This is a genomic window from Microbacterium phycohabitans (assembly GCF_032464935.1).
GTDB lineage: Bacteria > Actinomycetota > Actinomycetes > Actinomycetales > Microbacteriaceae > Microbacterium > Microbacterium phycohabitans.
In genome coordinates this window covers 56,608-112,527 of the sequence record NZ_JAWDIT010000005.1, presented here as the reverse complement: position 1 = coordinate 112,527, position 55,920 = coordinate 56,608, and the positions used below count along the sequence as shown (strand labels likewise).

Here is a 55,920-nt window from a genome sequence, read left to right as displayed (position 1 = left end):
CGGGCACGAACGCCACGAAGACGGCGAACATGATGACCGCGGCCGCCACGACGACGCGGGCGGATGCCGCGAAGCCGCTGCGCACCGCGCCGAGCGCCACCTCGCGGGGCGTGCGCCCCTCGCGCTTCGCGTGAACGTAGTCCTCGCGCATGCGCGAGACGAGGAAGACCTGGTAGTCCATCGCGAGGCCGAACAGCACGCCCATGACGACGATCGGCATGAAGCTGATGATCGGCCCGACCTTCGCCACGTGCAGGGCGTCGGCGAACCATCCCCACTCGAACACGGCGGCGACGACGCCGAACGACGCGGCGACCGACAGCAGGTATCCGCCGGCGGCGGTGAGCGGCACCCAGATGGAGCGGAAGACGATCATCAGCAGCACGAGGGAGAGTCCGACGACGAAGAGGCCGAAGGGCAGGAGCGCGGCTCCGAGCTGGTCGGAGATGTCGATCGTCACGGCGGTGTAGCCGGTGACGAGCAGACGCACGCCGAACTCGTCGTACAGGCGGTCTTCCTGCGCGCGGAGCTCGCGGACGAGATCGGCGGTGCGGGGGTCGTCGGGCGCGGTCTCGGGGACGATCTGCACGATGCCGGTGTCGGCGGTCTCGTTGGGGGTGGCCAGGGCCACCTCGGCGACCCCGGGGATCTTCGCGATCTCGTCGCCGATGCTCGTCATGAGGTTCAACGGGTCGTTCGAGGTCACGATCGTGCCGGTCATGATGAGCGGCCCGTTCGCACCCGGCCCGAAGTACTCGTCGGTCAGCTCGTAGGCCACGCGTGCCTCGTCGCCCTCGGGCAGCTGGCCGGCGTTGGGGAGGGTCAGAGCGAGCGACGCGGCCGGGATCGCGGTGACGCCCAGCAGGCCGATGACGGCGACGGTGGTGACGACCGGGTGCCGGGTGACCAGGCCCACCCACCGCTTCGCGGGACCGTTGCGCTGAGCGCGCACGGCCGCCGTGGTGGCGCGCCGCAGACTCTCGGCGGCGGCCTCTTCGGCGGCGGCCGCGTCGTCTTCGGCGGTGGCGGTGCGGGACCGCTTCTTCGCACGCTTGTATCCCCACCCGACGACGCGGTGACCGGCGAAGCCGAGGAAGGCCGGCGTGAGAGTCAGCCCCACGCACACCGCGATCGCGACCGCCACGGAGGCCGCGATGCCCATGGTCGTGAGGAAGGGGATGCCGGCGAAGCTCAGCCCGATGAGGGCGATGAGCACCGTGATCCCGGCGAACACCACGGCCGAGCCGGCGGTGCCGACCGCGCGGGCCGTGGACTCCTCGGGGTCCATGCCCGCTCTCGTCTGGTCTTGATGTCGCGACACGATGAAGAGCGCGTAGTCGATGCCGACCGCGAGGCCCAGCATCACCGCCAGCAGCGGGGTCGTCGACGACACCGTCGCGAAGCCGGTCGCGATGAAGATGAGGGCGATCGAGAGGGCGACGCCCAGGATCGCGGTGGCCAGCGGCATCCCGGCCACCAGGAACGAGCGGAACGTGACCATCAGCACGAGAGCCGCGATGAGCACGCCGAGGGCTTCGGTGAGGGAGGCGCCGGGGATCTCGGTGGCGAAGAGTTGCCCGCCCAGCACGGCCTGCGAACCCGAGGGGAGAGCCTCTCCGAGGGCCGTCGCGGCCTCGCGGAGTCCGTCTTCGGTCGCCTGCGGGACCTCGGTGGCCTCGCCCGAGAACTGGATGCGGACGATGGCCGCCCGCTCGTCGTCGGAGATGCCCCCCGAGATGCGCGTGTCGTAGGGGTCGGTCACGGCTTCGACGAAGTCGAGACCGCCGATGTCGCTCGTGGTCTTCTGCACGGCGTCCTGATACGCCGGATCGGTGACCTTCGCTCCGTCGGCGGAGACCACGATGATCTCGGCGCTCGCACCGCTCACCTGGGGGAAGGTGCGCCCGAGCATCTCGAGACCCGCCTGCGACTCGGTGCCGGGGATCGCGAAGGTGTTGTCGGTGCCCTTCGCGAACAGCGCGACGCCGCCCCCGGCGATCACGAGAACCAGCAGCCACGCCGTGAGGACGCGCCACGGGTGGCGGAACGACCAACGCCCGAGGGTGTACAGGAATGTCGACACGGTGGCTCCCAGATCGGTGAACGGGTCGATACATCACCGTATCGGATACAACAATGTATCCTAGACCCTCGGGGGTGGTGTCGAACCTGGATGTCGCCCGAGAACAGGAGGCCCCGGATGACCGATTCCGCGCCCGCGACGACGCGCCGCCGCGAGAACACGCGCATCCGCCTCATGGATGCCGCAGCCGAGATGTTCGCCGAGGTCGGCATCGACGCCGCGTCGGTCGAGGCCGTCTGCGAGCGCGCGGGTTTCACCCGCGGGGCGTTCTACTCGAACTTCGGCTCGAAGGAAGAACTCTTCCTCGCCCTGTGCGCCCGGTCGGCGGAGACCACGATCGCGGCGGTGCGCGAGCGCGTCACCTCGATCGAGAGCCGCGGCCTCGAAGACGCCGGCGACGTGCTGCAGCTCGTCCAGGAGGTGCTCGAGGCCACCGGCGAGGACCGCCTCGACGTGCTCCTGGGAGCCGAGACGCGTCTGCAGGCGCTGCGCAATCCGGGTTTCGCCGAGGCCTACCTGGCTCTCAACCAGGGCCTGGGGGAGAGCGTCACGCAGCTCGTCCGCGACATCGCCGGTGCGCGGGGGCTCTCGCTGCGCGTGCCCGCCGACGTGGCGACCGACCTCCTGCTGTCGGTGTGGATCACGACCTCCGAGACGGCACTGCTCACCCGTCAAGCGCCGTCCGAGTCGCGGTCCGGTCTGGCCGAGCGGCTGTCGCAGGTGGTCGGGCTCATCCTCGAGTGAGCAACTCGTAGCAGCGGCCGAGGCGCGCCAGCCACCAGTCGCGCCGCTCGTCGTCGGCCGCCACTCGGTCGAGATCGGTAGCGGACGGGCGCGGACGCTCGAGGGGCAGCACCCCACCCCGGGCCACGAGGGGGGATGCCACGACGTCGGTGGTGAAGAGCGACGCGGTCCCCAGTCCGCAGTCGTAGGGCAGCTCGGGCAGGGATGCCGCCAGCGCCGCGCCCATCGACAGGCCGATCGAGGTGTCGAGGGCGCTGGAGACGACGACGGGGAGTCCCGCCTGCCGCACGATCTCGCGGGCCGCATGGACGCCGCCGAGGGGCTGCGCCTTGATGACGAGCAGATCGGCCGCGCCGCTGCGCGCGACCCGGAGCGGGTCGGCGGCCTTCCGGACGCTCTCGTCGGCGGCGATCGGGATGTCGAGGTAGCCGATGCGCTCCCGCAACTGCACGAGCTCCTCGATCTCGGCGCACGGCTGCTCGACGTACTCCAGGTCGAACGCGGCCAGGGCGTGCACCGCGCGCTCGGCCTCGTCGACGTTCCACGCCGCATTGGCATCGACGCGCACCCGCCCCTCCGGGCCCATGCTCTCGCGCACCGCCCGCACCCGCGCCACGTCGTCGGCGAGGGTCTGCCCAGGCTCGGCCACCTTGACCTTGACCGTCCGGCATCCGTCGTATCGGGCGAGGAGACCCGCGACCTCGGATGCCGCCACCGCGGGCATCGTGGCGTTCACCCCGACACCCTCGCGGACCGGGGTGGGCGCTGCGGTCCACCCGTAGTCGATGGCCCCGGCGAGCCAGGTGGCGGCCTCGACGTCGCCGTATTCGACGAAGGGTGAGAACTCCGTCCACCCCTCCGGCCCCTCGAAGACCATCGCTTCGCGCACCAGGATGCCGCGGAACCGGGCGGCGAGGGTGAGTGAGACCACCCGCGCGGTGGACAGGATGTCGGCGAGCGGGGGGAGGGCGACGGTGCTCATGCCCTCATCATGTCCCTCAGCGGGGTCCGCCGCCGCCGAACCCGCCGAACCAGAACGTCTGGCGTTCGGCGGTGTAGGAGGAGAGGTCTTTCTGCGAGTCCAGGGACCGCTGAGCGTCCTCGGCCTGCTCGTGCGTGCGGCGCGGACCGAAGAGGTAGTCGCGCAACCGCGAGAGCTTCGACATCTTCTTCGTCATGATGACTCCGATCGTCGGGAACCCTCCACGCTACGGGCGATCGAGCCCGTGGTCTACCCGTCCCGGCGCGCGGGCACGGGCATAGGCTGACGCCATGCTCTTCGACACCCCGGTACGGCTCGGCGTCCAGATCCAGCCGCAGCACGTGCACTACTCCGACATCCGCGACGCCGTCTTCCGTCTCGAGGAGATGGGCGTCGACGTCCTGTTCAACTGGGACCACTTCTTCCCGCTCTACGGCGACCCCGACGGCGAGCATTTCGAGGCGTGGACGATGCTGTCGGCCTGGGCCGAGCAGACCGAGCGCGTCGAGTTCGGCGCCCTGGTCAACTGCAACAGCTACCGCAACGCCGACCTGCAGGCCGATATGGCCCGCACCGTCGACCACATCAGCAAGAAGGGCGGCGACACCGGCCGCTTCATCTTCGGCACCGGTTCGGGCTGGTTCCAGCGCGATTACGACGAGTACGGCTACGAGTTCGGCACCGCGGGCTCGCGTCTGAACGCCCTCGCGACCGACCTCGACCGCATCGCCGCTCGCTGGTCGAAGCTCAACCCCGCCCCCACCCGCGAGATCCCCGTCATGATCGGCGGCAAGGGCGAGCAGAAGACGCTTCGCATGGTCGCCCGGCACGCCCACATCTGGCACAGCTTCGTCACGCCCGACGAGCTGCCGCACAAGTTCGAGGTCATCGAGCGCTGGGCCGAGACCGAGCAGCGCGACCTGTCGACCCTCGTCGTGTCGAACGAGCTCAAGGACCGCGACGAGGACGTCGCCGACGCCCTCTTCGAGGCCGGTACGCGCCTGTTCACGCTCGGCTTCTCGGGGCCCGAGTGGGATTACTCGCTCGTCGAGCGGTGGCTGCGCTGGCGCGACGCCAAGAACGCGTGACAGCGGGCACCCCGACTGATCAGGGGTGCCCCGCGACGACAGCGGCACCCCGAACCGGTCGGGGTGCCGCTGTTGCGTTCACGGCGTGAACTGCGCCCCGCCCGAGGTTCCGGTCCCGTTCTTCACTGCCTCGCCGGCGTAGTACGCCGTCTCGCTCTGATGGTTCATCGAGCGGCGCGCGTCCTCGGACTGGTCGTGCGAGGGGGCACCCAGGAAGTACTCCCGGATGCGACCCAGAATCGACACCTTCTTCGTCATGATGACTCCGATCGTCGGGGGTGCCCACGCTACGGTTCTTCCCGAGATCCGTCCACAGGTCGGCGCCCGACGGCCGTGGCGCGGCGCCCGCGCGTAGGCTGAAACCGTGACCGTCTCCGAGCTCTTCGACCCCGCGGAATGGACCCTGGCGCCCGGCGCCGAGGACTACACCGACATCACGGCCCACGTCACCCACGACGGTCGCGTCGCGCGCATCGCGTTCGACCGCCCGGAGGTGCGCAACGCCTTCCGACCGCACACCGTCGACGAGCTGTACCGCGCCCTCGACATCGCCCGCCAGGACCACCGGATCGGCGTCGTGCTCCTGACCGGCAACGGTCCGAGTGCGAAAGACGGCGGCTGGGCGTTCTGCTCGGGGGGCGATCAGCGCATCCGCGGGCGCGACGGGTACAAGTACTCCCACGAAGAGAACGTCGTGCACGATCCGGGCCGCGCCGGCCGCCTGCACATCCTCGAGGTGCAGCGCCTCATCCGGTTCATGCCGAAGGTCGTCATCGCCGTGGTCCCCGGCTGGGCGGCGGGCGGCGGCCACTCGCTCAACGTCGTCTGCGACCTGTCGATCGCCAGCCGCGAGCACGGCCGCTTCAAGCAGACGGATGCCGATGTCGGCTCGTTCGACGCCGGATACGGCTCGGCCTACTTCGCGCGCCAGATCGGGCAGAAGTTCGCGCGCGAGATCTTCTTCCTCGCCGAGGAGTACTCCGCCGAGCGGGCGTACGAGATGGGCGCGGTCAACCGTGTCGTCGCGCACGCCGAGCTCGAGCGCGAGGCGCTGTCGATGGCCCGCACGATCCTGACGAAGTCGCCCACCGCGATCCGCATGCTCAAGTACGCCTTCAACGCCGTCGACGACGGACTCGTCGGTCAGCAGCTGTTCGCCGGCGAGGCGACGCGTCTCGCGTACGGCACCGACGAGGCCGTCGAGGGTCGTGACTCCTTCCTCGAGAAGCGCGAGCCCGACTGGTCCGACGTGCCGTGGCACTACTGATCGCCGGGGCTCCCGCGTGAGGCTCGAGCCGCCGGCATCCACGGATCCGCGCGACGTGCTGCGCGCGCTGCGCGCGGCCGTCGTCGGAGCCGGTCCCGCCGTCGCCCTCGGGGGCGGGGCGCTGCCCGACGACGTGCCACCCGGAACCGCCGTCGTCGTGACGACCTCGGGATCGACCGGGGTGCCGAAGTCGGTCGTGATCAGCCGGAACGCCCTCATCTCGAGCGCCTACGCGACGGCGGCGCGCATCGGGGAGGGGGCGTGGTTGCTCGCGGTGCCGGCGACCTACGTCGCCGGGGTGCAGGTGCTCGTGCGCGCCCTGCTGGCCGATCGGGAGCCGGCGGTCGTCGCGGGGCCCTTCCGCCCCGAGCCCTTCGCGGCGGCGGCGCGCGGAATGGCGTCGCACGACAACGGCGCCCGCGTGCCGACCTACACCTCGCTGGTTCCCGCGCAGCTGCAGCGGCTGCTGGATGCCGCGGACGCCGATGCGACGGTGGCCGAAGCGCTGCGCTCGTTCGAGGCGATCCTCATCGGCGGTCAGGCCCTCGCGCCCTCGGTGGCCGAGCGGGCGGAGGCGCTCGGCGCCCGGATCGTGCGCACGTACGGCTCGAGCGAGACGAGCGGCGGCTGCGTCTACGACGGCGTACCGCTCGACGGGGTCGGGATGTCGGTCGTCGACGGCGAGGTGCGCCTGTCGGGGTCCACGCTCGCCGAGGGGTATCTCGGCGACCCCGAGCGCACGGCATCCGTCTTCCCCGTCGACGCCGACGGCACGCGCTGGTACCGCACGGGCGATGGGGGCGAGATCGTCGACGGCGTGCTGCGCGTGACCGGTCGGCTCGACAACGTCATCGTCTCGGGCGGCGTGAACGTCTCTCTCGATCGGGTGGAGGCGGCCGTGCGCGGTATCGCCGGTCTGGAGTCGGCGGTGGTCGTTCCGATCCCGGATGCCGAATGGGGACAGGGATCCGCGGTGGTCGTGCCGGGGATCTCGCCGGCCGAGGAGACCGCCGCGCTCGAGCGCATCCGCGCGGCGGTGGGGGCCGAGATGGGAGCGCCAGCGCGCCCGGCGCGGGTCGTGTCGATCGCCGAGCTCCCGACCCTGTCGTCGGGCAAGCCCGATCGCGCGGCCCTGCGTGCGGCGCTCGCCCGCGACCCGCGGGCTCAGGCGCACCCGTCGGGCAGCGGCTCGACCGGGCACGGGTCGGACCGGGCATAGGATTTCCCTCCGTGGCAGCACCCTCTCGCAAGCGTTCGCACCCCGCCAAGAAACGTCGCCCCGGCGGCAATCCGCAGAAGGCGAGGGCGGGTGCCCCGCAGGCCGTCGCTCCGGCCACCGCGCGCGACTGGATCGCCGCCGCGCGCCTGCGCACGCTGCCGCTGGCGATCACCCCGGTGCTGATCGGAACGGGGTCGGCGACGCTCGTCGACGAGCAGCTCCACTGGGTGATCGCGCTCGCCTGCCTCGCGGTGGCGTTCGCGCTGCAGATCGGCGTCAACTACGCCAACGACTACTCCGACGGCATCCGCGGGACCGATGACGTGCGTGTCGGTCCCGGGCGTCTGACCGGCGGTCGCAAGGCGAAGCCCCGCACGGTGCTGATCGTCGCCCTGGCGTTCTTCGCGCTCGCCGCGGTGATCGGCCTGGCCCTCGTCATCCGCACGGGGCAGTGGTGGCTGATCGCGGTGGGGGCCGTCTGCATCGTCGCCGCGTGGTTCTACACCGGGGGCAAGCGTCCCTACGGCTACAACGCGATGGGCGAGCTCTTCGTCTTCGTGTTCTTCGGGCTCGTCGCCACCCTCGGCACGACGTGGCTGCAGGTGCAGGCTCTGCCGCAGGAGGGGTGGTTCGGCGCTGTCGCCGCGGGACTTCTCGCGTGCGCCGTGCTGCTGGCCAACAACCTCCGCGACATCGACCAGGACCGCCTCGCCGGGAAGCGCACGCTGTCGGTGCTGATCGGCCGGCGCCCCACCCAGGTGCTGTTCACGCTCTTCGTGGTCGTTCCGTTCGCGATCGCCGTGTTCCTGGCGTTCGTGTACCCGATCGCCTGGCTGACCTTGATCGCGTTGCTCGGGGGCCTGGCCGCGATCCTCATCGTGTGGACCTACCGGACGCCCCGCGAGCTCATCACGGCCCTGCAGGTGACGAGTTTCACGTCGGTGGCCTACGGCGCGCTGCTCTTCTGGGCGTTCGCGGGCTGAACCGCGGGGCGAACGGAACCGGGCGGCGGGCGCAGCGCCGCGCCTCGACCGCCGCCCCTCATGCGTGGCGGTCGGGAGTCCGCGCGCCGAGCGGGCGGCGCGATGCGTCGCGAATGCCGATGGCCCGCCGACGGGTGAACGGCGCCGCGTGATGCTGCCGGGTGATCGATCCCCTCGGCGAGGGCCGGCTCTCAGCCCGCGGCGGGCCGCTGATCGCGATCGACGTCGGCGCGCGTGGCATCCACCACGGCGTCTTCGACGTCGGCGTCGGAATCCGCAGCGGAGCGGCGGCCGGTCGGCGTGCTGCGCTGCGCGCGGCGCTCGACGAGTCCGCCGGTGACCTTCTCGAGGGGACGACGCAGGAACAGCAGCGAGAGGCTGAAGCCGATGAGGGCCGCGAAGATCGCGGCGAGCCACGGCAGCTCCTGGAACACCGGGAACAACAGCAGGATGCCGAGGGGCACGAGGAAGGCGAGCAATCGCAGCACCGTGTAGACGAGGGCCGAACGTGCACGCATTGCTTCATTCTACGGCGGCGGCCTCTCGGTCGATCCCCGGTCGTTCGACGATGGGGGATGACGAGGAGCTCCGGGCCCTCGCCCAGCCGACGCACGTAGAATCAGGTCATGGCACGGCTGCTCCTCATCCTGGCGTTCGTGGCGGTCCTGTTCTGGGTCTACACGATCGTCGACTGCGCTGTGCAACCCCCCTCCCGGCACCGCGGGGTCGGCAAGGCGGCGTGGATGGCCATCGTCATCCTGCTTCCGGTGCTCGGCGGCATCCTGTGGTTCCTCATCGGTCGCGGCCGAGCGAGTCAGACGGTGGTGCGTCGCGCCCCCGACGACGATCCCGAGTTCCTCGGACGCATGACCGCCTCGGCGCGCGCCGAGCAGGACGAGCGCATCCGCCGCCTCGAGGAGGAGCTCGCCCAGCTCGACGCCGACGCCGACGAACCGCCGCGCCCGACCGACCCGGGCGACACCCCCGAGGGCGGCAAACCCGGCGACGACGACACCCGCGGCCAGCGCGGCACCGTCGGCTGAGCCGCTCGTGACCTCGCCGAACGATCGGTCAGCCGCGCCCGCGACCGATGCGGCCGCAGCGCTCCTCGCCGGCCTCGTGGCCCGCGGCGTGCGGCACATCGTGGTCAGCCCGGGCTCGCGGTCGCAGGCCCTCGCCCTCGTCGCCGCCGAGATGGAGCGCGCGGGTCTCGTCGAGCTGCACGTGCGCATCGACGAACGCGTCGCCGGTTTCACCGCCCTCGGCATCGGCCGCGAGACGGGGATGCCGGCGGTCGTCGTCTGCACCTCGGGCACGGCCGTGGCGAACCTCGTGCCCGCAGCGCTCGAGGCGCATCACGCCGGAGTGCCGCTGCTGCTGCTGACCGCCGACCGCCCGCCGGAGCTGCGCGGAGTCGGAGCGAATCAGACCACCCGGCAGCCGGGCCTGTTCCGTTCGGCGGCCCGGTACGAGGCCGATCTGGCGGTCCCCGAAGCCGTCGATCACCTCGGCGACGGCGAGCAGACCGTCGCTCTCGATCAGGTCGCGGCCGAAGCGCTCGCGGCGTCCCTCGGCGAGGGAGCGCGGGCCGCGGGCCCGGTGCACCTCAACGTGCCGTTCCGTGAGCCCCTCGCCGGCGCCGCTCCATCGTGGCTCGGCGCGCGGGCGGCATCCCGAGCCGTCGAGGCCGCCCCGGTCGACGACGCCGACGTATCGGGGGCGCTCTACCAGGGCGGGGGCGGGATCGGCGTCGCCGACGTCGCACCCGAGACCGAGGCGGCGCACGCGGTCGCCGCGGGGCCCCGCACGATCGTGGTCGCGGGAGCCGACGCGGGACCTGCCGCCGAGCAATTCGCCCACGACGGCGGCTTCCCCCTCGTCGCCGAGATCGTCAGCGGCGCGCGGTTCGGCCGACACGTGGTGCACGGCTACCGCGCCCTGCTGAGCGACCCCGCTCTCGGCGGGCGGGTCGAGCGCGTCGTTGTCTTCGGTCGCCCGACCCTCAGCCGGGAGGTCACCCGCCTGCTCTCGCGCGACGACGTCGAGGTCGTCGCGGTGCGCGGTCCCGGCGAACCGGTGAACCTGAACGGGACGACGCTCGCCGTCGACGCCGTGCGGGCGACGGGTGCGGCCGACCGCGCGTGGCTCGGCGAGTGGATGCGCGCCTCGCGCGATGCCGCCGTCGACCTGTCGCCGCCCGCTCCCGACGCCGACGGCCTGGCATCCGTCGTCCCCTCCGAGCGGCTCGGGGCGATCAACGCCGAGGTCGCCGTGTCGCGCGCGCCCGTCGACCGCGCCGCCCTCGTCGATGCGCTGTGGCGGGCCACCTGGCCGCACGACCGCCTCGTGTTCGGCTCCTCGCGCATCGTGCGCGTGGCCGACGAGCTGCTCGGCGGCAAGAAGGTGACGGTGCACTCCAACCGCGGCCTCGCCGGCATCGACGGCACGATCGCGACCGCCACGGGCGTGGCCCTCGCCAGCCAGGTCCACGAGCGGCCGGGCGTCACTCGTCTGTTGCTGGGCGACCTCGCCTTCCTGCACGACATGGGCGCGCTGCTGCTGCCGCCCGGGGAGCAGGAGCCCCGCCTGCAGGTCGTCGTCGGCAACGACGGCGGCGGCACGATCTTCGACGGTCTCGAGGTGGCATCCGTCGCCGGTGACGACGCGATGACCCGCGTGCAGTACACCCCGCAGAACGCGCGACTCGAGCAGCTCGCCCTCGCCTTCGGGTGGGAGTACCACCGCTGCACGACCCGCGTGGCTCTCGATCAGGTGCTCACGGCTCCGAGCGGGGGACGACAGCTCATCGAGGTGCCGCTCCCGCGCTGAGCGATGTCGCACGCCCCGCGCCGACCTGTGCCGGGGTCCGATCCCGCGCGGACCGTCTCGGACGATCTGTTCCGTGGCCCCTCCCGCACCGCGCCCGCCCGCGTCAATCGCTGGTGTCGAAACGGATGCCAGGGCACCATGTCGGAATGAGCAGAAGCCAGAGATGGTCCACGCCCGCCGCCGATGCCCTGCGCGTCGACCCGGGGTTCCGCCTCGCCGACATCGACACGCGGTCGACGCCCGGCTACGACGGAGACAAGGACGCCGGCAAGGCCGACCTCGAGGCGGGCCGCGAGCCGCTTGAGGGCTTGCAGGAGCGTCTCTTCGCGGAGAGCATCGCCGGTACCGCGACCGGCTCGGTGCTGCTGGTGCTGCAGGCGATGGACACCGCGGGCAAGGGCGGGATCGTGCGGCACGTCGTCGGGGCCGTCGACCCGCAGGGCGTCGAGCTCGCCTCGTTCAAGAAGCCCACGAGCGAGGAGCTCGCCCACGACTTCCTCTGGCGCATCGAGAAGCGGTTGCCGAACACCGGTCACATCGGGGTGTTCGACCGCTCGCACTACGAGGACGTGCTGATCGGCCGGGTGCGCTCGCTCGCGTCGGCCGACGAGATCGACCGCCGCTACGGCGCGATCGTCGCGTTCGAGGCCCAACTGGCCGAGATGGGCATCCGCGTGGTCAAGGTCATGCTGCACATCTCGAAGGACGAGCAGCGCGAGCGTCTCGCGAAGCGGCTCGACCGCCCCGACAAGCACTGGAAGTACAACCCCTCCGACGTCGACGAGCGCACGCTCTGGGACGACTACATGGAGGCCTACCAGGTGGCCATCGAGCGCACCTCGACGCCGGTCGCCCCGTGGCACGTCGTGCCGGCGGACCGCAAGTGGTACGCGCGTCTCGCGGTGCAGCAGTTGCTGATCGACGCGCTGGCCGACATCGACCCGCAGTGGCCCGCGGCCGACTACGACGTCGAGGAGGAGCGCCGGCGGCTCGCCGCGTCGTGACTCAGGCCAGGGCCTCGACGATCGGACGGAACTTCACCCGCGTCTCCAGCAGCTCCGACTCCGGGACGCTGTCGGCGACGATGCCCGCTCCGGCGTAGGCGGTGATCGGGGCGGTCGGCGACGACGGGGCGGCGCGGTCGATCTGGGCGCACCGCAGCGCGATCGCCCACTCGCCGTCGCCCGACGCCCCCGTCCACCCCACGGCCCCGGCGTAGCGTCCGCGGTCGAACGGCTCGAGGCGGCGGATGACCTCCATCGCCGCGGCCGTCGGCGTACCTGCGACGGCGGCGGTGGGGTGGAGCACGGAGAGCAGGTCGAGAGAGGAGGCGTCTTCGCTGAGCACGCCCTCGACGTCGGTGGCGAGGTGCCAGACGTTCGGCAGCTTCAGGGTGAAGGGTTGCTCCTCGGCCGCAAGCGACGACGTGTGGGGCGCCAGGGCCTTCAACACGCTCTGCACCGCGAAGCGGTGCTCGTCCTGATCCTTCGTGCTCCGGGTCAGACCGACGGATGCCGCGACGTCGGCGTCGGCGTCTCCGCCGCGCGCGACGGTGCCGGCGAGCACGCGCGCGGTCACCGTACCGTTCGACACCGTGACCAGCGTCTCGGGGCTCGCGCCGATGAGGCCGTCGACGGCGAACACCCAGCAGTCCGGATAGCCCTCGAGCAGGGAGCGCACCAGTCGTCGCAGGTCGGACCCCGCGGGCACCGTTCCGGCGATGTCGCGGGCCAGCACCACCTTGGCGACCTCGCGGGCGCCGATGGCCTCGATCGCCTGGCGGACGGCATCCTGATACTTCTCCGCCGTCTGCCGACCGGGGCCGAGCGTGGCCGACCAGTGCGGACCGAACGGGGAGCGCGGCGGCAGCTCGGGCTCGGGCCCGTCGGGTGTGTCGTCGAAGGCCAGGCGCGTGACCCAGGCCCGGCCGCTGTGTCGACCGACGATGGTCCCGGGCACGCGCAGCACGTTCTCGCGCTCGGACTGCGGGTCGAAGACGAACGACCCGAAGGCGACGAGGCCGGTGCCCGGCAGCTGCACGGGGTCGTCGACCTCGGCGGCGGCCGCGATCGCGCGCCAGCGTTCGGAGATGGTCGCGTCGCCGGGCTGCTCGCCGGTGTAGCGCAGCGTCAGCAGGTCGCCGAACGCGGCGAGCGATTCGCCGCGCCGGCTCCAGAACAGCGGATCGTACGGCGTCGTGTACGCGAGCACGTCGTCCATCGGGGCCAGCTCTCGTGTCACCACGCGCAGGCGCGGCACGACGTCATCCGCGGGTTCGAGCACGTCTTTCAGCGTAGACCCGCGCTGATCGGTGCGGAGGTGCGCGGCATCCGGATGCTCCAGCGTCGAGCAGACGCGGCCCACACGACGCAGGAGACCCCGCTCGTGGGGCCGTCGCCGCGCGGACTTTCCCGCGTCGCTCTCCCGAACTCCCGCGGTGCGTCCGCGAGCGCGCGGAGACCCGTGGTGGGGAGCGTTTTAGACTCCGGAGCATGGAAAACCGTCCTGCTCCCGGCACCCGCCTGCTCTTCGAGTGGCGCAAGTGGGACGGCTCGCCGCACTGGGTGCAGGACAGCGTCTACCTCGGCTCCGACGAGTGGGGCGAGTGGTTCGGCCAGCAGGTGGGCTGGCGCAGCGCGCGCCCGGGCGCCGAGTTCGTCTGCCGTCAGCCGAACGTGACGCTCGTGCCCGCGAGCGCCGACTGGGCCTTCACGCACAATGCCCACCCGCACCCCGTGGCCGTGTACATCGACCTCGCGTGGGACGTGCGCTGGCACGACGACGGCGTGCCCCGCGGCATCGACATGGACCTCGACGTGGTGCGCCGCACCGACGAGCGCGGCACCTGGATCGACGACCGCGACGAGTGGGACGAGCACCGCGTGCGCTACGGCTATCCGCTCGACATCGTGGAGCACCTGGATGCCACGGCCACCGATCTCGAGCGACGGGTGCGCGATCGCGAGGCGCCGTTCTCCGACGCGGTCACCGGTCCGTGGCTCGAACGCCTGGCGGCGCTGGCAACCCCCGGCGACGACCCCGCGGCGCGCGCCTAGACTCGACGGGTGAGCAGCGACCCCAACCGCGCCGACCTCGGTAAAGACCCGCAGCGCGTCAGCGGCATGTTCGACCAGGTCGCCGCGGCCTACGACCGCACGAACTCCGTGCTCAGCCTCGGCAACGACCGCCTCTGGCGTGCCGCGACGCTGCGCGCGGTGGCGCCGAAGCGGGGAGAGCGCATCCTCGACCTCGCCGCCGGCACCGGCACGTCGTCGATGGCGTTCGTGCCGAGCGGCGCGCACGTCGTGGCCGCCGACTTCTCGCGCGGCATGATCGCCGAGGGGCGCCGTCGTCACGGAGACGTGCCGAACCTCGAGTTCGTCCAGGCGGATGCCACCGACCTCCCCTTCGCCGACGGCGAGTTCGACGCGGTGACGATGTCGTTCGGTCTGCGCAACGTCAACGACCCGCGTCGGGCGCTGCGCGAACTGCGTCGCGTGACCCGCCCCGGCGGACGCATCGTCGTGTGCGAGTTCTCGCATCCGCCGTCCCGCGCGTTCAACGGGCTCTACCGCTTCTACAACGACCGCGTCCTGCCGCTCGTGGCCAAGGCAGTGAGCAGCAACGCGGAGGCCTACGACTACCTCAACGAGTCGATCCGCGACTGGCCCGACCAGCCGACGCTCGCCCGCTGGATGCGGGATTCGGGATGGGATGACGTGGCGTACCGCAACCTGTCGTTCGGCATCGTCGCGTTGCACCGCGGCATCCGCCCGGCCTCGTAGACCCCTGTCAACCGTCGAGATACCCGCGGCGGCCCCCGGCCACGCCAGGATAGGCTGAAACCGTGACCCCGAGACCGTCTGCGGCCAGCACCCGCCTGTCGGGAAAGCTGGGCCTGAGCGACCGCATCTTCGCCGGGCTGCGTTCTCGCACCCTCCTCTCCACCGTCGAGGCGGGTCTCGCGCGCGTCGAGAGCGAGCTCGAGGGCGAGGTGCGAAGCGCCGACAAACTCGCCGACGTGACCGCCCGCTACCTCTACGAAGCCGGTGGCAAGCGCGTGCGCCCCATGTTGGCGATCCTCACCGCGCAGCTCGGTCAGGGCACCACCAAGGAAGTCGTCGAGGTGGCCACGGCCCTCGAACTGACCCACCTGGGCTCGCTGTATCACGACGACGTCATGGACGGCGCCGACAAGCGCCGCGGGGTGCCGAGCGCGCAGACGGTGTGGGGCAACAACATCGCCATCCTCACCGGCGACCTGCTCTTCGCCCGCGCCAGCCAGCTCATGGCCCGCCGCGGCGAACGCGCCATCCAGCTGCAGGCCGACACCTTCGAGCGCCTCGTGCTCGGGCAGATGCACGAGACCGTCGGGCCCCAGGAGGGCGACGAGCCCGTCGACTTCTACCTGCGCGTCCTCGCCGACAAGACCGGCTCGCTCATCGCCGCCGCGGCCCAGTCGGGGATCATCTACTCGGGAGCGCCCGAGGAGTTCGAGCAGCCGATGGTCGTCTTCGGCGAGAAGGCCGGCGTCGCGTTCCAGTTGCTCGACGACGTGATCGACCTCTCGCCCGACCCCTCCGAGACCGGCAAGGTCCCCGGCACCGACTTGCGCGCGGGGGTGCCCACCATGCCGTACCTGCTGCTCGGGCACAGCTCCGACGCGGCATCCGCCGACCTGCGCGCGCGCATCGACGAGGGTCAGGAGCGCATCGCCGCCGGAGCCGACCCGTCGATCCTCGACGGAGCGCTCGCCGAACTGCGCGACCACGAGACCACGCACGAGACCCTTCGCCTCGCGCACCAGTGGTCGCAAGAGGCGATCGACGCCCTCGCGCCGCTGCCCGACGGCGCCGTGCGCGAGGCGCTGACGCGCTTCGCCCGTGCCGTGGCCGACCGCTCGGCCTGACCACTTTCCACCACCCCCCCCGATCGCGATCGAGAGGAACCCATGACGAAGCTGCGCCTCGCCATCGTCGGAGCCGGCCCCGCCGGCATCTACGCGGCCGACATCCTGCTGAAAGCCGAGCGTCAGTTCGACGTGTCGATCGACCTCTTCGAGCAGCTGCCCGCGCCCTACGGCCTGGTCCGCTACGGCGTCGCCCCCGACCACCCGCGCATCAAGGGCGTCATCACGGCGCTGCGCGAGGTGCTCGACCGCGGCGACATCCGCATCTTCGGCAACGTGAACTTCGGCACCGACATCACGCTCGACGATCTGAAGCAGCACTACCACGCGGTCATCTTCGCCACCGGAGCGATCCGCGACGCCGACCTCGACGTCCCCGGCATCGACGCGCACGGCTCCTACGGCGCCGCCGACTTCGTCAGCTGGTTCGACGGCCACCCCGACGTGCCGCGCGAGTGGCCCCTCGAGGCCGAGTCGGTCGCCGTCATCGGAAACGGCAACGTGGCGCTCGACATCACGCGCATGCTCGCCAAGCACGCCGACGACCTGCTGCCGACCGAGGTTCCCGACAACGTCTACCAGGGGCTGAAGGCCTCGCCCGTGACCGACGTGCACGTGTTCGGTCGCCGCGGTCCGGCTCAGGTGAAGTTCACCCCGCTGGAGCTCCGCGAGCTCGGCGAGCTGCGCGACGTCGACATGGTCGTCTACGACGAGGACTTCGACTACGACGAGGCGTCGAAGGCCGCGATCGAGACGAACAAGCAGGTCAAGGTCATCGACCGCGTCCTGCAGCAGTGGCGCACGCGCCCCAGCGTCAACAACGCCGGGGGAGAGGCGTCGCGTCGCCTGCATCTGCACTTCTGGGCGAAGCCCCTCGAGGTCGTCACGGACGACGAAGGCCGCGTCGCCGCCATCCGCTACGAGCGCACGAAGCCCGATGCCGAGGCCGGTGTGGTGGGCACGGGCGAGATCCGCGAGATCCCGATCCAGGCCATCTACCGCGCCGTCGGCTACTTCGGCTCGCCGCTGAAGGACGTCCCCTTCGACGAGCGGCACGGCGTCATCCCCAACCACGAGGGTCAGGTCATCTCGGCCGACTCGAACTCCCGCGTCCCGGGTCTGTACGCCACCGGCTGGATCAAGCGCGGGCCCGTCGGTCTCATCGGACACACCAAGTCGGATGCCATGGAGACGGTGCGCCACCTGATCAACGACCAGGGCCAGTGGTGGCAGCCCGCCCACCCGGAGGAGGAGGCCATCCCGGCCCTGCTCGCCGAGCGCGGTGTGCGCTGGACCGACCTCGACGGCTGGCACCGTCTCGACGAGCACGAGATGGCCCTCGGTGCCCCGCACGAGCGGGCGCGCATCAAGGTCGTCCCCCGCGACGAGATGATCGCGATCTCGCGCGGCGAGTAAACCTCCCCTCGAACCGCCCCGTCTTCGGACGGGGCGGTTCGTCGTTCGCGCGACTACCACCCCGTCTGCGCCCCGGGCAAGCCTGAGGCGGCGGAAATCCTCCGCTCGGCAGGATGGACAGACGACGAGGGGGCCGTCAGAGCCCCGCACCGAGGCGAGGGGGCCGGATGCGAACGGTGAGACGAATCGTGGCCGGAGCCTCGGCCCTGGCCCTCGCGGGCACGCTCGGGGCCTGCGCGGCAGACGACGGGGTGCCGACCCTGACCTGGTACATCAACCCCGACGACGGCGGTCAGGCCGAGATCGCGGCATCCTGCACGGAGGCCGCGAACGGGGCGTACCGCATCGAGACCTCGCTGCTGCCGCGCGACGCGGCCTCGCAGCGCGAGCAGCTCGCCCGGCGCCTCGCCGCCAGCGACCGCTCGCTCGACATCATGAGCCTCGACCCGCCCTTCATCCCCGAGCTCGCCGAGCCCGGCTTCCTCGCGCCGGTGCCCGCCGACCTGCAGAACACCGACGGAGTCGTGCAGGGCGCGGTGCAGTCGGCGAGCTGGAACGGCGAGCTCGTGACCGTGCCCTTCTGGGCCAACACGCAGCTGCTCTGGTACCGCAAGTCGGTCGCCGAGGCGGCGGGTCTCGACATGACCCAGCCGGTCACGTGGGACCAGATCATCCAGGCCGCCCAGGACCAGAACAAGCAGCTCGGCGTGCAGGGCGCGCTCGCCGAGTCGCTCACGGTGTGGATCACCGCGCTCGTCGCCTCGGGCGGCGGGAAGATCCTCGAGAACCCCGAGGCGAAGCCCGACGAGATGCAGCTCGGGCTCGAATCCGACGCGGGCAAGAAGGCCGCCGAGATCATCGGGCGCATCGGCTCGTCGGGACTCGGCGGCGCGGGGCTTCCGACCGCCGACGAGAACGCGAGCATGAACCTCTTCCAGGGCGACAACGGCTCGTTCATGGTCAACTGGCCCTTCGTCTACCCCGCCATGCAGGCCGCAGCCCCCGAGGTCGTCGACGACCTCGGCTGGGCGGTGTACCCCCGCGTGGATGCCGAGACCCCGGCCGCTCCGCCGGTGGGCGGAATCAACCTCGGCGTCGGGGCCTACAGCGAGAACGTCGACCTCGCCTGGCAGGCGGTGGCGTGCATCGTGAGCCCCGAGAACCAGGCGCAGTACTTCGTCACCAACGGCAACCCGCCGTCCAACCTCGCCGCATACGACGACGCCGAGGTGAACGAGAAGTTCCCGATGGCCTCGACCATCGCGGAGTCGTTGCAGCTGGGCGCCCCGCGACCGCAGACGCCGTACTACAACGAGATCTCCATCGGTCTGCAGCGCACGTGGCATCCGCCGAACGCGGTGAGCCCCGACTCGACGCCGCAGTCCTCGACCGACTTCATCCTCGCGGTGCTCAGAGGGGAGCGACTGCTGTGACCGACACGACCGTCACCCGCGCCGAACGGCGCGCGGACCCGCCCGCCCCGACGAAGAAACGGCGCTCCGATCGGGCGCGGGCCGAGGCGCGGCTGGGGTGGATGCTCGCGGGTCCCGCGTTCGGCATCATGTTGCTGGTCACCCTGTACCCGATCGTGCAGGCCCTGTGGGACTCCCTGTTCAGCCTGCGCCTGACCGCGCCCGACGACCGCGAGTTCATCTGGTTCCGCAACTACCAGGTGATCCTTGGCGACCCGGCGTTCTGGCAGTCGATGGGGGTGACGCTGTTCATCACGGTCGTGACGGTGCTGCTCGAACTGATCATCGGCTTCGGTTTCGCCCTCGTCATGCACCGGGCCATCAAGAAGCTCCGCGGCTTCGCCCGCACGGCGATCCTCGTGCCCTACGGCATCATCACCGTCGTGTCGGCCTTCGCGTTCTTCTACGCGTTCGACATCAACTCCGGCGGATACGTCAACAGCTGGCTGTCGTGGATCCCCGGGTTCGACGAGAACCTCAACTGGTTCGCCTACCAGGGCACGTCGCTGACGGTCATCATCCTCAGCGAGGTGTGGAAGACGACCCCCTTCATCTCCCTCCTGCTGCTGTCGGGGCTGGCGCAGGTGCCGGGCGATCTCGAGGAGGCCGCCAAGGTCGACGGAGCGACGTCGTGGGAGGTGCTGCGCCGCGTCATCCTGCCGAACATGAAGGCCGCGATCATGGTCGCGGTGCTTTTCCGCACGCTCGAGGCGTTCCGCATCTTCGACAACATCTTCATCATGACCGCCGGTGCCAACGACACCGAGGCACTGTCGCTGCTGGCGTACAACACCTCGATCGGTCGGCTCGAGATCGGGCTCGGATCGGCGATCTCGGTGCTGCTGTTCCTCAGCGTGCTGATCATCGCCGGCATCTTCATCAAGGGCTTCAAGGTGGACCTTTCCGCAGGGAGGAATGGCTGATGCGCGCAATGACCTGGCCCCAGCGGATCACGTGGCTCGTGATCATCGCCGTCGTGCTGGTGTGGTCGCTCTTCCCGGTGTTCTCGATCCTCATGACGTCGTTCAAGACGCAAGCCGGACTCTTCTCGGGGACGCTGCTGCCCACCGAGTGGACGCTCGACAACTACGCCACGATCCTCGCCCCGGGCGGCAGCGCGCAGGATCTCTTCCTGCCGGCCCTGCGCAACTCGATCGGCATCTCCCTCATCGCGACCTTCATCGCGGTGGTGCTGGCCACGCTCTGCGCCTACGCGATCGCGCGGCTGGACTTCCCCGGCAAGCGCATCATCCTCACCACGGCGCTCGCGGTGTCGGTGTTCCCGATCGTCTCGATCGTCACGCCGCTGTTCAACCTGTGGCGCGTCGTCGGCCTCTACGACACCTGGCTCGGGCTGATCATCCCGTACCTCTCGCTCACCCTGCCGATCTCGATCTGGACCCTCGCGGCCTTCTTCCGCCAGATCCCGTGGGAGCTCGAGCAGGCGGCGCAGGTCGACGGGGCCACGCCCTTCGAGGCGTTCCGCAAGACCGTGGTGCCGCTCGCGGCCCCCGGGGTGTTCACCACCGCGATCATCGCGTTCTTCATCGCGTGGAACGACTTCGTCTACGGCATCTCGCTCACTTCAACGGATGCCGCCCGCCCGGTGCCCGCGGCCCTGTCGTTCTTCACGGGCGCCTCGCAGTTCGAGGAACCCACCGGCGCCATCTCGGCCGCCGCCATCGTGGTGACCATCCCCATCGTCATCGTCGTCGTCATCTTCCAGCGTCGGATCGTGTCGGGTCTCACCCAGGGCGCGGTCAAGGGTTAAAGGAGCAGCACCTCATGGCATCCATCACTCTGAACAGAATCGTCAAGACATACGACGACGGCTTCACCGCGGTCAAGGGCGTCGACCTCGACATCGCGGACGGCGAGTTCGTGATCCTCGTCGGTCCCTCGGGCTGCGGCAAGTCGACACTGCTGCGCATGATCGTGGGACTCGAGGACATCTCCGACGGCGAGCTGCGGATCGGCGACGAGGTCGTCAACGACAAGGCGCCGAAGGACCGCAACCTCGCGATGGTGTTCCAGAACTACGCGCTCTACCCGCACCTGACCGTGTACGAGAACATCGCGTTCCCGATGCGGCTGAAGTCGAGCGACCTCGACGACAAAGAGATCGACGAGCGCGTGCGCCGGGCGTCGAAGCTGCTGGAGCTCGACGAGCACCTCGAGCGCAAGCCCGCGAACCTCTCGGGCGGCCAGCGCCAGCGCGTGGCGATGGGTCGCGCGATCGTGCGCAACGCGAGCGCGTTCCTCTTCGACGAGCCGTTGTCGAACCTCGACGCGAAGCTGCGCGGCCAGATGCGCACCGAGATCGCGCGCCTGCAGCGCTCGCTCGGCATCACGACCGTCTACGTCACGCACGACCAGACCGAGGCGATGACGCTCGGCGATCGCGTCGCGGTGCTGCGCCGCGGAGAGCTGCAGCAGGTCGCGAGCCCGCGGGGGCTGTACGACCAGCCGGTGAACCTTTTCGTCGCCGGCTTCATCGGCTCTCCGCCCATGAACTTCCTCAGTGGAACCGTCGACGGCGACACCCTGCGTCTGCCCTTCGCCGACGTTCCGCTCGACGACCGGCTGCGGGCCGCCGTCGAGGGACGCGACCTGGTCATCGTGGGGGTGCGTCCCGACGCCTTCGAAGACGCGGATGCCACGGAGCGCGATCTGACCGGCGGCATCACGACCGAGCTCGACATCGAGATGACCGAGTGGCTCGGCGAGGTGCTCTACGCCTACGTGCCGTACGAGACCGACGCGACGGTGAAGGAGAAGCTGTCCGAGCTCGACCGCGACCTCGACGGGGAGAGCCTGCGCACCGAGCTCGTCGTGGCCTTGGATGCCATGAGCTCCATCCGCGCCGGAGACGCCGCGCGCCTGTGGTTCTCGCCTGACGCGCTGCACCTGTTCGATCCCGAAACGGGCGTGAACCTCACGCGCGACGAGGCGAAGGCCGAGAAGCTCGAGGAGGACGCCCGCGCCGCGCGGAAGCGTGCGCTGGAGCGGGCGAAGCAGCGCGCGGAGCGCGCGGGGGCGTCGGCGTCGCGCTGACCGGTGCTTCGGCGCCGACGCCGCGAAGAACTCCGCGGATCCGGGCGTTTGAGCGCCGGGACCGTCCCGTCGCGGGGTCGGCTTCTTCGGAGGAGCACTCGGCTCAGCCGGCAGAGCCGAGCCGGCCGAGCCAGAGATAGAAGGCGACGAACGCCGCCGCGCCGCCGAGCGCGAGGAGAGCCCCGAGCACTCCGGGTGCGACGCGGGGGCGTGCGGCCACGACGGTGGCGACCACCAGTGCGACCCCGACCCCCATCTGCAGGATCCAGTACACGGGGCTCGTCGTCGCCGCCACGACCGTCAGTCCGTATGCCCCTTCGCCGATCAGCACCGCCGCGACGGGCGCGGCCGCGAACGGCTTCCACGAGCCGGGACCTCCGCGCACGAGCGAGGCGGACAGGCCGACCACGGGGCCGGCGAAGAGCCCGATGATCGTGAACGTGTCTTGGAACGGTTCGGCGTAGTAAAAGCCGCGCCAGCCCGAGACGATCCGGTACCCCTCGACGAGCAGCACGAACGACACGACGCCGAGAGCCGCGGCGAGCGGGGGCCGCGCCCGCGTCAGCCAGACGAGGCCGAACGCGAGGATCGTCCACCCACCCGCCGAGTTGGCGAACGACGCGAGGGCGTCCGGGAGCACGGTCTGGCCGAAGCTCGTCAGTCCACCGAGGGCGAGCGAGGCGGCGGCGACGGACAGGACGGGAACGAGCCAGAGTCGGGGGTGCACGTTCCCACGCTAGGAACGCCCGTGCGCGGGCGCGTCGGCCGCGGGTGGGCATCGCGTCATCCTCGAGAGGGATATCGCCGTCGTAGGCTGAGGCGATGCGGGAGTGGCATCCGGACATCCTCGGCGAAGGCTTCGAGCAGCAGACGCTGCCGCTCGGAACAGACACCGAGGGCGAGGTCGTCGCCACGCTGGTGCGCGCGAGGCCGCACCCCGGCGCGCGCCTGTTCGGCGAGTGGCGCGACATCGACGTGCTGTACGTGCACGGCTGGTCGGACTACTTCTTCCAGACGGATCTCGCTCGCTTCTTCATCGATCGCGGCGCGCGTTTCCACGCCCTCGACCTCCGCAAGTACGGTCGCAGTCTCCGCCCCGGCCAGACGCCGGGGTACACGGTGTCGCTCGACGTGTACGACGCCGACATCGCCGCCGCCCTGGATGCCATGGGCACCGCGCGCGAGGGACGACGCCTCGTGCTGCTGGGGCACAGCACCGGCGGCCTCACGCTCACGCTGTGGGCGGCGCGGCATCCCGGGGTCGCCGACCTGCTCGTGCTGAACAGCCCCTGGCTCGAGTTGCAGCTCGGGCCCCTGGGGCGTCAGGCGCTCGCCCCCATCGTCAACGTCCGCGCCCGTCTCGATCCGCTGGGAACCCATCCGGTGGTCGACCTGGGGTTCTACACGCGCGCCCAGCGCGAGCTCGGAACGCTTCCCGACAGCCCCGACGAGTGGCGTCCGGCGCAGGGCTTCCCGACCCACCCCGGGTGGCTCGCGGCGATCATCGCGGGGCACGCGCGGGTGGCATCCGGGGTCGACGTGGGGTGTCCCGCCCTCGTCCTGCTCTCGCGGCGGTCCACCCCGGCGCTCACGTGGAACGACACGATGCTCGCGAGCGACTCGGTGCTCGTCGTCGACGACATCGCGCGCGCGGCGACGCGCATCTCGGCGACCGTCACGATCGCCCGCATCGACGGGGCGCTGCACGACGTGTTCCTGTCGGCACCGCGGGCTCGCGACGCGGCCTTCGCGGCACTCGCGGCGGGGGTGACGGGTTTAGCGTAGAACGCGATCGAAGGAGCACCATGATCCCCACCGCGTCCGCGACCGAACGCTACCGCGCCGCCCGAGACGAACTCCTCGCCGCTCGCACCGACGCGGCGCGCGCGGCCGCCTTCGCGTGGCCCCGCTTCGACGGGCCGTTCAACTGGGCGATCGACTGGTTCGACCCGATGGCGCGCGGAAACGACGCGACGGCGCTCATCGTCGTCGACGACGACGAGACGCACCACGAGCGCACCTTCGACGAGCTCGCGCGCCGTTCCGACCAGGTGGCCGCCTGGATGTCGTCGCGCGGTGTCGAGCGCGGCGATGCCGTGCTGCTGATGCTGAACAACCAGGTCGAGCTCTGGGAGGCGATGCTCGCCATCATGAAGGTCGGCGGGGTCATCGCCCCGACGACGACCGCCCTCGGGCGCGTCGACCTGTCCGACCGCATCGAGCGCGCCGACATCCGCCACGTCGTGGTCGGCGCGGCCGACGCCGACAAGTTCGACGACCTGCCCGAGGGACTCGGGCGCATCGTGGTCGGCGGAACGCACCCGGGGTGGGCGTCGTACGACGACGCGTTCCTCGTGGATGCCGAGCCGGCACGGCACCCGGGGAGCACCGCCGACGAGCGTCTGCTGCTGTACTTCACCTCGGGGACGACGTCGAAGCCGAAGCTCGTCGAGCACACGCACTCCTCCTACCCGGTCGGGCACCTGAGCACCATGTACTGGCTGGGCCTGCAGCCCGGAGACGTGCACCTCGCCATCAGCTCGCCGGGCTGGGCGAAGCACGCGTGGAGCCTGTTCTTCGCCCCGTGGATCGCCGGGGCGACCGTTCTTGCTCTGAACTACTCGCGGTTCTCGGCCGAGCGTCTGCTGGCCGAGCTGGAGAACGACCGCGTCACCACCTTCTGCGCCCCGCCGACCGTGTGGCGCATGCTCATCCAGGCCGATCTGACGGGGCGCCGCGGCGCGCTGCGCGAGGTCGTGTCGGCGGGGGAGCCGCTGAACCCGGAGGTCATCGCCTCGGTGCAGCGCGCGTGGGGCCTCGACATCCGCGACGGGTACGGGCAGACCGAGATGACCGCGGTCGTGGCGAACACCCCCGGCGCCCAGCTCGTTCCGGGGTCGATGGGGCGTCCCCTCCCCGGGTGCCCGGTCGTGCTCGTCGATCCCCTCACGGGAGAGCGCGCCGACGAGGGCGAGATCTGCATCGACCTGGCCGAGCGGCCGGTCAACCTCATGACCGGCTACGTGGGGGATGCCGATCGCAACGCCGAGGCGTTCGCCGACGGGCTCTTCCACACCGGCGACGTGGCCCGGCGCGACGAGACCGGCAGCATCACCTACATCGGGCGCACCGACGACGTGTTCAAGGCCTCGGACTACAAGATCAGCCCGTTCGAGCTCGAGAGCGTGCTCATCGAGCACCCGGCCGTCGTCGAGGCCGCCGTGGTCCCGGCGCCCGACGATCTGCGTCTGGCGGTGCCCAAGGCCTACATCGCGCTCGCCGGGGGCCACGACGAGGGCGAGGAGCTGGCCCTGGACATCCTGCGATTCGCGCGCGAGCGGCTCGCCCCGTTCCAGCGGGTGCGGCGCGTGGAGTTCTTCGATCTGCCCAAGACCATCTCGGGGAAGATCCGCCGCGTCGAGTTGCGCCAGCGCGAGGAGGCCGTCTTCCGTGGTGAGGTCACGTGCGTGGAGTGGCGCGACGACACGCTTCGGGGCTGATCCGCCGCAACCCCTCGCGCGGCGGGCCGCCGTCGTGTGAGCATCGGAAGATGGACCACGAGAAGAAGCAGCCCTTCGAGAACCCCACCGTCGACGACGAGAGCGACATGCCCTCGCGCCAGGAGGAACGCAACGTCGGTCGCGACACAGAGCGCGAGATCACCCAGATGATCAACGGCATCGAGGGCTGAGCTCCTCGTTGCGTCCCCGAGCCGCCTGGGCCGTCGCGATCGGCGTCGTCGTGGTCGCGGGTGTGGTCGGCGTCGCCGCGGTCATGGTGACCGGAGCGGGGGAGTCTCCCACCGCCGCACCGGCGGCATCCGGCTCCGCACGACCGACCGATGCGACGAGTCCCACGCGCACGCCGAGGGCCTCGCCGACACCGACCCCGACACCCACGCCCACCGCGCGGCCGGGGACCGTACTCGTCGACCGGAAAGACGACGACGGCGTCCGGATGCTCGTCGCCGGAGACTCCCTGAGCGCCGGCTTCTTCGCCACCACGAAGGACCAGGGGTTCATCCGCCTGGTCGCCGACGGGATCGGCTCGGTCGACGTCACGGGCGCCGCCCAAGCCCAGCAGACGCTCTCGACGGTCGCCGCCGTGACGGACGTCCCGTCCGACGTCGGCGTCGCGGTCGTCGAGCTCGGCACCAACGACGTCGGCGTGCCCACCCCTCTCCCCGACTTCGAGCAGCAGTACGCGGCGCTGCTGGAGCGCATCCGCTCGACCTCGCCGCGCGCGGGGCTCGTGTGCCTGGGCACCTGGACCGCCGACGGCGCGTCGTACGACGAGGTGATCGCGCGTACCTGCGGAGCGCGGGGAGGCGTGTACGTCGCGCTCGCGGACGCCTTCGCGAATCCCGACCTCCACGGGCCCGCGGGTCGGGAGACGTTCGCCGGCGCCGGCGACGAGTTCCACCCCAACGACGCGGGTCACCGGGCGATCGCGGATGCCGTGCTCTCGGCGTTGACGTACTGACGCGCGCCCTCAGCGTCGAGGGCGAGTCGTCACACCGGCTCGGTCGTGCGGATGAGGCCGCAGTTCACGCACGACCAAGCGACGAGGAAGCGCTCGTCGTCGAGGATCTCGAAGCGCAGCGGGTCGCCGCACGTCGGGCACGTGAGGGGGTCGAGCGGCCGGCTCATCGGGCGAAGGTCACGTGGACCACACCGCTCTCCGCGACCTCGGAGGTGACGGTGTAGCCGGTGTCGAGGCCGGGGAGGTCATCCCACAGGCGACCGCCGCGGCCCAGGACGACGGGACGCACCGCCACGTGCAGGCGGTCGACGATTCCGGCGGCAAGAGCGGCGCGCACGGTGGACAACCCGCCGCCCACGCGCACGTCGGCGCCGTCGGCGAGATCGCTCGCGCGGGCCACGGCATCCGTGATGCTCTCCGACGAGAACTCGAAGCGGGTGCCGTTGGCGAAGGCGATCGGCTCGCGCGGCCGGTGGGTCAGCACGATGACGGGCACGCGGAAGGGCGGCTCGTCGCCCCACCACCCGCGCCACTCGGGGTCGTCGGGGAAGGAGTGGAGGCCGAACATCGCCGCCCCCATGACCTCTGCGCCGACGCCCTCGAAGTACGCCGCCGCGTAGCGGTCGTCGATGCCGGTCGTCCCCGCGCCCGAGGTGTCGCCGAACACGCGCGTGCGGAACGTGCGCGTGGCCATGTAGTCCTCGACGAGCCGGCCCCAGTCCGCGCCCATGGGGTTCTCGGGCGTCGGATCCGCGGGCGCGGCGACCCCGTCGAGGGAGATGTTCAGATCGACGCGGACGGCCACGGCGTGCTCCCTGGGGGTGCGATCAGCGGTAGTTCGTGAACTGCAGATCGACGTCGAGGTCGGCGGCCTTCAGCAGGCGCTGCACTTCCTGCAGGTCGTCGCGCGACTTCGACTGCACGCGGAGCTCGTCGCCCTGGATCTGCGACTTCACGCCCTTGGGACCCTCGTCGCGGATGATCTTGCCGATCTTCTTCGCATTCTCCTGCGAGATGCCCTCCTTCAGCGTGGAGGTGATGCGGTACTCCTTGCCGCTCTGCACCGGCTCGCCGCTCTCGAGGCTCTTCAGCGAGATGCCGCGCTTGATGAGTTTGGTCTGGAAGACGTCGAGCACGGCGTTCGCGCGCTCCTCCGAGTTCGCCTTGATGACGATCGACTCGCCGCTCCACGCGATGGAGGCGTCGGTGCCCTTGAAGTCGTAGCGCTGCTCGACCTCTTTGTGCGCCTGGTTGAGGGCGTTGTCGGCTTCCTGCCGGTCGATCTTGGAGACGATGTCAAACGATGAGTCAGCCATGATCCAAAGGTACCGGGGCTCGCGGCCGGCGTCCCGGGGGTGGACGTCGTGTCCTCTTCGCGCACGAGCATCGACAGCTCGCGCCGTCCCGCCTAGCGTCGACGGATGGCCGTGCGCAGAAAGCCCCTCGTCCTGACCGTGCTCGCCGCTGCGGTGATCGTGACCGCGGGGTGCTCTCCCGACGCCGAGCCCCGGACGGTTCCCTCGTCGACCGCGACCCCCGCGCCGGCGGCCGAGAGCCCGGTCCCGTACGCGGTACCCTCCGCGGGGCCGGACGAGATCGCCCGCGCCGTCTTCGAGGTCGTCGACGGCGTCGACACCACCGATTCGGTGCTCTCCGACGCCCTCGACGCCGACGATTCGCTCACGGTGGAGGGGCAGTGCGAGGGAGGGGAGTGGATGACCTACGCGCTGCGGGACTCCCGGCCGGAGGGCGACGGCGCGATCCTGACCTCCGGGAGGTTCCGATGCGACTCATCCGCTCCGCAGGGCAACACGTACGGCGTCGGATTGTCGGGCACGGTGCAGGTGGTGCTGACCGTCGACTCCGGCACCGAGCGCGCCTGGGTGACCGTGAAGAAGTGACCAGGGCCCGCGCCACGCTCCGTCTGCGCTCGTAGACTCGGATGCCATGCGAGCACTCACCGAAGACGAGGTCAGGGGCGCGTTCGTCAACGCCACCCCCGACGAGCTGCGGATCATCGCCCTGCCCCACGATTTCCTCCTGGCGGACTGGGACCACCTCGACTTCCTCGCGTGGCGCGATCCCCGCACTCGCGCGCGCGGTTACGTGCTGACGGAGCACGACGGCGAGCCGACGGCCGTGGTGCTGCGCGCCGCCGACGGCCAGTCGCGGGCCCGGTCGGCGATGTGCAACCTCTGTCACACGATGCAGCCCGGCGACCAGGTGTCGTTGTTCACGGCGCGCAAGGCCGGAGAGGCGGGGGAGCACGGCGACACCGTCGGCACGTACATCTGCGCCGACCTGTCGTGCCACGAGACGGTGCGCCTCGCGGCCCCGCTCGCTCCCAGCGAGATCCGCGCGAGCGTCGACCGCAAGATCGACGGCACCAAGCGGCGTACCGAGGAGTTCGTCTCGCGCGTGCTCGACGCCGCGGGGGTGTCACGGTGACCGGACGCGTGGTCGTGATCGGCGACGCCCTCATCGACGAACTGCGCGACGAGACGGGCGTTCGCGAGTTCGTCGGCGGTGCCGGACTGAACGTGGCCGTGGGTCTGTCACGGCTCGGGGTGCCGGCATCCCTCATCGCCATGGTCGGAGACGACGAGGCGGGAGAGCAGATCCGCCGCTACCTCGAGGAATACGACGTCGAGCTGCTGGCGAGCCCGTCGGCGCACGGCACCTCGCGCGCGGTCAGCACGCGATCGCCGGGCGGGGAGCCCGAGTACGTCTTCAACGAGGCCGCCCAGAACCGTCGCGTGGCGTACGGCGAGGCCGAACACGCGGCGATCGCCGCGGCTCCCATGGTCGTCGTCAGCTGCTTCCCCTTCGACGATCGCGAGCAGACCGATCTCCTCGTGGATGCCACGGCCTCCGCCTCCACGCCCCTCGCGATCGACCCGAATCCGCGCAGCGGCATGCTGCACGACCGCGCCGAGTTCGTCCGCGGCTTCGAGAAGGCGGCATCCGCGGCGCTGCTCGTGAAGGTCGGAGAGGATGACGCGCACCTGCTCTACGACGCGCCGTTGGAGCAGCTCCGCGAGAAGCTCGTCGACCTCGGCGTCGACGCGGTGCTGGCCACCTACGGTGCCGGAGGAGCGGCGATCGACGCGGGCGGCATCTCGGTCTCGCGCGCCATCTCCGATCTGCCGGGCCGGATCGTCGACACGATGGGCGGGGGCGATGCCGTGCTCGCCACGACCGCAGCCCTCGTGCGCCACGGCCTCCCGGCGACGGCGCAGGAGTGGGATGCCGTGCTCTCGCGCGCCATGGATGTGGCGGCCGCGACCTGCCGGCACGAGGGAGCGCTGCTGCGCACGCCCGAGTGAGGGCGCGGCGTGGTTTGAGGCACCCCTCCGGGGATAGTAGAGTGGTTTCTCGCGCCTCTGGTCGACTGCGAAAGCCGGGCGGGTGCGCATCTGGCGAGTTACCCAAGCGGCCAAAGGGATCTGACTGTAAATCAGACTGCATTGCATTCGGGGGTTCGAATCCCTCACTCGCCACCGAAAGAGAAAACCCCTCCTCGCGGAGGGGTTTTTCTTTTGTCGGGCGGCCTGCCCACGGGGCGCGACCGCGCGGGGTCAGCAGCCGGCGAGCAGGGCCTTCGACTTCGTCTCGAGGAAGGCGACGAACGCGCCGAGCACGTTGACCTCGTTGCCGAGGGTCACCAGTTCGACGGCGCCGAGCTCGATGGTGGCGTCGCGCGCCTCCATCGTCGCCTTCCAGCTTCCGTCGCCCCCGGCGATCGGCTGCAGGTAGGTGATGGTCTTGGCGTTGCTGAGGTCGACGACGATCAGGCCGATGTCGGCGTCGGGATCGGCGTCGTCATCCTGCTCGAGCACGCGCATGTCGCTGCCCGTGAGGTAGCCGAGATCGCGGAACTCCGTCAGCCACGCCTCGAGCAGAGCCATATCGAGCAGCTTGCGTACCGGCATCCGTCACCTCGATTCACGCGCATGAATGTCACACGCCCCCCACATTATGGAGGGCGTGAGGGGCGGGTGGTCGCGGGCGGCGAAGCGTGATATCAGGCGGCGCGCACCGCGCGACCGGACGCGTGTCGAGCGGGCTGCGCCGGAGTGCGCGAGGCCTCTTCGGCTGCTTCCCAGGTGCGGGTGTCGACCACGAGGCCGGATGCGGCGTTCGCCTGATCGGCGAGGGCGCGGAGGTAGTCGCCGACGAGCTGCTCGGGCTCGGGCGATTCGAAGACGAAGCGCAGGGGGATGGCGGGCTGGAGCCAGATGGTCGAGCGGCCGCTCTCCTCGTCAGTCCCGGTCCAGGTCAGGGTGAAAGACTCCCCGCGACGCAGCTTCGTCGACGTGATCACCTTGATGTAGCCCATCAGGCGATCGGGGAGGGAGATGGGGGCCGTGTCAGAACCGTAGAACAGCGTTGCCATGATGATCTCCTTCGTCGAGAGGTCGGACGTGATTGATCTTCAAGGTAGCACGTATTTCACAAATTTAATTATCTTCGTGAAATACTCGGTTCTCTCATTAGACTGGGCCCCAGCGATCGGCCGGATCGCGCCGAGAGGGGGTGTGCCGTGTCTCACGCCTCTGCCCTGCTCGCAGCGCTCGACGATTACGTCGCCGCGCGCGACGAGGCCATCGCGCAGGCCCGCCGTGACCTGAACGTGAGCGAGCTCGAGGCGTCGGCGCTCTCGCGGATCGCCGACGAACCCGGCATCCGCCCCTCTAATCTGCGCGCGCACCTCGGGGTCACCGCCGCCGGCGTCACGACGCTCGTCGACCGCCTGATCGGCCGCGGCCTGCTGCGTCGGGAGCTCGACGAAGACGATCGGCGCGTCAACCACATCCACCTCGAGATCGACCTCGACACCGAGCCCTGGGTGGCTCTGCGGCGGTTCCCGCGCGAGGTCGAAGAGGCCGTCCGTTCGGAGCCCGCCGAGGTCGCGACGGCCGCGGCCGAGATGCTCGTGCGCATCACCGAGCGCGTTCGCGCTCGCCGCTGACGCCTTCCGCGCCGCTTCGCGCGACGCGATCCGCGCCGCTGAGGACGATGCGCCCGCCGTCGAGGTCGACGATCCGGTCCGCCGCGGCGATGAGCCGCTCGTCGTGACTGACGCACACCACCGTGGCCCCGCGCTCGATCTCGTGGGCGATGGCCGCGCGATTGCGCTCGGCGCTCGCGGCGTCGAGGCCGGTCGTGGGCTCGTCGAGCAGGAGCACGTCGGCGCCGCGGGCGAGTCCCTGGGCGAGGAGGGTTCGCTGCCGCTGTCCGCCCGACAGGATGCCGAACGGGCGTCGCGCGAGATCCGCCACGTCGAGGCGGCGCAGGGCGTCGTCGATGGCGGTGCGATCGGCGGGGCCGAGGGGGCGGAAGGGCCCCGCCCGTCCCCATGCGCCGATCGCGACGACGTCGCGGACGGTCAGGGGCAGGTGTTCGCTCACCGCTGCGCGCTGAGGGACGAACGAGCGCGAGAGCCCGTGGGCGTCGACGCTGCCGGATGACGGCTCCCGGGCCCCCGCCAGGGTCTCGAGCAGCGTCGACTTGCCCGCCCCGTTGGGCCCGACGATCACCGTGAGGGCGCCGCGGGTCACGACCAGGTCCACCCCGTCGAGCGCGGTCGCGTCGCCGAAGGTCACGCGGAGGGCGTGGGCTGTGAGGGCGGCGACGGGCGAAGAAAGGAAAGGCACGGCATCCACTATACGAGTTTGAGAATCGTTATCACTTAACGCTACGGTCGGACACCGTGTCCTGGCTCACCGATCCCTTCTCCATCGACTTCGTGCTGCGCGCGCTGTGCGGCGGCGTGCTCGTGGCGGTGCTGTGCGCGGTGGCGGGGACCTGGGTGATCGTGCGTGGGATGGCGTTCCTCGGCGAGGCGCTGGCCCACGGGATGCTCCCCGGTGTCGCCCTCGCGACCGTCGCGGGCGTGCCCGTGCTCTTCGGCGCGGCCGCGAGCGCGATCGTGATGAGCCTCGGGATCGGTGCGCTCCAGCGCCGCGCGAAGCTGTCGTACGACACGAGCATCGGACTGTTGTTCGTCGGCATGCTCGCCCTCGGCGTGATCGTCATCTCGCACGCGGGGAGCTTCGCGACGGATGCCACGGCCATCCTGTTCGGCGACATCCTGGCGGTCGGAACCGACGACCTCGTCGTGCTCGCGATCGCGGCGGCGATCGGGGTGGGCACGGCGGCGGTCGCGCATCGCGCGCTCGTCGCGGCCGCCGTGGACGAACGCGTCGCGACGGTGCTCGGACTCCGGCCCCGGCTCGCGCAGACGGTGCTCGTGGGCCTGGTCACCCTCGCCGTCGTCGCGTCGTACCAGGCGGTCGGCTCGCTGCTGGTGGTGGGCCTGCTCGTGGCCCCCGCGGTGGCGGCGCGGCAGTGGACCGCCCGCATCCCGTCGACCATGCTGATCGCCGCCGTCGTGGGCTCCGCCGCCGTCGCCGTGGGACTGCTCGTCTCCTGGCACGCGGCCACCGCCGCCGGCGCCACCATCGCCGCCACCGCGATCGCCGGTGCCGGGGTGTCCTGGGCTCTGCGCGCGTCGATCGACGCCGCCCGCCGCCGCGTGGCATCCCCCGTCCCCGTTCCCCTCTGACACGAAGGCCGCTCATGCTCTCCGTCCCACGCCGATCCGCCCTCCTGGGGGCGCTCGGTCTGCTCGCCCTCACCGGCTGCGCCGCTCCCACCGCGCCCGCCTCCCCACCCACCGCCGACACCCACGGCGCGATCGACGGAGCGGCCGAACTCGCCGAGCCCGCTCTGGGCCTGACCTCGATCGACGCCGACGGGCACGTGTCGCACCTCGACCTGCTCGAGGAGACGACCGCCGAGGTCGGCGCCGTGCGCGCCCCCGTCTCGGTGCATTCCGACGGACGGTACCTTTTCGCCGCCGACGACGAGGGTGTCTCGATCGTCGACAGCGGCGTGTGGACATGGGACCACGTCGACCACTTCCACTACTACCGGGCGCCGTCGCGCGTGATCGGCGACGTCGAGGGGCGCGGCGTCGCGACCGTGGCGACGTCGAACTCGTCGACGACGGGCGGTACGGGCCTGTTCTTCCCCGCATCCGGCGAGGCGGTGCTGCTCGACACCGAGGCGCTGTCGAGGGGCGAGGTGGTCGAGCGCTTCCGTCTGGAACGCACGGCCGGGGCCGGTCTCGTCATGCCGGTCGGTTCGTTCGCCGCCGTCGCCTCGGCGGATCAGGTGACCCTGCACGCGGCCGACGGCGCGCAGACGGGCGAGCCGGTCCCGTGCGTCGACCCGGCCGGCACCCTCACCACGCGCGTCGGGGCGGTGATCGGATGCCGCGACGGGGCCCTGCTCGTCTCGACCGCCGACGAGGGTCCCGTCGTCGAGCGGATCCCCTATCCCGCGGGCACCACCGCGCCCCGCGCGACGGTGTTCGCGAACCGGGAGGGACGCCCGACCGCGGCCGCGCCCGCAGGCGAGGCGGGAGTGTGGATGCTCGACACGCGCGAGCGCACCTGGACGCTCGTACCCACTCCCGAGCCGGTCGTCCAGGCCACGGCAGTCGACGACAAGGATTCCCACCTGCTCGCCCTCACCCCCGACGGCCGGGTGCTCGTGCTCGACGGCGAGACGGGACAGCTGCGCGCGGCATCCGTTCCCCTGGTCGGCGCGAGCCTCGCGGCCGGCCAGCCGGTGTCACTCATCGCCGATCAGCAGCGCGCGTACCTCAACGGTCCCGCGGAGGGGCGTCTGTGGGAGCTCGACTTCGCCGACGCCGCGCGCGTCGCCCGCGAGTTCACCCCCGAGCGCGCGCCGCTCTTCGTGGCGGAGACGGGGCGATGACCCTGCGACGAGCGCTCGCCGCGGCGATGACGGCGGCGCTGCTCGCGCTGACCGGATGCGCCGGGGGAGCGGCATCCGATCGGCCCCTGGTCGTGGTGACGACGAACATCCTCGGCGACGTCGTCTCGCACCTGGTCGGCGACGAGGCCGACGTGCTCACCCTCATGCGCCCCGGGGCCGATCCGCACTCGTTCGAGATCTCCGCGGCCGAGGCCGCCCGCATGCGCTCGGCCGACCTGCTCGTGGCCAACGGCCTCGGGCTCGAGGAGGGGTTGCAGCAGCACCTCGATGCGGCATCCGCCGACGGCGTCGACACGTTCGTCGCGGGCGATGCGGTCGAGGTCCTGCCCTACAGCTCGACCGACGCGGACGGCGCGGACGATCCGCACTTCTGGACCGACCCCGCGCAGATGATCGCCGTGGTCGACGCGCTGACGCCGATGCTCGAGAGCGTCGCCGGTCCCGCCGTCGCCGACCATGCCGCCGCCTACCGCGCCGAGCTCGAGACCCTGGATGCCGACATGACGGCGGCCTTCGCGGCGATCCCGGCCGAGCGGCGGGCCCTGGTCACCAACCACCACGTGTTCGGATACCTCGCCGACCGTTTCGGATTCCGCGTGATCGGGGCGATCATCCCCGGCGGGACAACCCTCGCCGCTCCCAGCGCCAGCGACCTGGCCGACCTGGTCTCGGCGATCGACGCGGCGGGCGTGCCGACCATCTTCGCGGAGTCGTCGTCGCCGGATCGACTCGTGCGCGCGCTCGCCGACGAGGCCGATCGGCGGGTCGAGGTGACCGAGCTGTTCACCGAGTCGCTCACCGACGCCGCGGGCGACGCCCCCGACTACCTGACCATGATGCGCGTCAACACGGAGCGCATCGCCACCGGCCTGTCGCCCTGAGCGACCGGCCACCACCTGAGAAAGAGAAATCACATGCGCACTTCCTCCTTCCGTCGCGCGGGCCTGCTCGCGCTCGCGGTCGGCGCGACCGTCGGCCTCTCGGCCTGCGCGGGCGGCGCCGGTTCGGCCGCTCCCGCGGCGACGGCCCCCGCCGACGCGGCGACCCGCGTCGCCCTCTCGTACCCCGGCGGCATCCTCGTGCTCGACGGCGACACCCTCGAGACCCTCGGCGACATGCCGAGCGAGGAGTTCACCCGCCTCAACCCCGCGGGCGACGGCCGCCACGTCATGGTCACCACGAGTGCGGGTTTCCAGGTGCTGGATGCCGGCGCGTCCGACACGGAGCCCGAGCTCACCGACCTCGTGTTCGAGGCCGCCAAGCCCGGCCACGTCGTCACGCACGGCGGCACGACCGTGCTGTACGCCGACGGCACGAGCGACTCGACGATCTTCGACACCGACGCCCTCCTGGCATCCACCGATTCGCTCCCGGAGGTCGAGACCATCCCGGGCGTCGAGGCGCACCACGGCGTGTCGATCGTGCTCGAGGACGGCACCTTCCTCACCACGGTCGGCAACGCCGACGGCCGCAACGGCGTCGTGGCGAAGGACGCCTCCGGTGCCGTCATCGCCCAGACCGCGGACTGCCCCGGTGTGCACGGCGAGGGCACCGCGAAGGACGAGGTCGTGGTGTTCGGCTGCGAGAACGGCGCGCTCGTGTACGACGACGGCGCCTTCACCAAGCTGACCGCCCCCGACCAGCCCTACGGCCGCATGGGCAACGCCTACGTGAGCGAGGACAGCGCGCTCATCGTCGGCGACTACAAGGACGACCGGGATGCCGAGGGCTACCTGCTGCACCGTCTCGCCCTGATCGACACCGCGGCCAAGACGCAGCGCGTGATCGACATGCCCGCGGGCGCCGAGTACACCTTCCGCGACGTCGCCCGTGGACCGGAAGAGCTCGCGTACGTGCTCGCCTCCGACGGCTCGATCCACGTGCTCGACCCCGAGACCGGTGCGTTCACCGACGCCTTCCCCGTGATCGACGCGTGGCAGGGCCCGGTGGAGTGGCAGGACGCCCACCCCGCCATCAAGGTCTCGGGCGACATCGCCTACGTCACCGAACCCGCGAAGAACGCCGTGCACGCGGTCGACCTCACCACCGGTGAGACGGTGAAGAGCGTCACGCTCGACGTCACGCCGAACGAGATCGCGCTGACGAATTAGCCGACCGCTGCTCCCCTCGCAGGATCTCACCGGGGTTCTGCGAGGGGAGTGCGCGTCTGTGCGGGAAGCGCCGCGCTACCGACCGCCCCGGTCGTACGCCACCTGCAGTGCCGCGCGCACCGCGCGGACGCCGGGGCGGTCGGCCGTTCCGCGGCGGACGGCCGTGAACACCTCGCGCCGCGGCTCGCCGGGCAGGCCCACGAGCCGGACGGGCGGCGTCTCGCGCGCGAACACGAGGTCGGGGATCAAGCCGACGGCGTGACCGGATGCCACGAGCCGCACGTGCGCGGTGAGATCGGCCATCTCGAACCGCACGTCGGGCTCGAACCCCGCGGCGCGGCACTGCTGCGTGGCCCACTGCCGCGCGGCGGTGCCGACCGGTTCCATGACCCACGCGCGGCCGCGGAGGTCGTCGAGCCTCCGCGCCGCATCGTCCGGCGCGACGGCGAGGCGGATGGCATCCCGCCCCAGCAGGCCGCGCTCCAGGCCCTCGCGGTGCTCGCGGGTGTGACCGGGGTACTGCTCGGCGACGGCGAGGTCGAAGCCGCGGGCCGCGACCTCGAACAGACCCTCCTCGGGCGCGAGTTCGGCGACCTCCACCCGCAGTCGGGGTTCGGTCTCGGCGAGGGCGTCGAGGGCGCGGGGGAGCAGGCCGTGAGCCGCGGACTGCATGACCGCGAGGCGCACGGGCGCGAGAGAGGGACGCATGCGCTCGAGCTCGGCGCGGGCGGCCTCGTCGGCGGCGAGCATGCGCGCGGCGTGGGCGGCGAGGGCGGCGCCCTGGGCGGTCAGTCGCACGCGTCGACCGTCGGGCTCGAGAAGGGCGACGCCGGCTTCCTTTTCGAGCAGGGCGAGCTGCTGCGAGATTGTCGACGGACTGTACGACAGGGCCTCGGCGACGGCCGCGAGCGTGCCGCGCACCGACAGCTCGTGCAGCAGACGGAGGCGGCGCAGATCGAACACGTCATCCCTTCGGTTACATCGAACAGTATGCGTCACGAATCATCGCTTTTCCCGAACGGATGCGAGCCTCATGCTGAGAGCATCCGAGGAAGGATCGCCATGTCGCTCACCGATGTCCCCGACACCACGTCCGGCACCGCCCCCGCGTCGCCGTCTGCTCGCGAGCTCGTCTCGCCCCATGAGCTCGCCGACGAGGCGATCGCCCTCGTGCGCCGCTGGCTCGCCGAGAGCCGGGACGAGCCCGTCGACGCCGCCGCCCAGCGTCTCGCCGGCGTGCTGCGCGACCCCCACGGTCTCGACTTCACCGTCGGCTTCGTCGACGGTGTCGTGCGCCCCGAAGACGTGCGCGTCGCCGCGCGCAACCTCGCGGCGCTCACCCCGCTCATCCCGGGCTTCCTCCCGCTGCACCTCAAGGCCGCGATCCGCCTCGGCGCTTTCGCCGCGCCGATCCTGCCGCAGGTCGTGGTCCCGGCCGCCCGCACGGCGCTGCGATCGATGGTGCGCCACCTCATCGTCGATGCGACCGACCGCAAGCTCGGCGAGGCCATCACCTCCATCCGCGGGCGCGGCGACGGCATCCGCCTCAACGTGAACCTGCTCGGTGAGGCGATCCTCGGCAAGAAGGAGGCCGCGCGACGCCTCGCCGGCACCCGCAAGCTCCTCTCGCGCGACGACGTCGACTACGTCTCGATCAAGGTGTCGTCCACCGTCGCCCCGCACACGCCCTGGGCGTTCGACGCCGCCGTGGACGACGCGGTCGCGGCCCTGCGCCCCCTGTACCGGGTGGCGAAGGAGACCGGCACCTTCCTCAACCTCGACATGGAGGAGTTCAAAGACCTCGACCTCACCCTCGCCGTCTTCGAGACGCTGCTGGGCGAGCCCGAGTTCCGCGGCGTCGAGGCCGGCATCGTGCTCCAGGCCTACCTGCCCGATGCGCTCGCCGCCATGATCCGCCTGCAGGAATGGACCGCCGCGCGGGTGGCATCCGGGGGAGCGGGCATCAAGGTGCGCGTCGTCAAGGGCGCGAACCTGCCGATGGAACGCGTGGATGCCGACGTGCACGACTGGCCGCTGGCGACCTGGCCGTCGAAGCAGGCGACCGACGCGTCGTACAAGGCCGTGCTCGACTACGCGCTGCGCCCCGAGCACACGAGGAACGTGCGCATCGGCGTGGCGGGACACAACCTCTTCGACGTCGCGCTCGCCTGGCTGCTCGCCGAGCGACGGGGCGTGACCGGCGGCATCGACGTCGAGATGCTGCTGGGCATGGCCACGGCTCAGCAGGCGGTCGTCCGTCGCACGGTCGGCTCGATCCTGCTCTACACGCCCGTCGTGCACCCGCAGGAGTTCGACGTCGCGATCGCCTACCTCATCCGTCGCCTCGAAGAAGGCGCGTCGAGCGAGAACTTCATGTCGGCGGTGTTCGACCTCGACACGCACGCGGCCCTGTTCGCCCGCGAGCGCGACCGGTTCCTGGCATCCCTCGCCGACATGCCCGAGGGCGTCCCGGCGTCGAACCGCGTGCAGGACCGCACCGCACCCGCCGAGCCCGCGCCGACGCAGGGCTTCCGCAACACCCCCGACTCCGACCCGGCGATCGCGGCGAACCGCGACTGGGCGCGGGCGATCGTCGGCGGCATGCAGGGGTCCGACCTGGGCCGCGACACCATCGCCGCGCACACCGTCACCGACGAGGCCGCGCTGAACGCCCTCATCCAGGATGCCGCGGACGCCGCCGCCGCGTGGCGCGCGCTCGGGGCCGCCGGTCGGGCCGAGATCCTGCACCGCGCGGGGGATGCGCTGGAGAAGCGTCGGGCCGACCTGCTCGAGGTCATGGGCGCCGAGTGCGGCAAGGTCATCGAGCAGAGCGACCCCGAGGTGTCGGAGGCGATCGACTTCGCCCACTACTACGCCGAACAGGCGCGCACGCTCGAGAGCGTCGACGGCGCGACCTTCACGCCGGTCGGCGTGACCGTGGTCACCCCGCCGTGGAACTTCCCCGTCGCGATCCCCGCCGGCTCGACCCTCGCCGCGCTCGCCGCCGGTTCGGCCGTCGTCATCAAGCCCGCGGGCCTCGCCGAGCGCTCGGGTGCCGTCATGGTCGAGGCCCTGTGGGAGGCCGGGGTCCCGCGCGAGGTGCTGAAGCTCGTGCAGGTATCCGAGAACGACCTCGGTCGGCAGCTGCTCACGCACCCGGCCGTCGAGCGCGTGGTGCTCACCGGCGCCTACGAGACGGCCGAGCTGTTCCGCTCGTTCCGTCCCGACCTGCCCCTGCTGGCCGAGACGAGCGGCAAGAACGCCGTGATCGTCACCCCCAGCGCCGACCTCGACCTCGCGGCGAAAGACGTCGCGATGTCGGCCTTCGGGCACGCGGGGCAGAAGTGCTCGGCGGCATCCCTCGTCGTGCTCGTCGGGTCGGTCGCCCGCTCGCGTCGCTTCCGCGACCAGCTCGTCGACGCGGTGACCTCGCTCGAGGTCGGGATGCCGTGGGACGAGGCCTCGCGCGTCGGACCGCTCATCGAGCCGGCGCAGGGCAAGCTCCTGCAGGCGCTCACGACCCTCGAGCCCGGCCAGCGTTGGGTGGTCGAGCCTCGCCGGCTCGATGCCGACGGGATGCTGTGGCGCCCCGGCATCCGTGAGGGTGTGCAGCCGGGCAGCGCCTTCCACCGCACGGAATACTTCGGTCCGGTGCTCGGCATCATGACCGCCGAGACGCTCGACGAGGCGATCGAGATCGTCAACGCGATCGAGTACGGCCTCACCTCGGGCCTGCACGCCCTGGACTCGGCGGAGATCGACACGTGGCTCGCGCGCATCGAGGCCGGCAACGTCTACGTCAACCGCGGCACCACGGGCGCGATCGTGCAGCGTCAGCCCTTCGGCGGGTGGAAGAAGTCCGCGGTGGGGGCGGGCACGAAGGCCGGCGGCCCCCACTACCTCTTCGGGTTCGGAGCGTGGGCGGATGCCGCCACCTCGGCGCCCCGCACGCCCGATGCCCTCGCCGCCCCGGCGCTGGCCGCCGTGCCCGCCGCGGAGCGGGAGTGGCTGGCCGGGGCGCTGTCGAGCGACGCTGCCGCGTGGGCCGAGGAGTTCTCGCTCGCCCGTGACGTGACGGGCCTCGAATCGGAGCAGAACGTGCTGCGCTACGCCGCGGTACCGGTGACGGTGCGCCTCGAAGACGCGTCAGCGTCCGCTCTCGTGCGCGTGGTCGCCGCGGGCGTGCGGGCGGGCTCCGTCGTGACCGTGAGCTCCGCCGCCGAGCTCGCGCCCGCCGTGCGCGCGTGGCTCGAGGGCGTCGGCGTGCGGGCGACGGTGGAGGACGCCGCGGACTGGAGCCGTCGCGCGGCGCGCCTCGCCCGCACGGGCGGGCGGGTGCGCCTGCTGGGCGGATCGGTCGCCGCCGTCGCCGAGGCCACCGGCGGCTCGCCGTCGGTCGCCGTGTACGCGGGAGAGGTCACGCGCGCCGGACACGTCGAGCTGCTGCCGTTCCTGCGCGAGCAGGCCGTGTCGATCACCGCGCACCGCTTCGGCACGCCGCGCCGCTACGAGGTTCCTTCGCTCGTCGGCTGAGCCGCCGAGGGGGCGGGCCGCTGCGGCCACGGCCCCGCCCCCGTCCTGCCGTCGCGCGGGCTCGTCCGTTCGGGAGCGGCCCCGCTTCGCTGCCGCCGTGGGCCCGGCCGCGGCCGTCGGCGGACGTCCTGCAGGCCGGGACCGTCACAGGTGCCACCTCGGCGGTGCGCACAACTCCTGCAGGATCGAGCGATCGGAGCCCGTGGCGGGGCTTCTCGGGCCACTCTGCAGGAGTTGTGCGGCCGGACCCGCGCCGTCAGGCCGTCCCCGACTCCTGAATACGGCGCGCGGCGCGCCGGACCGACTCGGGAACCGCGACGCCCGCCACCGTCTGCGCCGACGTGACCGGCTCCCCGGCGACGACCCGCAACGGCAGCATCCCCGCCCAGACGCGGCGGTCCTCACCGTCGTCGTCGACCTCGACAAGGGAGCCGGCGTTGTCCTTCACGCTCGCCTCGGCGAGGGGGATGCGCAGCACCATCGTCGCGGCGATCTCGCGCGAGGTCATCGGGCGCACGTCGGCGCTCCGACCGGGCATGAGGTGCTCCGACAGGGCGAGCAGGGCGGCCTCCTTCTCCTCCGGGCGGACGACGGATGCCACGCCGTGCACGACCGCGCACCGGTACCGCATCGAGCTGTCGAACAGGGAGCGGGCGTATTTCAGGCCCATCAGGTGGGTCACCGTGACGCACACGGGCGCACCGGCGGCGATGCGCCGGAAGAAGTCGCTGCCCGTGGAGCCGTGCACGAGCAGGTCGTCGCCGTCGCGGCCGATGCCGACCGGGAGGGCGATCGGGCGGTCGTCGCGCACGATCGCGAGGGTGGCGTACAGGGCGCCGTCGATCACGTCGTACAGGGCTGCGCGGTCGGTGACCTGGTGGTGGGCTCCGCGGCGGACACGGGTCAGGGTCGTCAGGGGCAGATCGGTCATGGATCGATCTCATCCCGCTACGTGGATCATCGCCTAGTCCGGTTCTGCGTCGGTCGAGTGGACCAGTGACACAATCGAGGGGTGATCGACGTCGGCATCCTGGATCGCAGCGCGCCGGTCCCGCTGCACGAGCAGCTCGCGCACGGGATTCGCGCGGCGGTGCTGGCCGGGCGCGTCCGCGGCGGTGACGTCGTGCCGTCGACACGGGCGCTCGCGGCCGACCTCGGGCTCGCGCGCGGCACGGTCGTGTCGGCCTACGAGATCCTCGCGGGGGAGGGGTACCTCGTCGCCCGACCGGGCGGGGGCACGGCGGTCGCCGACATCGCGCGTCCGGCCGCGGCGTCGTCCACCGCCGCGTCGACATCGCCCGCCCCCGCAGCGATCGCGCCGGTCGTCGACCTGCGTCCCGGCCGCCCCGGCACGACGGGCATCGTCGACGCCGCGTGGCGCTCGGCCTGGCGTCGTGCGAGCGCGCGCGAGGTGCCGGCCGACATCGGTGATGCCGTGGGCGACCCCGCGTTGCGCGCGGCGATCGCCGCCCACCTCGGACGCACCCGGGGCCTCGACCTCGCCGCCGATGACATCGTCGTCACCGCGGGCACGAGCGATGCGATGCTGCTCACTCTGCTCGCCCTCGTGCCCCGCGGTGCTCGCCTGCGCGTGGGGATCGAGAACCCCGGATATCCGCGGGTGCGTCGACTGCTCGCCCGCCTCGGCGCCGAGGCGGTGCCCATTCCGGTCCGGGTGGGTTTGGGTCTCGAGCTCGACGCCTTCGACGCGCACGCCGATCTCGACGCCGTGATCGTCACACCGCACCATCACTATCCCCTCGGCAGCCGATTGGATGCCGCTGCCCGCTCGCGCCTGCTCGACGGGGCGGCGCGCACCGCGACCGTCGTCATCGAAGACGACTACGACAGCGAGTTCCCGCACGGCCGTGTCCCCCTGCCGCCGTTGCATCTGCTGGATCCGGCGAACGTGGTGTCGATCGGCACGCTGTCGAAGGTGCTGAGTCCGGCGCTGCGCTGCGGCTGGATCGTGGCGACCGGCGCCCTGCGCGACCAAATCGTCGAGGCACGCACCGACCTCGACCCGCCGGTCTCGCAGGTCCAGCAGCGGGCCCTCGCGCTCTACCTCGCCGAGGGCGCCCTCGCCCGCCACACCGCCCGCCGCCGGCGCGACTACCGCCATCGTCGCCGCCTGCTGCTCGATGCGTTCGCGGGCATCGAGGGGATGACGCTGACGGCCACCGACGGGGGACTGCACGCGGTCGTGCTGTTCGACGACGCCCCACCGCAGGTCGAGGGCGGCCTGGTCGACACGCTCGCGGCCCGCGGCATCATGGTGGCACCCCTCTCCGGCTATGCCGTGCCGGGTATCGCCGTCGACCTGCCCCCGGGAATCGTCTTCGGCTACGCCGAGCCGTCGACGCCGGCGCTGATGGATGCCGTGGCCCAGATCATCGCGCTCGCGCGGGGCCTCTAGCCCTCCAGGATCTCCAGCGCCGCCATCGCCGCGTTCTGCCCGCCGATGCCGCTGACCGCGCCGCCGCGCTGCGCGCCGGAGCCGCACAGCAGCACCCGCGGGTGCGGCGTCGCGACGCCCCAGCGCCCGGCGGGCGTGGACGCGGGCGCGTCGAGCCAGGGCCACGACAGGGCGCCGTGGAAGATGTCGCCGCCGATCATGTTGAGCGACTCCTCGAGGTCGCGCGTCGTACGCGCCTCGATGCACAGACGTCCGTCGGGGGCGCGGAGGATGCAGTCGCGCAGCGGCTCCGCGATGACCGACTCGAGAGAGGCCTGCGCGGCCGCGAGCAGCTTCGCCCCCGCGGCGACGGGGTCCATGTCGGCGATGAGTCGGTGCGGTACCTGCAGCCCGAACATCGTCAGGGTCTGGGCCCCGTCGGCGACGAGGTGGTCGCCCAGGATCGACGGATCGGTCAGCGAGTGGCAGTAGATCTCGACGGGGAGCGGCTCGGGGATGAGTCCTCCGGATGCCGCCGCGTACGCGGCATCCACCTGGGTCATCGTCTCGTTGACGTGGAAGGTGCCCGAGAAGGCGGCCTCGGGGGTGACGGACTCGTCGCGCAGGCGGGGCAGCCGCGAGAGGAGCATGTTCACCTTGACCTGGGCGCCCTCGGGCGTCTGGGCGCCAGTCGTCGCGCGCCCGCCCGCGGACAGCAGACGGTCGAGAGCGGCGCGCCCGACACCGCTGAGCACGAGCTCTCCGTGGAACACCTCCGACCGGTCGGTCATGGTGTGCACGTCGCCGTCGGGCGAGATCGAGATGACCTCGACACCGGTGAAGATCTCCGTACCCGCCTCGAGCGCGACCCGTTCGAGTTCTTTCGTGATCGCGCCCATGCCGCCGACCGGCACGTCCCAATCGCCGGTCCCGCCGCCGATCACGTGGTACAGGAAGCAGCGGTTCTGCGCGAGCGAGGGGTCGTCGGAGGTGGCGAACGTGCCGATGAGCCCGTCGGTGAGGGCGATGCCGCGGACGAGATCGCTCTCGAACGACCGCCTCAGCAGATCGCCGAGCGGCCGGGTCGTGAGCGCGTGCCACAGGTCGTCGTCGCCCACCCGGGTGCGCAGCTCGTCCGCCGTCGGCAGGGGATCCGTCATCGTCGGGAACACCGCCTCGGCCAGCGGGGCGAGACGCTCACCGAAGGCCGAGAATCGCTCCGCCTCCGCGGCGCCCTCGTCACCGAGTGTCCGGACGAACGACGCGGCCGTCGCCTCGGCATCCTGGGTGTCGATCAGGATGCCGCGCGAGGGGTCGCGGGGATCCGGCGTGTACGAGGAGTACCGGCGCCTCTTGAGGGTGATCCGCAGGCCCAGGTCGTCGATGATCTTCTGCGGCAGCAGGCTCACCAGATAGGAGTAGCGCGACAGGCGGGCGTCGACGCCGAACCACGGGCGTTCCGACACGGCCGCCCCGCCCACGGCCTCGGCTCTCTCGATCACCGCCACGCGGCGCCCGGCCCGGGCGAGGTAGGCCGCGGCGACCAGGGCGTTGTGCCCGCCCCCCGCGATGACGACGTCGTACCGGCGAGAATCCGAAGCGGTCATGCCCCCACGTTAACCAGCTCGACGAATTCCGCGCAGGGGGTGGCGCACTAGCGTGGATGCCATGACCCTTCCCGCAGAACTGCTCGACATCGCCGCGCGCATCGCCCGTGAGGCCGGCGACCTCGCCCACCGCCGTCGGCAGGAGGGGGTGACGGTGGCCGCGACCAAGTCGGCCGCCGCCGATATCGTCACCGCCGCCGACCGCGAGGTGGAGGCGTTCATCCGCGCGGAGCTCGCGCGCGAGCGGCCCGACGACGGATTCTTCGGCGAGGAGTCCGGTGCCGAGGAGGGCACGAGCGGGATCACCTGGGTCGTCGACCCGATCGACGGCACCGTCAACTACGCCTACGGCATCCCGGCGTGGGCCGTGAGCATCGCCGCGGTCGAGGGCACCGCCGAGACGGCGACGTGGACAGCGCTCGCCGGAGCCGTCTTCAACCCCGTCACGGGCGAGCTGTTCACGGCCTCGCGCGGTGGGGGAGCCTGGCTCGGCGACCAGCGCCTCACTGTGAGCGAGGTAGGCCCGGCCGGCGGACTCGTGGCGACCGGCTTCGGCTACAACCCCGAGACCCACGGACCGGCGCTGGCGCAGCTGGCGCGGGTCATGCCGATCGCGCGCGACGTTCGCCGTATCGGCGCGGCCTCGCTCGATCTCGCCTCGGTCGCCGCGGGACGCGTCGACGCCTACTACGAGCGCGGCACGCAGCCGTGGGATCACGCGGCCGGATCGCTGCTCGTGCAGGAGGCGGGCGGCACGGTGGGCGGAGCCCCCGGCGGACGACCCGGCAACGGCATGGTCATCGCGGCAGGACCGGCGTTCTTCGACCGTCTGGAGCCCCTGCTCGATTACGACAGGTGAAAAGGCGGGGCGTTCATGGCATTCCCAGACCGCCCGGGGTAGGGTGTTTACCAGTTCGTTATTTTTCGTGACCCGAATCCACGGAAAACGGCCAAGCCCCCAAAGCCCGAAGCCGTCGCGCCTGCGACACGACACGAGAGCCCCCGCGCGTTGCCGTCAGAAGCCCCCGAGACTGAGCCCGCCCCGACCCGGCGGTCTCGTCGCCCCCTCACCACGCCTGCCGCTGAGTCCGCTCCGCGATTGACCCGCGCCGAGATGCGCCGTCTCTCCGCGAGCGAAGCGCCCACCGCCGTCGTCGATGAGCCCGCCCCGAAGCCCGCCGATCCCGCTCCGGTCGACGCCGAGTCCGCCTCTCAGCCCGAGCTGATCGAGAACGTCGCGGTCGCCGTCATGGAGACCGTGATCGCCGCGACGATCGAGCCGACGCTGCCCGACCGTGAGGCGGCCGTCGACGCCCCGGCCGTCGAAGCCCCGGCCGACGAAGCCCCGGCCGACGAGGCGTCCGACGCCCTCGAGGTCACCGTCGTCGAGGAGCGCCGCTCCGACGACGTCGCCGTCATCCTGCAGAGCGCCGACAGCGACGTGGCCACCACGCCCGTCTCGCTGCCGACCTCGCCCATCACCCTCCCGGTCTCGCGTCGCTCGCGTCGCCGTCCGGCATCCTCGGTCATCATCGACTCGACCGTCGACGACGCCGTCGCCGCCGAGCAGATCGACGAGACCCCCGATGCCGCGATCCCCGCGCCCGCGGCATCCGTCGCCTCCGCGCACGACGCTGCCGAGTCCGCGGCGTCGGCCTCGACCGATGAGGCCGACGAGTTCGCCACCGCCGCGCGCCTCTTCTCCTTCACGGGCGAGACGGCCATCCAGGCGCCCGTCGTCGCCCCCCGCGAGCCCGTCACCGAGGGGCTGCCCGCCGCCGCGGCCGCTCCCCGTACCCGCCGCAACGTGCGTCGCATCGCGACGACGTCGTTCTCGGTGGGCGTCATGGGCGTCGTCGGACTGCTCACCGTCGGCATGACCATGCCCGTCAACGCCCTCGCCTCGGCGAGCGGCACCGACAGCGTCACGGCCCCCGCCGCTTCCGCCACGACCCGCCTCGCGGTCGGCGGCAGCGACGTCGCCGCGGGCGACAGCGAGATCCAGGCGTACGTCGCCCCCGCGCAGGCATCGGCCGGCGTGGTCGACCGCACCGACGACGGCTACAGCGCCACCACCTACGCGAAGATGGCGCTCGATTCGGGCATCACCCGTCCGTCCGACTTCTACGTCAACGACCCGACGGCCCCCATCCAGTGGCCGTTCGCCGTGGGCGTGTCGATCTCGTACGGCTTCGGCATGCGCGACGGCGGCTTCCACGAAGGCGCCGACTTCGTGCCCGGCGAGGGCTCGCCCGTGCAGGCCATCGCCGACGGCACCGTGCGCATCGCGACCGAGCAGGGCGGCGCCTTCGGCGTCACCGTGCTGATCGACCACGAGATCGACGGACAGCTCGTCTCGAGCCGTTACGGTCACATGCAGTACGGCTCGCTGCAGGTCACCCAGGGCGAGAAGGTGCACGTGGGTCAGTTCCTCGGCCGCACCGGGAACACCGGTCGCTCCTTCGGTGCCCACACCCACGTCGAGATCCTCCAGAACGGCACGACGCCGATCGACCCGATCGCGTGGCTGCGCCAGCACGCCGGAGGATGACCCTCGATTCGTAAGAGAGTGTCTCGGTCTGATATTCTCTTCTAGTTGCCCGGAGCGATCCGGGTACGCCCCGATAGCTCAGTGGCAGAGCACTTCCATGGTAAGGAAGGGGTCGTCAGTTCAATCCTGACTCGGGGCTCAAGCATCCTTCCGGATGCCGCGCGGCGGGGTAGCTCAGTTGGTGAGAGCGCACGACTCATAATCGTGAGGTCGCGGGTTCAAGCCCCGCTCCCGCTACGAAACTACTGTTACTCGAACAAATGACCTTGAGATAAAGGTTTGCTCGTTCGGCAAAAGAAGCGTCGGAGATTTCTCCGGCGCTTTTTTCGTTGGTCGTCACGGATAGGGCTGCGTGGCGCACAGCTGCGGGCAGCGGCTGCATTTCGCGAGCGACGGTAACGAGATGACCGTCGTCGTCCACCCAGATTCGCTGGAAGAACGCCGCGAGTAGCTTGCGCTTAACGGAGCCTGGCACCGATGTGAAGAGGGCGTCGGGTCGAGCCATCAGGTCCAGGTAACTCAACACCATTTGCGTGCGCTGTTGGAGAGACTCCGTGGTCGTGTCGAGGCTCGCCCGCACTTCGTGCTTCTTGACTTGCAGGTCCCTCAGGCGAGCTCGGAGCTTGTCGGTTGCGAGCGCCCCCTCGGCAGCGAGATCGACCAAGCGTTCTTCTTAGATGTCGAGCTTCTTGAGTTCCTTCTGCAGCTGAGCTCGTTGCTGCGCCTGATCCGCGAGTACCCGTTCAAGGGCGGCGCCGACTTCTCGCTTAGCGGTGGCTATGGCCTTGGGGGAGAGGATGACTGTCCGAAACTCGCACTGGAGCGCACGCTCAAGGTCGGCGACGGGCAGGTACGGCAGGTCGCAGAGGCCGTCTTGGCGGCCACGGCAGAGGAAGTACTCTTAGATCTCGCCTGCGTGATTCTTGGCTTCGGCGAAGATGAGGCGATGTTCTCGCCCCGCTGCGTGGCATCGACCGCAATGGAGCAGGCCACGCGCGAAGTGGTTATGGACGCGGTCGCGTTGTGCCCTTTTTGCACGAGCATCGAGCACCTGCTGGACCCGGTCGAACAGTTCCGGCGTGATGAGTGGTTCGTGGCGTCCTGGGTAGACGTGGCCTTTGAAGGTCACCATGCCGATGTAGTACGGGTCGCGGAGTACCTGGCCCAGCTGACTTCGTGACAACGGACGTTCGGGCCACTTCGACGATTTACGCGTCGTGAGCCCCTGTTCCGCGAGAAGTGCGGGCAAGCGCGACGCGATCGCCGCCATCTTCGACGCCACCCCGGCACCGAAGACTCCGCGAACGCCGCCGAAGCCCCAGGGGACCTGACGGCTCCACCTCACCCGGGCGGCTGGCTCGAGCAACGTCCACCCAGACGAAGCTCGCCGGCCGTCCGCCTCCCCTCGCCCCGCCCGATGAGCCCTTCTCGTTTGTGCTCTGCGATTCCACGAGAACCATCCGGTTCCCGGCCGCACGCACAAAGGAGGAACACCACCATGGTGCAAGGCATCATCATCCCGGCAGACAACACCGCACCACTCGCTGCCGCCAGGTTGGATTCGCTCGAGGACTACCCGCAGTCCGTCGGCGGCTGGTTCGAAGCGGTCGACATTCCCGACCTCAGCATCACGATGTACGTCAACGAAGAGGGACTTATCCGCGACCTGCCGTTCAATCGGCGCGCCGCGTTCCTGTCGAGGTTTCACGTCCTGCAAGCACGCGACGCCCGGCTCGTCGGAGACCTCGCAGTCGTTGGTCTAACCGACTACGAGGGCGAGAACAGGGAGCTGCCGAGCGAACTTGCGCGGCGACTGCTCGAGCCTGGCGTCTACCGCGTCCGCACCCGTGAGCATCCCGCGGGCAGGTGGCACGAGGAGCCGATCTACCGTGACGACGACCTCGAAACGGTCATTTGGGCAACACTCTTGCGTGAGACGTCGCCCGCTCTAGCGGTGCAGATTGAGCGCGTCGAGTGTGTCGGCGAGGAACATATCCAGCCTTGACGAGGGCGGTGGTCATTGTCGATGACCACCGCCTCTTCTATTCCGCGGCTTGAGCGACAAATCCGACTCTTCACGCCGTTGTTGCGGACACCCGCTTCGGTCGAATCAGGCGCCGCTTGGGGGCAACCCATAGCAGGACGAAGACGCTGTACGGCGTCTTGACGACGTCGAGCTGTACTGTCTGCTCTTGGAACGCCAGCCCGGTCATGGTCGTGGCCCTAAAGTCAGGCATGTCAAGTGAAGATACGAAGGAGTATCGGATCGGCGACATGATCGCTGGCCACTTGGGTCGACCGAAGCGGGTTTCCCACTGCTTCGAATAAACTACTTCTCGCCGTCGCCAAAGACGCTGTTGACCGTCGGCTGGTTTCGGATCGAAAACGACGAGTGCTACCGCGTTTTTATTTACTTCGGCGAATCGCCGTGCCGTGGCATGAAATGACGCGCCGTATCGATCTGACAGGAGTTGAACGGTGGCGAGCGACGTCTGATATTCGTTGGCTTCCGTGCCGAATCGATCAAGTTGGAACAGCAGTTCAGCTGCTCCTTGGTTGGCCTCCTGCTCGAATAGCTGCTTCACTGAAGGAGCCAGCGTCTCCATGTCATCGGCGAAAACTAGGTCTTGTTGATGGGGGAGGACGGCGTGCGTCGTCTCGTGAAGCATCACGAAACGACGCCTGCTTTCGCGGTCGACTTGCGGGTTGACATGGACAAGTCGCTCGCGTCGATCCAGCGCGCCTTGCACCTTCTGGAGAACACCCCGCATCTTTGCTCGCAGGTAGGCGGGCATCAGCTTGAGAGCCGACTGGTCTAGAGGGTTCTCTCGGGACACGGTCAGCTTTGCCGCTGCGACTATGTCCTCGACGGGAGTTGGGAATCGGCCGTACGCTTCCGCGGTCAAGAGGAGACGATCGACCTGGCGTCGTATCTCCTTGCCTGATTCAAGATCGCGGAGCATCTATTCATCGGCCCTTCTGGCTTCGATAGACCTTGAGGTAGGCGGCAAGCGCTTGCGCCTCGTCGTCGGTCATATCGGTTGACTTCAGTGCGTTGGCGAGCACGCTATCAGTGCGCTCACTCTTTTCAGGGACGACGTAGTTGGCGGCTCGCATCAGATCGAGGTATTCCGCGCCGAGGGTGTCCGCGAGCCGCCTCAGGATGTGCGGCGACGGTGCGGCCACGTCATCTCGTTCGAGCTTCTGTAGGTATGCCGTACTGATGTCCGCGGCATCGGCCACGCTCTTGAGGGAGCGCTGCGCGAGGTCGCGTAGGAGGCGGAGCGTCTGACCGAGGGATGACTGGACGGATCGAGTGTCGGACATGTACACCATAGTAGTTCCAATCCACCGCAGTTGACAGAGTGACCGGCGGACGTATACTATCGTGTACGTCCAGCACCAAAGTATGAACGCGGTCGACCGAGACCCGTTCCAACCCGAGAAGGGAATTCACATGACCCCCTCCAGCAAGATCGCGGTCCACATCGACGGCGAGCGTTTTGAGGCAACGGCAGGACGAATGAGCGGCGAGCAGCTGCGCGCTCTCGTTCACCCTCGCCCCGTGAACCTCTGGCTCGACGTCGATGACGCTCAGGATCGGCTCATCGCGCCCGAACAGATCGTCGACGTGTTCGACGGAGCTCGGTTCTTCTCCGATCGCCCCCGCACGATCTACATCAACAAGCTGCCGTTCATCGTCAACTCGGCGGTCATCTCCGAGGCCGAGCTGCGCGCCCTTCCCACCCCGCCGCTCCCTACCGACCAGCGAATCTGGAAGGACGTTGACGACGACCTTGACGATCCCATCGACCGTGACGAACTCATCCGTGTCGTCGATGGCGATCGCTTCTTCAGCAAGCCTCGCCCGGCTCGCACGACGCACATCATTGTCAACCTGCGCAAGCATGCGGTGTCCGGGCGGACAGTGACCTACGAGCAGATCGTCGACCTCGCTTTCCCTGAGGGATCGCCCGCACCCGGCGCGAACATCATTTACACGGTTACCTACACCAAGGCCGCGGGGGACAAGCCCCAAGGAACTCTCGCGCCGTTTGGCGTCGTGACGATCAAGGAAGGGACGGTGTTCAATGTCCGACTCACTGATAAGTCGTAGCGAGGACCTGCGTCGCCTTCGCGACGAGGGCTTCGAGCTGGCGATCGTGAACTCGCAGCTTGTCATCTCGCACGTACCGTACGTAACCGCCAATCGAACCGTCGAGTACGGCACGCTCGTGTCGGAGCTGACTTTGGCTGGCGACGTGACCACTACGCCGTCGACTCACGTAGTGCGCTTTGCGGGGCAGATGCCGTGTGACGCGGAGGGACGTCCGCTTGAGAAGCTGGTGTTGGGCAGCGATCAACTGCAGGTGGCTGAGGGCATCACCACGTCCTACATGTTCTCCAGCAAGCCGGTTCCGCCCCTGTTCTACACCGACTACCACGACAAGATGACCACGTATGCGGCCGCGCTGTCCGGCCATGCCGAGTCTCTTGTCCCCACTGCCACGGCCCGCACCTACCGACCCATCCCCGCAACCGTCGAGGGTGTGTTCGAGTACTTGGACACGGCCACCTCGCGGTCCGGCACGACGGCCGTCGGAGAGTGCCTACGCTCGCGCTCTGTGGGCATCATTGGATTGGGTGGCACGGGTGCATACATCCTCGACTTCCTGGCCAAGACACCAGCGGAGGAAATCCACCTGTTCGACCCGGACCGGTTTCTTCAGCACAACGCGTTCCGAGCCCCGGGCGCGGCCACGCTGGACCAGCTACGAGAGCAGTCCCTCAAGGTCACCTATTTCGTGGACCGCTACCGGTCGATGCACCGCGCGATAGTTCCGCATCCCGTGGCAATCGAGGAGCACAACCTTGGCCTTCTTGATGACATGTCATTCGTGTTCATTGCGATCGATCATGGCCCTGCGAAGCGTCCGATTATGGAGCATCTGGAGCAACGCGGTATTCCATTCATCGATGTCGGCATGGGCGTATCCGTCGAGGAAGGACGAGTCGCCGGGCTCGTTCGCGCGACCCTCAGCACGGACCGTCCGGGCAGTCGGGAAGCCGCACGGGCCAGGATCTCCACCGAAGATGTCGCCCTCGGTGAGTACAACACCAACATTCAGATCGCCGAGCTCAACGCCCTGAACGCCGCCACGGCGGTGATCATGTACAAGAAGCAGATCGGCTTCTACGCCGACACAGGTGGCGCGCACTTTTCCACGTACATCGTCGACTCAAATGACAACATTAACGAGGACGGGACAGAGTGAAGATAAAGTTCGACGTTGCTTACATCGAGGAGGCCCCCGCGATACTGGAGGAACGAGTTCTCTACGTGTCACTTACCTACGCGACGGTCGTCCACCTCTGCGCCTGCGGTTGCGGTTCCGAGGTCGTCACACCCTTAGCAAAATCTGAGTGGCGTCTGTCCTTCGATGGCCAGGTGTCGCTCAGCCCATCCATCGGGAACTGGCGGCTACCCTGCCGCTCCCACTACTACATCGTCGGAAACGAAGTCCGTTGGGTACGAAGCGAGATCTCGACTCGTCCAGCGCGGCGAGACGAGGTAACGCGATGCGCGGAGCCCACGCGGCCACAGTTCGCAGGCGCGTTGGGCCGGATCTGGCGGAGGTGGCGTACCGATCGCGCTCGGGGCGCGCAGAGCACACCTAGTGAGCCTCGTGAGTCATGATGTACAGGATGTGAATAGCATCGCGCCAACTCAGCCAACGCACGGAGTGATGGTTATGGATGTTCCCACGAACGCGGCCCTAGGCTTGGAAGGCATGGTTCTCCCCAACGGATGGGTGGTGGGACAGTTACGTGTTCCTGATCCAGAAGCCACCGGAGGCGTCTTCAGTGTCTCCTACCCGGTCCATAAGCTCGACGGGACCCAAGGCTTCCTGAAGGTGTTGAATCTGAGCCGCGCTTTTGCCGTCCCAAATTTTCTCGATGAGTTGCAGTCGCTCACCACGCAATTTCGTGCCGAACGAGATCTGTGCGTTATGTGCGGTGAACGACGGTTGGCAAATGTAGTGGTCGCGATCGATCATGGCGAGATACGATTGCCCGAGTATGCCCTCGGGGCAGTCTCTTACATCGTTTTTGAGCTCGCCACCCATGACGTGCGGAAGGCGCTGGCCGTTTCGCAAGGTGTGGATGACGTGATCAAGCTCGAGTATCTTCACAGTGTCGCTCTGGGGCTTCGCCAACTCCATAGTATTCGAGTCTCGCATCAGGACCTAAAGCCGTCCAACTTTTTAGTTTTTCCCGATCTGCCAAACGGTCGCGCGACCGGGAAGCTCGGTGATTTGGGTCGGGCGTTCCGTGCAGACTCGCCAAGTGTGCTCGATGACCTCGCTACCCCCGGTGACTCGAGCTACGCCCCGCCGGAGCAGCTTTATGGCCACATCTATCAGGACGAAGGAACTCGACGATACGCGGCGGATATTTATCAGATGGGGAGCTTGGCAGTATTCATGTTCACTGGTCGCACAATGAATGCATGGCTTGCAAGCAAACTCGAGCCTTCTCATCATTGGGCTAAATGGGGGGATAGCTACTCGGCCGTTTTGCCGTACCTCGAGGACGCGTACGGAGAAGTTCTTGACGATGTTGAGTCTTCGCGCCCCGGGGGAAGCGGCAGGCAATTTAGAGAGCTCGTTACCTACCTGTGCGAGCCGGATGCGGAGAGGCGAGGGCACCCCGCTTCCAGGCGTCAAAGGCATGGGAATCCATATGCGCTGGATCGAGTCATTACTTCGATTGATTTGCTTGCGCGGAGATTGAGTCGAGGCATAACGATATGAGTGGCAGCCCGTTGAGCGAGGAGCGTCAAGTCGTTCCGCGATGGAGATCCTTCCGGCGTGCGCGGTTCGGAGGAGATCTCAACTCCCTTCGCGCGTCTTCTAGGCAGCCGTCTGCTGATCTGGGAATTTTGCGTGCTGAAGCGGCCGAGAGCACGAATGAATGGGTCGTTGCCGACTTTCTGGGCGCGCTTGTAGCGTCAGGCGAATTATCCGAAGAGGCGAAGTCCGTTGCTGACCGCTTATCCAGTTTCGCTTCGGACCCGATTATCCGGGTCTGGGCCTCAAGCTGGCGCACACCCGAGGGAGACGCGGGGGCGGAAGCTATACGTGAGGACCTGGCAACCAGGCGCGCCCGCGCTGCAATACCTCGGCTTCGTCGCAAAGTGATCGAAAGGCCGCGTGATGCAGTCCCCCGGGTTGACCTCGCTCTCGCGCACCTCGTTCTCGGCAATCGAGATAGTTCGCGTAAGCAGATCACCCTCGCGCTTCAGCTCCGACCCGAAAGCCGGTTTGTTGTGCGCGGGGCGGCAACACTCTTCGCGACACTAAATGAACCTGATTTCGGATACTGGGCCCTCACCGCGACAGATCTTCACCTCCGGGACCCGTGGGTGATGGCGTCTGCGCTGGCGCTCGCAGATCTCGCTGACAGGCGTGCAGACGTCCGTGCGGCGCGGCAGCTTCTGTCGCTGGGGAACTTCGCGCCGGCGGACACGTCTGAACTCTCCAGCGAGCTCGCTACTCTCGAGATGTTCTCGGGTAAGAAGGCGCGAGCGCGCCAGCTTTTTGTCACCTCGTTGCTCCAGCCGAATGAGAACACTCTTGCGCAGGCGCGATGGGCGGAGGACGAGTACCGACTTGATCTCGATTTGCAACGAAACGTCATCGACGAGGCGTACGAGGCTAAGTTGCGAAGTGATGCCAAGGCGGGGCTATGGAGCGACGCCTACGTAGCTGGTGTTCTGTGGCAGCAGGATCAGTCGTTCTCGCAAGCGGCTGCGCTGTCGACGTCCTTTGTCGCATCCGTGGGACTGGAGGACTACAACGCGGCACTCGGCGCAGCGGAGATTGGACTGATGTCGAGTCCTCACGATGGGGGTCTTCGCAACAACGCGGCATTCGCGGCCGCGCAGCTCGGACGTCTCGCAGAAGCTGAGGCGCACCTTGCTGCGGCGACGGTCGATAATGACGCCGACCAGGTGCATACCGTGGAAGCGACCCGAGGTCTGATTTCGTTTCGTCGAGGCGATGCGGAGACCGGGCGCCATCTTTATCGGTCGGCGTTGGATGGATTTCGGTCGCTTCGGCTGCCATATCAGGGAGTCATGGCGCTCCTCCATTGGGCAATGGAAGAGGAGCGGGTTGGCTCCGTACATGCGCGCGAGCTGCTGGAAGCGGCGCAGCAAGTTGTCGATCGCTACCCCACGGCTGAAGGCGCGCTATTGCTGCAGCGACTCAAGTCGAGAATGGAGGCGCACTCGTTGAAAGTGGATACCGTGCCTGGCACGTAGGTGTCCTTCTGCCGCCGACATCGCTCTGCCGGAAGCTTCGGGCGGAGAGTCCTTAGCGGT

General features: G+C 69.9%; 57 protein-coding genes and 3 tRNA genes (1 of these 60 only partly in view). 41 read left to right on the top strand and 19 right to left on the bottom strand.

The features are described 5' to 3' along the window. Window positions 1–2,083 carry the 5' portion of an MMPL family transporter gene (locus RWH44_RS14030; RefSeq protein ID WP_316005059.1) on the bottom strand. 806 nt of this gene lie to the left of the window's left edge, so only the first 2,083 of its 2,889 coding nucleotides appear in the window; the start codon lies at window positions 2,081–2,083; the stop codon falls past the left edge of the window. 117 nt (window positions 2,084–2,200) lie between these two features. Here RWH44_RS14030 and RWH44_RS14025 point away from each other — a divergent pair, with 117 nt between their 5' ends. Then, on the top strand, window positions 2,201–2,827 hold the full coding sequence (locus RWH44_RS14025; protein ID WP_298873949.1) for a TetR/AcrR family transcriptional regulator: 627 nt from the start codon (window positions 2,201–2,203) through the stop codon (window positions 2,825–2,827). Here RWH44_RS14025 and RWH44_RS14020 read toward each other — a convergent pair. Beyond that, a complete protein-coding gene (locus tag RWH44_RS14020; RefSeq protein ID WP_316005058.1) occupies window positions 2,814–3,809 on the bottom strand; it encodes an o-succinylbenzoate synthase in 996 nt (331 codons plus the stop codon). The genes RWH44_RS14025 and RWH44_RS14020 overlap by 14 nt on opposite strands. A gap of 16 nt (window positions 3,810–3,825) precedes the next feature. Then, complete coding sequence (locus RWH44_RS14015) at window positions 3,826–4,005, bottom strand: hypothetical protein (RefSeq protein WP_316005057.1); 180 nt, start codon at window positions 4,003–4,005, stop codon at window positions 3,826–3,828. 94 nt (window positions 4,006–4,099) lie between these two features. Between RWH44_RS14015 and RWH44_RS14010 the strand changes: the two genes are divergently transcribed. After that, window positions 4,100–4,897, top strand: a complete 798-nt coding sequence (locus RWH44_RS14010) for an LLM class F420-dependent oxidoreductase (protein WP_316005056.1) — start codon at window positions 4,100–4,102, stop codon at window positions 4,895–4,897. Between the two features lie 78 nt (window positions 4,898–4,975). Here the strand turns inward: RWH44_RS14010 and RWH44_RS14005 are convergent, their stop codons facing one another. Further along, entirely contained in the window at window positions 4,976–5,155 is a 180-nt protein-coding gene (locus tag RWH44_RS14005) for a hypothetical protein (protein WP_316005055.1), read from the bottom strand. A gap of 106 nt (window positions 5,156–5,261) precedes the next feature. Here RWH44_RS14005 and RWH44_RS14000 point away from each other — a divergent pair, with 106 nt between their 5' ends. From RWH44_RS14000 to RWH44_RS13990, 3 genes are read left to right on the top strand one after another with little or no spacing between them, the layout of a single operon-like run. Then, window positions 5,262–6,164: a 1,4-dihydroxy-2-naphthoyl-CoA synthase gene (locus RWH44_RS14000; RefSeq protein WP_316005054.1), complete on the top strand. Its 903-nt coding sequence runs from the start codon at window positions 5,262–5,264 to the stop codon at window positions 6,162–6,164. 16 nt (window positions 6,165–6,180) lie between these two features. Continuing rightward, on the top strand, window positions 6,181–7,383 hold the full coding sequence (locus RWH44_RS13995; protein ID WP_316005053.1) for an AMP-binding protein: 1,203 nt from the start codon (window positions 6,181–6,183) through the stop codon (window positions 7,381–7,383). An 11-nt stretch (window positions 7,384–7,394) separates the two neighbouring features. Next, window positions 7,395–8,366, top strand: coding sequence for a 1,4-dihydroxy-2-naphthoate polyprenyltransferase (locus tag RWH44_RS13990; RefSeq protein ID WP_316005052.1), 972 nt, complete (start codon window positions 7,395–7,397; stop codon window positions 8,364–8,366). 191 nt (window positions 8,367–8,557) lie between these two features. Here the strand turns inward: RWH44_RS13990 and RWH44_RS13985 are convergent, their stop codons facing one another. Continuing rightward, window positions 8,558–8,884 carry a DUF4229 domain-containing protein gene (locus RWH44_RS13985; RefSeq protein WP_298873933.1) on the bottom strand — a complete coding sequence of 109 codons (327 nt, stop codon included), beginning with the start codon at window positions 8,882–8,884 and terminating at the stop codon, window positions 8,558–8,560. Between the two features lie 108 nt (window positions 8,885–8,992). Here RWH44_RS13985 and RWH44_RS13980 point away from each other — a divergent pair, with 108 nt between their 5' ends. The 3 genes from RWH44_RS13980 to RWH44_RS13970 all read left to right on the top strand — a co-directional run bounded on the left by RWH44_RS13980 (window position 8,993) and on the right by RWH44_RS13970 (window position 12,199). Further along, entirely contained in the window at window positions 8,993–9,409 is a 417-nt protein-coding gene (locus RWH44_RS13980) for a PLDc N-terminal domain-containing protein (RefSeq protein ID WP_316005051.1), read from the top strand. Window positions 9,410–9,416: 7 nt separating this feature from the next. After that, entirely contained in the window at window positions 9,417–11,195 is a 1,779-nt protein-coding gene (menD, locus tag RWH44_RS13975) for a 2-succinyl-5-enolpyruvyl-6-hydroxy-3-cyclohexene-1-carboxylic-acid synthase (RefSeq protein WP_316005050.1), read from the top strand. Between the two features lie 146 nt (window positions 11,196–11,341). Then, window positions 11,342–12,199: a polyphosphate kinase 2 family protein gene (locus tag RWH44_RS13970; protein WP_298873927.1), complete on the top strand. Its 858-nt coding sequence runs from the start codon at window positions 11,342–11,344 to the stop codon at window positions 12,197–12,199. 1 nt (window position 12,200) lies between these two features. Here the strand turns inward: RWH44_RS13970 and RWH44_RS13965 are convergent, their stop codons facing one another. Next, window positions 12,201–13,415: an isochorismate synthase gene (locus RWH44_RS13965; protein ID WP_298874250.1), complete on the bottom strand. Its 1,215-nt coding sequence runs from the start codon at window positions 13,413–13,415 to the stop codon at window positions 12,201–12,203. Between the two features lie 272 nt (window positions 13,416–13,687). Here RWH44_RS13965 and RWH44_RS13960 point away from each other — a divergent pair, with 272 nt between their 5' ends. From RWH44_RS13960 to RWH44_RS13925, 8 genes are all read left to right on the top strand, one after another. Next, window positions 13,688–14,251, top strand: coding sequence for a DUF402 domain-containing protein (locus tag RWH44_RS13960; protein ID WP_316005049.1), 564 nt, complete (start codon window positions 13,688–13,690; stop codon window positions 14,249–14,251). 9 nt (window positions 14,252–14,260) lie between these two features. After that, complete coding sequence (locus tag RWH44_RS13955) at window positions 14,261–14,980, top strand: demethylmenaquinone methyltransferase (RefSeq protein ID WP_316005048.1); 720 nt, start codon at window positions 14,261–14,263, stop codon at window positions 14,978–14,980. A 62-nt stretch (window positions 14,981–15,042) separates the two neighbouring features. Then, complete coding sequence (locus RWH44_RS13950; RefSeq protein WP_316005047.1) at window positions 15,043–16,104, top strand: polyprenyl synthetase family protein; 1,062 nt, start codon at window positions 15,043–15,045, stop codon at window positions 16,102–16,104. 42 nt (window positions 16,105–16,146) lie between these two features. Next, on the top strand, window positions 16,147–17,520 hold the full coding sequence (locus tag RWH44_RS13945; protein ID WP_316005046.1) for an FAD-dependent oxidoreductase: 1,374 nt from the start codon (window positions 16,147–16,149) through the stop codon (window positions 17,518–17,520). Window positions 17,521–17,687: 167 nt separating this feature from the next. Beyond that, entirely contained in the window at window positions 17,688–18,953 is a 1,266-nt protein-coding gene (locus tag RWH44_RS13940; RefSeq protein ID WP_316005045.1) for an extracellular solute-binding protein, read from the top strand. Further along, complete coding sequence (locus RWH44_RS13935; RefSeq protein ID WP_316005044.1) at window positions 18,950–19,915, top strand: carbohydrate ABC transporter permease; 966 nt, start codon at window positions 18,950–18,952, stop codon at window positions 19,913–19,915. The genes RWH44_RS13940 and RWH44_RS13935 overlap by 4 nt, the downstream gene beginning before the upstream one ends. After that, complete coding sequence (locus tag RWH44_RS13930) at window positions 19,915–20,763, top strand: carbohydrate ABC transporter permease (protein WP_316005043.1); 849 nt, start codon at window positions 19,915–19,917, stop codon at window positions 20,761–20,763. The genes RWH44_RS13935 and RWH44_RS13930 overlap by 1 nt, the downstream gene beginning before the upstream one ends. Before the next feature lie 14 nt (window positions 20,764–20,777). Further along, window positions 20,778–22,046 (top strand): ABC transporter ATP-binding protein, encoded by a 1,269-nt coding sequence (locus tag RWH44_RS13925; protein WP_316005042.1) that lies wholly within the window; start codon window positions 20,778–20,780, stop codon window positions 22,044–22,046. A gap of 103 nt (window positions 22,047–22,149) precedes the next feature. Here RWH44_RS13925 and RWH44_RS13920 read toward each other — a convergent pair whose 3' ends face one another. Beyond that, a complete protein-coding gene (locus RWH44_RS13920; RefSeq protein ID WP_316005041.1) occupies window positions 22,150–22,773 on the bottom strand; it encodes a DUF6518 family protein in 624 nt (207 codons plus the stop codon). Between the two features lie 95 nt (window positions 22,774–22,868). On the opposite strand from RWH44_RS13920, the gene RWH44_RS13915 reads away from it, so the two are divergent. The 4 genes from RWH44_RS13915 to RWH44_RS13900 are packed head-to-tail and all read left to right on the top strand — an operon-like array spanning window position 22,869 to window position 26,528. After that, window positions 22,869–23,831: an alpha/beta hydrolase gene (locus tag RWH44_RS13915; protein WP_316005040.1), complete on the top strand. Its 963-nt coding sequence runs from the start codon at window positions 22,869–22,871 to the stop codon at window positions 23,829–23,831. Between the two features lie 20 nt (window positions 23,832–23,851). Then, entirely contained in the window at window positions 23,852–25,546 is a 1,695-nt protein-coding gene (locus tag RWH44_RS13910) for an AMP-binding protein (RefSeq protein WP_316005039.1), read from the top strand. Between the two features lie 50 nt (window positions 25,547–25,596). Next, a complete protein-coding gene (locus RWH44_RS13905) occupies window positions 25,597–25,737 on the top strand; it encodes a hypothetical protein (RefSeq protein ID WP_298873903.1) in 141 nt (46 codons plus the stop codon). A gap of 8 nt (window positions 25,738–25,745) precedes the next feature. Then, window positions 25,746–26,528, top strand: a complete 783-nt coding sequence (locus RWH44_RS13900; RefSeq protein ID WP_316005038.1) for an SGNH/GDSL hydrolase family protein — start codon at window positions 25,746–25,748, stop codon at window positions 26,526–26,528. 29 nt (window positions 26,529–26,557) lie between these two features. On the opposite strand, the gene RWH44_RS13895 is transcribed toward RWH44_RS13900, so the two are convergent. From RWH44_RS13895 to RWH44_RS13885, 3 genes are read right to left on the bottom strand one after another with little or no spacing between them, the layout of a single operon-like run. After that, a complete protein-coding gene (locus RWH44_RS13895; protein ID WP_167494239.1) occupies window positions 26,558–26,695 on the bottom strand; it encodes a hypothetical protein in 138 nt (45 codons plus the stop codon). Then, window positions 26,692–27,333: a dihydrofolate reductase family protein gene (locus RWH44_RS13890; protein WP_316005037.1), complete on the bottom strand. Its 642-nt coding sequence runs from the start codon at window positions 27,331–27,333 to the stop codon at window positions 26,692–26,694. Before RWH44_RS13890 ends, RWH44_RS13895 begins: the two co-directional genes overlap by 4 nt. A 22-nt stretch (window positions 27,334–27,355) precedes the next feature. After that, the gene (locus RWH44_RS13885; protein WP_076677322.1) at window positions 27,356–27,844 is read right to left on the bottom strand and encodes a YajQ family cyclic di-GMP-binding protein; all 489 of its coding nucleotides are present in this window, start codon (window positions 27,842–27,844) and stop codon (window positions 27,356–27,358) included. A 105-nt stretch (window positions 27,845–27,949) separates the two neighbouring features. Here RWH44_RS13885 and RWH44_RS13880 point away from each other — a divergent pair, with 105 nt between their 5' ends. The 4 genes from RWH44_RS13880 (at window position 27,950) to RWH44_RS13865 (ending at window position 30,028) form a co-directional block, all read left to right on the top strand. Next, entirely contained in the window at window positions 27,950–28,429 is a 480-nt protein-coding gene (locus RWH44_RS13880) for a hypothetical protein (RefSeq protein ID WP_316005036.1), read from the top strand. A 46-nt stretch (window positions 28,430–28,475) separates the two neighbouring features. Continuing rightward, window positions 28,476–28,976 carry an FBP domain-containing protein gene (locus RWH44_RS13875; protein WP_316005035.1) on the top strand — a complete coding sequence of 167 codons (501 nt, stop codon included), beginning with the start codon at window positions 28,476–28,478 and terminating at the stop codon, window positions 28,974–28,976. Continuing rightward, window positions 28,973–29,854, top strand: coding sequence for a PfkB family carbohydrate kinase (locus RWH44_RS13870; RefSeq protein WP_316005034.1), 882 nt, complete (start codon window positions 28,973–28,975; stop codon window positions 29,852–29,854). The genes RWH44_RS13875 and RWH44_RS13870 overlap by 4 nt, the downstream gene beginning before the upstream one ends. 92 nt (window positions 29,855–29,946) lie before the next feature. Continuing rightward, window positions 29,947–30,028, top strand: a tRNA-Tyr gene (locus RWH44_RS13865). Window positions 30,029–30,106: 78 nt separating this feature from the next. Here the strand turns inward: RWH44_RS13865 and RWH44_RS13860 are convergent. Further along, the gene (locus RWH44_RS13860) at window positions 30,107–30,460 is read right to left on the bottom strand and encodes a hypothetical protein (protein ID WP_316005033.1); all 354 of its coding nucleotides are present in this window, start codon (window positions 30,458–30,460) and stop codon (window positions 30,107–30,109) included. A gap of 92 nt (window positions 30,461–30,552) precedes the next feature. Then, window positions 30,553–30,924 carry a DUF7882 family protein gene (locus tag RWH44_RS13855; protein ID WP_316005032.1) on the bottom strand — a complete coding sequence of 124 codons (372 nt, stop codon included), beginning with the start codon at window positions 30,922–30,924 and terminating at the stop codon, window positions 30,553–30,555. Between the two features lie 147 nt (window positions 30,925–31,071). Between RWH44_RS13855 and RWH44_RS13850 the strand changes: the two genes are divergently transcribed. Beyond that, window positions 31,072–31,500, top strand: coding sequence for a MarR family winged helix-turn-helix transcriptional regulator (locus RWH44_RS13850; protein ID WP_316005031.1), 429 nt, complete (start codon window positions 31,072–31,074; stop codon window positions 31,498–31,500). Here the strand turns inward: RWH44_RS13850 and aztA are convergent. Further along, entirely contained in the window at window positions 31,472–32,185 is a 714-nt protein-coding gene (aztA, locus tag RWH44_RS13845; protein WP_316005030.1) for a zinc ABC transporter ATP-binding protein AztA, read from the bottom strand. The two genes, RWH44_RS13850 and aztA, sit on opposite strands and share 29 nt — an antisense overlap. A 56-nt stretch (window positions 32,186–32,241) precedes the next feature. Between aztA and aztB the strand changes: the two genes are divergently transcribed. From aztB to aztD, 4 genes are read left to right on the top strand one after another with little or no spacing between them, the layout of a single operon-like run. Further along, the gene (aztB, locus tag RWH44_RS13840; RefSeq protein WP_316005029.1) at window positions 32,242–33,096 is read left to right on the top strand and encodes a zinc ABC transporter permease AztB; all 855 of its coding nucleotides are present in this window, start codon (window positions 32,242–32,244) and stop codon (window positions 33,094–33,096) included. Window positions 33,097–33,110: 14 nt separating this feature from the next. Further along, window positions 33,111–34,316 (top strand): ABC transporter, encoded by a 1,206-nt coding sequence (locus tag RWH44_RS13835; RefSeq protein WP_316005028.1) that lies wholly within the window; start codon window positions 33,111–33,113, stop codon window positions 34,314–34,316. A 2-nt stretch (window positions 34,317–34,318) separates the two neighbouring features. Further along, the gene (gene aztC / locus RWH44_RS13830) at window positions 34,319–35,218 is read left to right on the top strand and encodes a zinc ABC transporter substrate-binding protein AztC (RefSeq protein ID WP_316005167.1); all 900 of its coding nucleotides are present in this window, start codon (window positions 34,319–34,321) and stop codon (window positions 35,216–35,218) included. Between the two features lie 33 nt (window positions 35,219–35,251). Beyond that, on the top strand, window positions 35,252–36,448 hold the full coding sequence (aztD, locus tag RWH44_RS13825; protein ID WP_316005027.1) for a zinc metallochaperone AztD: 1,197 nt from the start codon (window positions 35,252–35,254) through the stop codon (window positions 36,446–36,448). A 75-nt stretch (window positions 36,449–36,523) separates the two neighbouring features. Here the strand turns inward: aztD and RWH44_RS13820 are convergent, their stop codons facing one another. Next, window positions 36,524–37,411, bottom strand: a complete 888-nt coding sequence (locus tag RWH44_RS13820; RefSeq protein WP_316005026.1) for a LysR family transcriptional regulator — start codon at window positions 37,409–37,411, stop codon at window positions 36,524–36,526. A 99-nt stretch (window positions 37,412–37,510) separates the two neighbouring features. Here RWH44_RS13820 and RWH44_RS13815 point away from each other — a divergent pair, with 99 nt between their 5' ends. Further along, window positions 37,511–40,981: a bifunctional proline dehydrogenase/L-glutamate gamma-semialdehyde dehydrogenase gene (locus tag RWH44_RS13815; protein ID WP_316005025.1), complete on the top strand. Its 3,471-nt coding sequence runs from the start codon at window positions 37,511–37,513 to the stop codon at window positions 40,979–40,981. A gap of 256 nt (window positions 40,982–41,237) precedes the next feature. On the opposite strand, the gene RWH44_RS13810 is transcribed toward RWH44_RS13815, so the two are convergent. After that, window positions 41,238–41,912: a pyridoxamine 5'-phosphate oxidase family protein gene (locus RWH44_RS13810; protein ID WP_316005024.1), complete on the bottom strand. Its 675-nt coding sequence runs from the start codon at window positions 41,910–41,912 to the stop codon at window positions 41,238–41,240. Between the two features lie 81 nt (window positions 41,913–41,993). Between RWH44_RS13810 and pdxR the strand changes: the two genes are divergently transcribed. After that, window positions 41,994–43,397 carry a MocR-like pyridoxine biosynthesis transcription factor PdxR gene (gene pdxR / locus RWH44_RS13805; RefSeq protein WP_316005023.1) on the top strand — a complete coding sequence of 468 codons (1,404 nt, stop codon included), beginning with the start codon at window positions 41,994–41,996 and terminating at the stop codon, window positions 43,395–43,397. On the opposite strand, the gene RWH44_RS13800 is transcribed toward pdxR, so the two are convergent. Beyond that, window positions 43,394–44,983 carry a phytoene desaturase family protein gene (locus RWH44_RS13800; protein WP_316005022.1) on the bottom strand — a complete coding sequence of 530 codons (1,590 nt, stop codon included), beginning with the start codon at window positions 44,981–44,983 and terminating at the stop codon, window positions 43,394–43,396. The genes pdxR and RWH44_RS13800 overlap by 4 nt on opposite strands. A 61-nt stretch (window positions 44,984–45,044) precedes the next feature. Here RWH44_RS13800 and RWH44_RS13795 point away from each other — a divergent pair, with 61 nt between their 5' ends. The 4 genes from RWH44_RS13795 to RWH44_RS13780 all read left to right on the top strand — a co-directional run bounded on the left by RWH44_RS13795 (window position 45,045) and on the right by RWH44_RS13780 (window position 47,771). Continuing rightward, complete coding sequence (locus tag RWH44_RS13795; protein ID WP_298873861.1) at window positions 45,045–45,842, top strand: inositol monophosphatase family protein; 798 nt, start codon at window positions 45,045–45,047, stop codon at window positions 45,840–45,842. Between the two features lie 240 nt (window positions 45,843–46,082). Further along, complete coding sequence (locus RWH44_RS13790; protein WP_316005021.1) at window positions 46,083–47,534, top strand: M23 family metallopeptidase; 1,452 nt, start codon at window positions 46,083–46,085, stop codon at window positions 47,532–47,534. 67 nt (window positions 47,535–47,601) lie between these two features. Beyond that, window positions 47,602–47,673: transfer RNA gene (locus tag RWH44_RS13785), tRNA-Thr, on the top strand. Between the two features lie 24 nt (window positions 47,674–47,697). Beyond that, window positions 47,698–47,771, top strand: a tRNA-Met gene (locus RWH44_RS13780). A 664-nt stretch (window positions 47,772–48,435) separates the two neighbouring features. On the opposite strand, the gene RWH44_RS16095 is transcribed toward RWH44_RS13780, so the two are convergent. Then, window positions 48,436–48,804 (bottom strand): recombinase family protein, encoded by a 369-nt coding sequence (locus RWH44_RS16095; protein ID WP_367575655.1) that lies wholly within the window; start codon window positions 48,802–48,804, stop codon window positions 48,436–48,438. A 228-nt stretch (window positions 48,805–49,032) separates the two neighbouring features. Between RWH44_RS16095 and RWH44_RS13770 the strand changes: the two genes are divergently transcribed. Continuing rightward, complete coding sequence (locus RWH44_RS13770) at window positions 49,033–49,539, top strand: DUF3846 domain-containing protein (RefSeq protein ID WP_316005019.1); 507 nt, start codon at window positions 49,033–49,035, stop codon at window positions 49,537–49,539. A gap of 70 nt (window positions 49,540–49,609) precedes the next feature. Here RWH44_RS13770 and RWH44_RS13765 read toward each other — a convergent pair whose 3' ends face one another. Then, window positions 49,610–50,497: an ImmA/IrrE family metallo-endopeptidase gene (locus RWH44_RS13765; RefSeq protein WP_316005018.1), complete on the bottom strand. Its 888-nt coding sequence runs from the start codon at window positions 50,495–50,497 to the stop codon at window positions 49,610–49,612. 4 nt (window positions 50,498–50,501) lie between these two features. Then, window positions 50,502–50,861, bottom strand: coding sequence for a helix-turn-helix domain-containing protein (locus RWH44_RS13760; protein WP_316005017.1), 360 nt, complete (start codon window positions 50,859–50,861; stop codon window positions 50,502–50,504). 130 nt (window positions 50,862–50,991) lie between these two features. Here RWH44_RS13760 and RWH44_RS13755 point away from each other — a divergent pair, with 130 nt between their 5' ends. The 5 genes from RWH44_RS13755 to RWH44_RS13740 all read left to right on the top strand — a co-directional run bounded on the left by RWH44_RS13755 (window position 50,992) and on the right by RWH44_RS13740 (window position 55,860). After that, entirely contained in the window at window positions 50,992–51,651 is a 660-nt protein-coding gene (locus RWH44_RS13755; protein WP_316005016.1) for a multiubiquitin domain-containing protein, read from the top strand. Beyond that, a complete protein-coding gene (locus RWH44_RS13750) occupies window positions 51,626–52,810 on the top strand; it encodes a ThiF family adenylyltransferase (RefSeq protein WP_316005015.1) in 1,185 nt (394 codons plus the stop codon). Before RWH44_RS13755 ends, RWH44_RS13750 begins: the two co-directional genes overlap by 26 nt. After that, window positions 52,807–53,232 carry a ubiquitination-like system serine protease family protein gene (locus RWH44_RS16090; protein ID WP_367575653.1) on the top strand — a complete coding sequence of 142 codons (426 nt, stop codon included), beginning with the start codon at window positions 52,807–52,809 and terminating at the stop codon, window positions 53,230–53,232. The genes RWH44_RS13750 and RWH44_RS16090 overlap by 4 nt, the downstream gene beginning before the upstream one ends. A gap of 94 nt (window positions 53,233–53,326) precedes the next feature. Further along, entirely contained in the window at window positions 53,327–54,349 is a 1,023-nt protein-coding gene (locus RWH44_RS13745; RefSeq protein ID WP_316005014.1) for a protein kinase domain-containing protein, read from the top strand. A gap of 614 nt (window positions 54,350–54,963) precedes the next feature. Further along, on the top strand, window positions 54,964–55,860 hold the full coding sequence (locus RWH44_RS13740) for a hypothetical protein (protein WP_316005013.1): 897 nt from the start codon (window positions 54,964–54,966) through the stop codon (window positions 55,858–55,860). The last annotated feature ends 60 nt before the right edge of the window (window positions 55,861–55,920 follow it).

Coding starts and splice junctions, on each gene's coding strand:
- RWH44_RS13750 (WP_316005015.1), top strand. CDS start 51,626: ATGTCCGACTCACTGATAAGTCGTAGCGAGGACCTGCGTCGCCTTCGC.
- RWH44_RS13810 (WP_316005024.1), bottom strand. CDS start 41,912: ATGACCGATCTGCCCCTGACGACCCTGACCCGTGTCCGCCGCGGAGCC.
- RWH44_RS13970 (WP_298873927.1), top strand. CDS start 11,342: ATGAGCAGAAGCCAGAGATGGTCCACGCCCGCCGCCGATGCCCTGCGC.
- RWH44_RS14010 (WP_316005056.1), top strand. CDS start 4,100: ATGCTCTTCGACACCCCGGTACGGCTCGGCGTCCAGATCCAGCCGCAG.
- RWH44_RS13965 (WP_298874250.1), bottom strand. CDS start 13,415: ATGGACGACGTGCTCGCGTACACGACGCCGTACGATCCGCTGTTCTGG.
- RWH44_RS13800 (WP_316005022.1), bottom strand. CDS start 44,983: ATGACCGCTTCGGATTCTCGCCGGTACGACGTCGTCATCGCGGGGGGC.
- RWH44_RS13925 (WP_316005042.1), top strand. CDS start 20,778: ATGGCATCCATCACTCTGAACAGAATCGTCAAGACATACGACGACGGC.
- RWH44_RS14025 (WP_298873949.1), top strand. CDS start 2,201: ATGACCGATTCCGCGCCCGCGACGACGCGCCGCCGCGAGAACACGCGC.
- RWH44_RS13755 (WP_316005016.1), top strand. CDS start 50,992: ATGACCCCCTCCAGCAAGATCGCGGTCCACATCGACGGCGAGCGTTTT.
- RWH44_RS13885 (WP_076677322.1), bottom strand. CDS start 27,844: ATGGCTGACTCATCGTTTGACATCGTCTCCAAGATCGACCGGCAGGAA.
- RWH44_RS13905 (WP_298873903.1), top strand. CDS start 25,597: ATGGACCACGAGAAGAAGCAGCCCTTCGAGAACCCCACCGTCGACGAC.
- RWH44_RS13745 (WP_316005014.1), top strand. CDS start 53,327: ATGGTTCTCCCCAACGGATGGGTGGTGGGACAGTTACGTGTTCCTGAT.
- RWH44_RS13855 (WP_316005032.1), bottom strand. CDS start 30,924: ATGGCAACGCTGTTCTACGGTTCTGACACGGCCCCCATCTCCCTCCCC.
- RWH44_RS13985 (WP_298873933.1), bottom strand. CDS start 8,884: ATGCGTGCACGTTCGGCCCTCGTCTACACGGTGCTGCGATTGCTCGCC.
- RWH44_RS13915 (WP_316005040.1), top strand. CDS start 22,869: ATGCGGGAGTGGCATCCGGACATCCTCGGCGAAGGCTTCGAGCAGCAG.
- RWH44_RS13815 (WP_316005025.1), top strand. CDS start 37,511: ATGTCGCTCACCGATGTCCCCGACACCACGTCCGGCACCGCCCCCGCG.
- RWH44_RS13930 (WP_316005043.1), top strand. CDS start 19,915: ATGCGCGCAATGACCTGGCCCCAGCGGATCACGTGGCTCGTGATCATC.
- aztD (WP_316005027.1), top strand. CDS start 35,252: ATGCGCACTTCCTCCTTCCGTCGCGCGGGCCTGCTCGCGCTCGCGGTC.
- RWH44_RS13875 (WP_316005035.1), top strand. CDS start 28,476: ATGCGAGCACTCACCGAAGACGAGGTCAGGGGCGCGTTCGTCAACGCC.
- RWH44_RS14020 (WP_316005058.1), bottom strand. CDS start 3,809: ATGAGCACCGTCGCCCTCCCCCCGCTCGCCGACATCCTGTCCACCGCG.
- RWH44_RS13835 (WP_316005028.1), top strand. CDS start 33,111: ATGCTCTCCGTCCCACGCCGATCCGCCCTCCTGGGGGCGCTCGGTCTG.
- RWH44_RS13860 (WP_316005033.1), bottom strand. CDS start 30,460: ATGCCGGTACGCAAGCTGCTCGATATGGCTCTGCTCGAGGCGTGGCTG.
- RWH44_RS16095 (WP_367575655.1), bottom strand. CDS start 48,804: ATGGCGGCGATCGCGTCGCGCTTGCCCGCACTTCTCGCGGAACAGGGG.
- RWH44_RS13895 (WP_167494239.1), bottom strand. CDS start 26,695: ATGAGCCGGCCGCTCGACCCCCTCACGTGCCCGACGTGCGGCGACCCG.
- RWH44_RS13945 (WP_316005046.1), top strand. CDS start 16,147: ATGACGAAGCTGCGCCTCGCCATCGTCGGAGCCGGCCCCGCCGGCATC.
- RWH44_RS13760 (WP_316005017.1), bottom strand. CDS start 50,861: ATGTCCGACACTCGATCCGTCCAGTCATCCCTCGGTCAGACGCTCCGC.
- RWH44_RS13770 (WP_316005019.1), top strand. CDS start 49,033: ATGGTGCAAGGCATCATCATCCCGGCAGACAACACCGCACCACTCGCT.
- RWH44_RS14005 (WP_316005055.1), bottom strand. CDS start 5,155: ATGACGAAGAAGGTGTCGATTCTGGGTCGCATCCGGGAGTACTTCCTG.
- RWH44_RS13960 (WP_316005049.1), top strand. CDS start 13,688: ATGGAAAACCGTCCTGCTCCCGGCACCCGCCTGCTCTTCGAGTGGCGC.
- RWH44_RS13880 (WP_316005036.1), top strand. CDS start 27,950: ATGGCCGTGCGCAGAAAGCCCCTCGTCCTGACCGTGCTCGCCGCTGCG.
- RWH44_RS13795 (WP_298873861.1), top strand. CDS start 45,045: ATGACCCTTCCCGCAGAACTGCTCGACATCGCCGCGCGCATCGCCCGT.
- RWH44_RS13765 (WP_316005018.1), bottom strand. CDS start 50,497: ATGCTCCGCGATCTTGAATCAGGCAAGGAGATACGACGCCAGGTCGAT.
- RWH44_RS13910 (WP_316005039.1), top strand. CDS start 23,852: ATGATCCCCACCGCGTCCGCGACCGAACGCTACCGCGCCGCCCGAGAC.
- RWH44_RS14015 (WP_316005057.1), bottom strand. CDS start 4,005: ATGACGAAGAAGATGTCGAAGCTCTCGCGGTTGCGCGACTACCTCTTC.
- RWH44_RS13940 (WP_316005045.1), top strand. CDS start 17,688: ATGCGAACGGTGAGACGAATCGTGGCCGGAGCCTCGGCCCTGGCCCTC.
- RWH44_RS13980 (WP_316005051.1), top strand. CDS start 8,993: ATGGCACGGCTGCTCCTCATCCTGGCGTTCGTGGCGGTCCTGTTCTGG.
- RWH44_RS13740 (WP_316005013.1), top strand. CDS start 54,964: ATGGCGTCTGCGCTGGCGCTCGCAGATCTCGCTGACAGGCGTGCAGAC.